The sequence below is a fragment of the Shewanella sp. SW1 genome (assembly GCF_025653545.1).
GTDB classification, from domain to species: domain Bacteria; phylum Pseudomonadota; class Gammaproteobacteria; order Enterobacterales; family Shewanellaceae; genus Shewanella; species Shewanella oncorhynchi.
In genome coordinates this window covers 1-57,671 of record NZ_JAKKSG010000006.1, presented here as the reverse complement: position 1 = coordinate 57,671, position 57,671 = coordinate 1, and the positions used below count along the sequence as shown (strand labels likewise).

At 45.5% G+C, this 57,671-nt stretch carries 49 protein-coding genes (1 of these 49 running past the window's edge); 28 read left to right on the top strand and 21 right to left on the bottom strand.

The window, feature by feature from the left end:
• A protein-coding gene (locus tag L5M71_RS06975; RefSeq protein WP_263207886.1) for a porin crosses the window boundary here: on the bottom strand, positions 1 to 808 show its 5' portion. The gene continues 221 nt to the left of window position 1, outside the view; 808 of the gene's 1,029 nt are visible here — the first part of the coding sequence; it begins with the start codon at positions 806 to 808; its stop codon lies beyond the left edge, outside the window.
• Between the two features lie 241 nt (positions 809 to 1,049).
• Between L5M71_RS06975 and L5M71_RS06970 the strand changes: the two genes are divergently transcribed.
• Positions 1,050 to 2,804: a flavocytochrome c gene (locus L5M71_RS06970; RefSeq protein WP_263207884.1), complete on the top strand. Its 1,755-nt coding sequence runs from the start codon at positions 1,050 to 1,052 to the stop codon at positions 2,802 to 2,804.
• Between the two features lie 465 nt (positions 2,805 to 3,269).
• Here L5M71_RS06970 and L5M71_RS06965 read toward each other — a convergent pair whose 3' ends face one another.
• Positions 3,270 to 6,389 carry a multidrug efflux RND transporter permease subunit gene (locus L5M71_RS06965; RefSeq protein ID WP_263207882.1) on the bottom strand — a complete coding sequence of 1,040 codons (3,120 nt, stop codon included), beginning with the start codon at positions 6,387 to 6,389 and terminating at the stop codon, positions 3,270 to 3,272.
• A 16-nt stretch (positions 6,390 to 6,405) separates the two neighbouring features.
• Complete coding sequence (locus tag L5M71_RS06960) at positions 6,406 to 7,563, bottom strand: efflux RND transporter periplasmic adaptor subunit (RefSeq protein WP_263207880.1); 1,158 nt, start codon at positions 7,561 to 7,563, stop codon at positions 6,406 to 6,408.
• A gap of 165 nt (positions 7,564 to 7,728) precedes the next feature.
• Here L5M71_RS06960 and L5M71_RS06955 point away from each other — a divergent pair, with 165 nt between their 5' ends.
• From L5M71_RS06955 to trmY, 3 genes are all read left to right on the top strand, one after another.
• Positions 7,729 to 8,457 carry a response regulator gene (locus tag L5M71_RS06955; protein WP_263207878.1) on the top strand — a complete coding sequence of 243 codons (729 nt, stop codon included), beginning with the start codon at positions 7,729 to 7,731 and terminating at the stop codon, positions 8,455 to 8,457.
• Complete coding sequence (locus tag L5M71_RS06950; RefSeq protein ID WP_263207876.1) at positions 8,454 to 9,521, top strand: ATP-binding protein; 1,068 nt, start codon at positions 8,454 to 8,456, stop codon at positions 9,519 to 9,521. Before L5M71_RS06955 ends, L5M71_RS06950 begins: the two co-directional genes overlap by 4 nt.
• A 677-nt stretch (positions 9,522 to 10,198) precedes the next feature.
• Entirely contained in the window at positions 10,199 to 10,795 is a 597-nt protein-coding gene (trmY, locus tag L5M71_RS06945; RefSeq protein ID WP_028759682.1) for a tRNA (pseudouridine(54)-N(1))-methyltransferase TrmY, read from the top strand.
• Positions 10,796 to 10,877: 82 nt separating this feature from the next.
• Here the strand turns inward: trmY and L5M71_RS06940 are convergent, their stop codons facing one another.
• On the bottom strand, positions 10,878 to 11,744 hold the full coding sequence (locus L5M71_RS06940; protein ID WP_219235218.1) for a LysR family transcriptional regulator: 867 nt from the start codon (positions 11,742 to 11,744) through the stop codon (positions 10,878 to 10,880).
• Between the two features lie 117 nt (positions 11,745 to 11,861).
• On the opposite strand from L5M71_RS06940, the gene L5M71_RS06935 reads away from it, so the two are divergent.
• Positions 11,862 to 12,968: an NADH:flavin oxidoreductase/NADH oxidase gene (locus L5M71_RS06935; RefSeq protein WP_263148935.1), complete on the top strand. Its 1,107-nt coding sequence runs from the start codon at positions 11,862 to 11,864 to the stop codon at positions 12,966 to 12,968.
• Between the two features lie 280 nt (positions 12,969 to 13,248).
• Here L5M71_RS06935 and L5M71_RS06930 read toward each other — a convergent pair whose 3' ends face one another.
• Positions 13,249 to 15,036 (bottom strand): DUF3413 domain-containing protein, encoded by a 1,788-nt coding sequence (locus L5M71_RS06930; protein WP_263169807.1) that lies wholly within the window; start codon positions 15,034 to 15,036, stop codon positions 13,249 to 13,251.
• A gap of 66 nt (positions 15,037 to 15,102) precedes the next feature.
• The gene (locus tag L5M71_RS06925) at positions 15,103 to 15,321 is read right to left on the bottom strand and encodes a YejL family protein (RefSeq protein WP_011847036.1); all 219 of its coding nucleotides are present in this window, start codon (positions 15,319 to 15,321) and stop codon (positions 15,103 to 15,105) included.
• A gap of 77 nt (positions 15,322 to 15,398) precedes the next feature.
• Between L5M71_RS06925 and yejK the strand changes: the two genes are divergently transcribed.
• On the top strand, positions 15,399 to 16,427 hold the full coding sequence (yejK, locus tag L5M71_RS06920; protein ID WP_263138485.1) for a nucleoid-associated protein YejK: 1,029 nt from the start codon (positions 15,399 to 15,401) through the stop codon (positions 16,425 to 16,427).
• Between the two features lie 156 nt (positions 16,428 to 16,583).
• Here the strand turns inward: yejK and L5M71_RS06915 are convergent, their stop codons facing one another.
• Positions 16,584 to 17,582 carry a cytochrome-c peroxidase gene (locus L5M71_RS06915; protein ID WP_263207874.1) on the bottom strand — a complete coding sequence of 333 codons (999 nt, stop codon included), beginning with the start codon at positions 17,580 to 17,582 and terminating at the stop codon, positions 16,584 to 16,586.
• A 469-nt stretch (positions 17,583 to 18,051) separates the two neighbouring features.
• Here L5M71_RS06915 and L5M71_RS06910 point away from each other — a divergent pair, with 469 nt between their 5' ends.
• Both L5M71_RS06910 and L5M71_RS06905 read left to right on the top strand, forming a co-directional pair.
• Positions 18,052 to 18,924 carry a 6-carboxytetrahydropterin synthase gene (locus L5M71_RS06910; protein ID WP_028759687.1) on the top strand — a complete coding sequence of 291 codons (873 nt, stop codon included), beginning with the start codon at positions 18,052 to 18,054 and terminating at the stop codon, positions 18,922 to 18,924.
• A gap of 379 nt (positions 18,925 to 19,303) precedes the next feature.
• Positions 19,304 to 20,161 (top strand): M23 family metallopeptidase, encoded by an 858-nt coding sequence (locus L5M71_RS06905; protein ID WP_173497902.1) that lies wholly within the window; start codon positions 19,304 to 19,306, stop codon positions 20,159 to 20,161.
• Between the two features lie 154 nt (positions 20,162 to 20,315).
• Here L5M71_RS06905 and L5M71_RS06900 read toward each other — a convergent pair whose 3' ends face one another.
• From L5M71_RS06900 to L5M71_RS06890, 3 genes are all read right to left on the bottom strand, one after another.
• A complete protein-coding gene (locus L5M71_RS06900; RefSeq protein ID WP_263207872.1) occupies positions 20,316 to 20,576 on the bottom strand; it encodes a DUF5062 family protein in 261 nt (86 codons plus the stop codon).
• A gap of 292 nt (positions 20,577 to 20,868) precedes the next feature.
• The gene (locus tag L5M71_RS06895) at positions 20,869 to 21,552 is read right to left on the bottom strand and encodes a VOC family protein (RefSeq protein ID WP_263207870.1); all 684 of its coding nucleotides are present in this window, start codon (positions 21,550 to 21,552) and stop codon (positions 20,869 to 20,871) included.
• 174 nt (positions 21,553 to 21,726) lie between these two features.
• Positions 21,727 to 22,239, bottom strand: a complete 513-nt coding sequence (locus L5M71_RS06890; RefSeq protein ID WP_028759690.1) for a murein L,D-transpeptidase family protein — start codon at positions 22,237 to 22,239, stop codon at positions 21,727 to 21,729.
• Positions 22,240 to 22,411: 172 nt separating this feature from the next.
• Here L5M71_RS06890 and L5M71_RS06885 point away from each other — a divergent pair, with 172 nt between their 5' ends.
• A complete protein-coding gene (locus L5M71_RS06885) occupies positions 22,412 to 23,269 on the top strand; it encodes an ion transporter (RefSeq protein ID WP_263207866.1) in 858 nt (285 codons plus the stop codon).
• Positions 23,270 to 23,314: 45 nt separating this feature from the next.
• Positions 23,315 to 24,853: an MATE family efflux transporter gene (locus tag L5M71_RS06880; RefSeq protein WP_263207864.1), complete on the top strand. Its 1,539-nt coding sequence runs from the start codon at positions 23,315 to 23,317 to the stop codon at positions 24,851 to 24,853.
• Between the two features lie 244 nt (positions 24,854 to 25,097).
• On the opposite strand, the gene L5M71_RS06875 is transcribed toward L5M71_RS06880, so the two are convergent.
• The gene (locus L5M71_RS06875; protein WP_028759693.1) at positions 25,098 to 25,295 is read right to left on the bottom strand and encodes a DUF2986 domain-containing protein; all 198 of its coding nucleotides are present in this window, start codon (positions 25,293 to 25,295) and stop codon (positions 25,098 to 25,100) included.
• Positions 25,296 to 25,633: 338 nt separating this feature from the next.
• Between L5M71_RS06875 and yqfB the strand changes: the two genes are divergently transcribed.
• On the top strand, positions 25,634 to 25,951 hold the full coding sequence (gene yqfB / locus L5M71_RS06870) for a N(4)-acetylcytidine aminohydrolase (protein ID WP_113940516.1): 318 nt from the start codon (positions 25,634 to 25,636) through the stop codon (positions 25,949 to 25,951).
• Between the two features lie 125 nt (positions 25,952 to 26,076).
• Here the strand turns inward: yqfB and L5M71_RS06865 are convergent, their stop codons facing one another.
• The 4 genes from L5M71_RS06865 to L5M71_RS06850 all read right to left on the bottom strand — a co-directional run bounded on the left by L5M71_RS06865 (position 26,077) and on the right by L5M71_RS06850 (position 35,034).
• A complete protein-coding gene (locus tag L5M71_RS06865; protein WP_263207862.1) occupies positions 26,077 to 29,124 on the bottom strand; it encodes an efflux RND transporter permease subunit in 3,048 nt (1,015 codons plus the stop codon).
• Complete coding sequence (locus L5M71_RS06860) at positions 29,121 to 32,372, bottom strand: efflux RND transporter permease subunit (protein ID WP_263207860.1); 3,252 nt, start codon at positions 32,370 to 32,372, stop codon at positions 29,121 to 29,123. The genes L5M71_RS06865 and L5M71_RS06860 overlap by 4 nt, the downstream gene beginning before the upstream one ends.
• 12 nt (positions 32,373 to 32,384) lie before the next feature.
• Complete coding sequence (locus tag L5M71_RS06855; protein WP_263138499.1) at positions 32,385 to 33,449, bottom strand: efflux RND transporter periplasmic adaptor subunit; 1,065 nt, start codon at positions 33,447 to 33,449, stop codon at positions 32,385 to 32,387.
• A 298-nt stretch (positions 33,450 to 33,747) separates the two neighbouring features.
• On the bottom strand, positions 33,748 to 35,034 hold the full coding sequence (locus tag L5M71_RS06850; RefSeq protein WP_105252697.1) for a citrate synthase: 1,287 nt from the start codon (positions 35,032 to 35,034) through the stop codon (positions 33,748 to 33,750).
• A gap of 414 nt (positions 35,035 to 35,448) precedes the next feature.
• Between L5M71_RS06850 and sdhC the strand changes: the two genes are divergently transcribed.
• The 10 genes from sdhC to L5M71_RS06800 all read left to right on the top strand — a co-directional run bounded on the left by sdhC (position 35,449) and on the right by L5M71_RS06800 (position 46,485).
• A complete protein-coding gene (sdhC, locus tag L5M71_RS06845) occupies positions 35,449 to 35,844 on the top strand; it encodes a succinate dehydrogenase, cytochrome b556 subunit (RefSeq protein ID WP_012089416.1) in 396 nt (131 codons plus the stop codon).
• The gene (gene sdhD / locus L5M71_RS06840; RefSeq protein WP_028759700.1) at positions 35,838 to 36,185 is read left to right on the top strand and encodes a succinate dehydrogenase, hydrophobic membrane anchor protein; all 348 of its coding nucleotides are present in this window, start codon (positions 35,838 to 35,840) and stop codon (positions 36,183 to 36,185) included. Before sdhC ends, sdhD begins: the two co-directional genes overlap by 7 nt.
• A complete protein-coding gene (gene sdhA / locus L5M71_RS06835) occupies positions 36,186 to 37,952 on the top strand; it encodes a succinate dehydrogenase flavoprotein subunit (RefSeq protein WP_011847025.1) in 1,767 nt (588 codons plus the stop codon).
• 11 nt (positions 37,953 to 37,963) lie between these two features.
• The gene (locus L5M71_RS06830) at positions 37,964 to 38,671 is read left to right on the top strand and encodes a succinate dehydrogenase iron-sulfur subunit (RefSeq protein ID WP_028759701.1); all 708 of its coding nucleotides are present in this window, start codon (positions 37,964 to 37,966) and stop codon (positions 38,669 to 38,671) included.
• 214 nt (positions 38,672 to 38,885) lie between these two features.
• Positions 38,886 to 41,717 carry a 2-oxoglutarate dehydrogenase E1 component gene (locus L5M71_RS06825; protein WP_106650758.1) on the top strand — a complete coding sequence of 944 codons (2,832 nt, stop codon included), beginning with the start codon at positions 38,886 to 38,888 and terminating at the stop codon, positions 41,715 to 41,717.
• 31 nt (positions 41,718 to 41,748) lie between these two features.
• Positions 41,749 to 42,939 carry a 2-oxoglutarate dehydrogenase complex dihydrolipoyllysine-residue succinyltransferase gene (odhB, locus tag L5M71_RS06820; protein WP_220590442.1) on the top strand — a complete coding sequence of 397 codons (1,191 nt, stop codon included), beginning with the start codon at positions 41,749 to 41,751 and terminating at the stop codon, positions 42,937 to 42,939.
• 105 nt (positions 42,940 to 43,044) lie between these two features.
• A complete protein-coding gene (sucC, locus tag L5M71_RS06815) occupies positions 43,045 to 44,211 on the top strand; it encodes an ADP-forming succinate--CoA ligase subunit beta (protein ID WP_107947894.1) in 1,167 nt (388 codons plus the stop codon).
• Positions 44,211 to 45,083, top strand: coding sequence for a succinate--CoA ligase subunit alpha (sucD, locus tag L5M71_RS06810; RefSeq protein WP_028759703.1), 873 nt, complete (start codon positions 44,211 to 44,213; stop codon positions 45,081 to 45,083). The genes sucC and sucD overlap by 1 nt, the downstream gene beginning before the upstream one ends.
• 401 nt (positions 45,084 to 45,484) lie before the next feature.
• Complete coding sequence (rnk, locus tag L5M71_RS06805) at positions 45,485 to 45,892, top strand: nucleoside diphosphate kinase regulator (RefSeq protein WP_028759704.1); 408 nt, start codon at positions 45,485 to 45,487, stop codon at positions 45,890 to 45,892.
• Between the two features lie 95 nt (positions 45,893 to 45,987).
• On the top strand, positions 45,988 to 46,485 hold the full coding sequence (locus L5M71_RS06800) for a GNAT family N-acetyltransferase (protein ID WP_263148927.1): 498 nt from the start codon (positions 45,988 to 45,990) through the stop codon (positions 46,483 to 46,485).
• A gap of 83 nt (positions 46,486 to 46,568) precedes the next feature.
• Here the strand turns inward: L5M71_RS06800 and fur are convergent, their stop codons facing one another.
• Positions 46,569 to 47,000 carry a ferric iron uptake transcriptional regulator gene (gene fur / locus L5M71_RS06795; RefSeq protein WP_028759706.1) on the bottom strand — a complete coding sequence of 144 codons (432 nt, stop codon included), beginning with the start codon at positions 46,998 to 47,000 and terminating at the stop codon, positions 46,569 to 46,571.
• A gap of 257 nt (positions 47,001 to 47,257) precedes the next feature.
• Here fur and cobB point away from each other — a divergent pair, with 257 nt between their 5' ends.
• The 4 genes from cobB to corA all read left to right on the top strand — a co-directional run bounded on the left by cobB (position 47,258) and on the right by corA (position 50,198).
• The gene (cobB, locus tag L5M71_RS06790; RefSeq protein WP_028759707.1) at positions 47,258 to 47,989 is read left to right on the top strand and encodes a Sir2 family NAD+-dependent deacetylase; all 732 of its coding nucleotides are present in this window, start codon (positions 47,258 to 47,260) and stop codon (positions 47,987 to 47,989) included.
• Complete coding sequence (locus tag L5M71_RS06785; protein WP_263207853.1) at positions 47,986 to 48,435, top strand: ATP-binding protein; 450 nt, start codon at positions 47,986 to 47,988, stop codon at positions 48,433 to 48,435. The genes cobB and L5M71_RS06785 overlap by 4 nt, the downstream gene beginning before the upstream one ends.
• Positions 48,436 to 48,751: 316 nt before the next feature.
• A complete protein-coding gene (locus tag L5M71_RS06780) occupies positions 48,752 to 49,123 on the top strand; it encodes a hypothetical protein (protein WP_263207851.1) in 372 nt (123 codons plus the stop codon).
• A 127-nt stretch (positions 49,124 to 49,250) separates the two neighbouring features.
• Positions 49,251 to 50,198: a magnesium/cobalt transporter CorA gene (corA, locus tag L5M71_RS06775; protein ID WP_105252689.1), complete on the top strand. Its 948-nt coding sequence runs from the start codon at positions 49,251 to 49,253 to the stop codon at positions 50,196 to 50,198.
• A gap of 176 nt (positions 50,199 to 50,374) precedes the next feature.
• Here the strand turns inward: corA and L5M71_RS06770 are convergent, their stop codons facing one another.
• Positions 50,375 to 51,637, bottom strand: a complete 1,263-nt coding sequence (locus L5M71_RS06770; protein ID WP_028759711.1) for an HD-GYP domain-containing protein — start codon at positions 51,635 to 51,637, stop codon at positions 50,375 to 50,377.
• Positions 51,638 to 51,755: 118 nt separating this feature from the next.
• Between L5M71_RS06770 and L5M71_RS06765 the strand changes: the two genes are divergently transcribed.
• Positions 51,756 to 52,451: a 2OG-Fe(II) oxygenase gene (locus L5M71_RS06765; protein WP_263207849.1), complete on the top strand. Its 696-nt coding sequence runs from the start codon at positions 51,756 to 51,758 to the stop codon at positions 52,449 to 52,451.
• A gap of 15 nt (positions 52,452 to 52,466) precedes the next feature.
• On the opposite strand, the gene L5M71_RS06760 is transcribed toward L5M71_RS06765, so the two are convergent.
• The 4 genes from L5M71_RS06760 to L5M71_RS06745 form a co-directional block, all read right to left on the bottom strand.
• Positions 52,467 to 53,816, bottom strand: coding sequence for a sensor histidine kinase (locus L5M71_RS06760; RefSeq protein WP_028759713.1), 1,350 nt, complete (start codon positions 53,814 to 53,816; stop codon positions 52,467 to 52,469).
• Positions 53,807 to 54,481 carry a response regulator gene (locus tag L5M71_RS06755; RefSeq protein WP_028759714.1) on the bottom strand — a complete coding sequence of 225 codons (675 nt, stop codon included), beginning with the start codon at positions 54,479 to 54,481 and terminating at the stop codon, positions 53,807 to 53,809. Before L5M71_RS06755 ends, L5M71_RS06760 begins: the two co-directional genes overlap by 10 nt.
• A gap of 183 nt (positions 54,482 to 54,664) precedes the next feature.
• Positions 54,665 to 55,024, bottom strand: coding sequence for a hypothetical protein (locus tag L5M71_RS06750; RefSeq protein WP_028759715.1), 360 nt, complete (start codon positions 55,022 to 55,024; stop codon positions 54,665 to 54,667).
• Positions 55,025 to 55,195: 171 nt separating this feature from the next.
• Positions 55,196 to 56,518, bottom strand: a complete 1,323-nt coding sequence (locus tag L5M71_RS06745) for a dicarboxylate/amino acid:cation symporter (protein ID WP_028759716.1) — start codon at positions 56,516 to 56,518, stop codon at positions 55,196 to 55,198.
• 222 nt (positions 56,519 to 56,740) lie between these two features.
• On the opposite strand from L5M71_RS06745, the gene L5M71_RS06740 reads away from it, so the two are divergent.
• Together L5M71_RS06740 and L5M71_RS06735 are read left to right on the top strand one after the other, a co-directional pair.
• A complete protein-coding gene (locus L5M71_RS06740) occupies positions 56,741 to 57,427 on the top strand; it encodes a hypothetical protein (protein ID WP_263220659.1) in 687 nt (228 codons plus the stop codon).
• Between the two features lie 68 nt (positions 57,428 to 57,495).
• On the top strand, positions 57,496 to 57,671 hold a 176-nt coding region (locus L5M71_RS06735; RefSeq protein ID WP_263209139.1), incomplete at its 3' end, for a transposase.

The following is a 57,671-nucleotide window of genomic DNA, read 5'->3' as shown; positions in this document are numbered from 1 at the left end:
CATCTTTTAAATATTGAAATTTTATATCATATTTATTAATAGGAATAACCATACTTAACAGGTAGGAGTTACCTTTAATATTATCATAAATACTTGACTCAGAGCGCTGGTACATAGCCCCCAATTTTACGGATGAAATAGCAACACCACCCACCAGTCTTGTTGCCTCTAACTGGTTCAATCCATCAGCATAGGCTATTGAAATATAGTGACTATTCTTTTTAAATGCAGCATCGCCTAGGGAAAAACTAATTGCATAATTGTTTTGTTTATCAGAAAGTTCTGGATTTTTTTGATTAAAATCCTTTTCAAAAACATAACTAATACCCATAGTAACACCTGCGACCTTAGCGCTATTTAATGTTACCGAATCGCCTAATCTATCGTTACCTGCAATGATCATATTCATATCGCTTGAGGTAATATTAAATAAATCCACTTTACCTTCAGCACTTTTAAAAACGGTATCATTTCTTCCGAAAACAGCTGAACCATAGTTAGTTTTAAAACCTAAGTATGAGTTTCTCGGTTTGAAAATATTAGAATCATCGTTATCAAAGCTTTCTATCCCTGCTTCAAATTTATATAACAAGCTAAAATTATCATATACACTATACTCACCTTTAACGCCTAAATATGATGCATAATTTTCAAGGGAAAATCCATTAACTTTTTCGTTACCAGAAAGACCATTACTTGAGTTGGCCACACCAAGCCACAGTCTTCCATAAAAATCTAGTGGCTCAGATAAAGCTGGAGTTGAACAAATTAAAATTAAACTAAAACCAATATATTTAGTGTTTTTCATCGACATCACCTTTTTAGAATGTAAAAGCAATGCCATATTAGAGATTTAAGCAAACACATCTCCGCTTTAGATCACATCTAATCAACAAAAATATCGTGTTAAGCATAACTTAAAGTGTGTTAAGTTATATTTAATAATTTCAATTTATTGCTCAATGTCACTATTTAAAAAAATTAAGAAACTATCATCACGCCAAATCTTACCAAAATAAAAACTGGAGAATTGCATGAGGATAAAATACTTGAGTATTATTGTCTGTTCGATTTTAACGGCGTCATCATGGGCTGCTGATAATAAAAATGATTTAGCATCATTCCATAAAGATGTTAATGGTTGTAAAACCTGCCATACAGCACCCAATAAAGTGAGCGATAGCGAGACATTTGAAAATAAACAATGTAAATCCTGCCATGGTGATTATGGAAAACTAGCAAATCCCAAACTAGAAATTGACCCACATTCTTCACACTTAGGTGATATTAATTGTACGTCTTGTCATAAAGGACATGAACAACCAAAGTTATATTGTAATGAATGTCATTCATTTAAAGGGCTCGACATGCCTTTTAATAAAGCCAAATCTAAAGAACCGTGGGACAAAGGTTGGGATAATGAAGCAATAAATAAAGCGATAGCTGCAGGTCCTAAAGAAACAACGGATGTGATTGTTGTTGGAGCCGGTAGTGCTGGATTTAATGCTGCGATTGCAGCTAAAAAGGCTGGGGCTAACGTTATATTGCTTGATAAAGCACCATTTAGTGGTGGTAACTCTATGCTCGCCGCTGGCGGGTATAATGCTGTGGGTACAGTTCAGCAAAAAGATCATAAAGTCGATGATAAAATCGAATGGTATGTCGAAGATACAATGAAAGGCGGTCGATATGCTAACGACCCTAAATTGGTACAAATATTAGCGGAGCAATCGGCTGATGGCATTAAATGGTTAGAATCTTTGGGCGCCAATATGGATGATTTAAAACGCTCTGGCGGCGCTAGAGTCGATAGAACACATCGTCCATCTGGTGGTTTAAGTGTTGGTCCACATATTATTGATGTACTAAGAAAAGCATCGGATAAAGAAGGGGTTGATACAAGACTCAACTCCAAAGTTGTTAAATTGGTTGTTGATGATGAACAAAAAATTGTGGGTGTTGTCATCCACGGTAAGCACTCTGGTCACTATATGGTTGCAGCTAAGTCGGTTGTTTTAGCCACAGGTGGTTATGGGTTTAACAAAGAAATGATTGCTTTTTATCGCCCTACATTTAAAGGCATGACAAGTTCAAATAATATCACTTCAACTGGGGATGGTATTGAACTTGCTAAAGCAGTCGGTGCAAGTATGACTGATATTGATTGGATCCAGACACATCCAACAGTAGGAAAAGATAGCCGTATATTAATTTCAGAAACGGTTCGAGGTGTCGGGGCCATAATGGTTAATAAAGAAGGCAATCGCTTTATCAATGAATTAACAACTCGAGATAAAGCCTCCGATGCCATTCTAAAACAGCCTGAACAATATGCTTGGCTAGTATTTGATAATGAATTATATAAAAAAGCTAAAATGGTTCAGGGGTATGATCATTTAGAAATGCTTGAAAAGGCCAATACTGTTGCAGAGCTTGCAAAAATAACAGGAATGACTCCAAGTGTTTTAGACAAAACTATCACAAACTACAACCATTATTTCAAACAGGGTAAAGATGAGGCATTTAACCGTGAGCAGATGCCACTATCAATAGAAAAATCTCCTTATTATGCCGTAAAAGTTGCTCCTGGCATCCATCATACTATGGGGGGGGTTGCCATTGACACTAAAGCTGAAGTACTCGATATACAAAGCCAACCGCTTAAAGGTTTATTTGCGGCGGGAGAGGTGACTGGTGGTGTTCATGGGTATAATCGACTGGGGGGGAATGCTGTCGCTGATACCGTGATTTTCGGTAAAATCGCAGGGACAAATGCTGCTAAACATGCTCTAAATACAAAGTAACACTAAATCAGTGAGAGACTCGTTACTGTCTCTCACAACATCTCAAGTTTTATTCATCGTAAATATTAGCAATAAAATTATTGCTTGAGTTAAAGTACTCCCCTGCTATTTTTTGAGAGGCTAATGTAGCCTCTCTTTTTTATTTGTCGGCAGCATTAGATATCAGGGATTTTGCTCACTTTTCGATGGCTTCATCTTTTTAAATAGCGCGGGAATATTGGCGAAATGTACTTACTCTTTCCATGAATCGAATAATAGACTGTAGGCGAGTCCAGCATCGCACCACTTCTTAGAGAACCAATTACAGATTTGAACGTCGGAACCTTAAGCCGGATACGCAGTAACGATTACTATCACTGAACCTACATTTCCAGCGTTTAAAATTATTACACATATATTGATCAGCTTTAATGCTCAATAGGATTGTGTTGCTCTGTTTCCTACAGAGCATCAAAGCGGGTGAGGCTATTTGGCAGTATTATGCCGCGCAAGCCAGGCACTCAAGCGCTCTTGGGTGCCGATGACAAAGACAAAAAACGCCGGTACGAAGAATATTGCCAGCAAGGTGCCACTGAGCATGCCACCGAATACGCCAGTACCGATTGCATGCTGAGTTTCGGCGCTGGCACCGCTAGCAAGCATTAAGGGCACCACTCCGAGAGTAAATGCCAATGACGTCATCAGAATGGGACGCAGACGCAAGCGTGCAGCAGTCACTGCTGCATCTATCAGCGTATGGCCCTCGGCGTGCAGTTGGCGGGCGAACTCGACGATGAGGATAGCATTTTTTGCCGATAGACCGATGATGGTGATCATTCCCACCTTGAAGAACACATCGTTAGGCATATCACGCAATATTACTGCCGTTACAGCGCCCAGCAGACCCAGCGGCACGACCAACATCACCGACAGTGGGATCGACCAGCTTTCGTACAACGCAGCGAGTACCAGAAATACTACCAGAGCGGACAGCAACATTAGCAACGGTGCCTGCGCCGCCGATTGGCGCTCTTGCAATGATGCCCCCGTCCACGCTACTGCGAACCCTTGTGGCAACTGCGCCACTAAGCGTTCCATCTCGGTCATCGCTGCGCCGCTGGAAACGCCTGCTGCCGCGCCCCCGGAAATACGCATAGCCGGGAAGCCCTGAAAGCGCATCATTTGCTGTGGCGACTCTTTCCATTCAGCCGTCACTACTTCCCGTAGAGGCACCATGCCACCACTTGAATTACGCACGCGCAGGCTGAGCACGTCGTCCAATTGCATTCGTGCCGTAGCGTCGGCCTGCAGTATGACCTGCTGCATACGTCCATTATTTGGGAAATCATTGACATACAGTGATCCCATGGCCGCCGAAAGTGTGCTGCTTACCGCGGCGAAGGACAGACCCATAGCCTCGGCTTTTGACCGATTGATATTCAGGCTAATGCTCTCACCGGGCGGCAGGCCGTCTGGGTAGACATCGCTGACCACCTCGCTCTGCGCAGCCAGTGCCAGTAATTGTGTCTGTGCAGCTATCAATGCAGCCTCGCCCCGGTTAGCTCTATCCTGCAGGAACAGAGTGAAACCTGAGGATGTGCCCAGCTCGTCGATGGCTGGCGGCATCAGGCTCATCACTGTGCCTTCAACGTTATCAGCCATAGCTTGCTGCGCCAGTGCTGCTTCTTCGGCAGCCGTAGCACCATTACGCTGATCCCAATCTTTAAGCATAGTAAAAGCCATGGCGGCATTGGGGCCGGAGCCTGCAAAGCTAAAGCCCAGCACTACCATATTTGCATCCAGCGTTGGGCGCGATGCGACGTGCGCCTCGTAGGCTTTGACCACATCCAGCGTGCGCTCGCTGGTAGCGCCTGTGGGTAATTGGATGGAGGTCATGAAATAGCCTTGATCCTCTTCTGGCAGGAAGGACGACGGCAATTGCCCAGCAGCGATGACTAGCACCATGCAGAGTACGGCGAATGCTGCCATCATACGTCCACTGCGTCCAACCAATCGTGCTACGCGTTCACTGTAGCCTGCGGTGAGTTGTTCAAATCCACGGTTGAAGGCGCCGAAGAAACCGCCTTTTTGATGGTGTTCAGCACTAACTGGGCGCAGTAGCGTGGCGCATAGTGCTGGCGTTAGGGTCAGTGCGAGGAAGGCCGAAAACAGAATAGACACCGCCATCGACAAAGTGAACTGTTGATAGATCACTCCCACTGAGCCGCTGCCGAAGGCCATGGGGATGAATACGGCGGTCAGCACTAGCGTGATACCGATCACCGCACCGGTAATTTCCTTCATCGCCTGTGAGGTTGCCTCCCGCGGCGACAGTCCTTGGGTAGCCATCAGCCGCTCAACGTTTTCCACCACCACAATAGCGTCGTCAACAATAATGCCAATGGCCAGCACCATGCCGAACATGGTCAGCGAGTTGATTGAGAAGCCTGCCAGTAACATCACCGCGAAGGTACCGAGTAGCGCTATGGGCGCGACGATAGCAGGTATAAGTGTGTAGCGCAGGTTCTGAAGGAACAGGAACATCACGATAAATACCAGCGCCATAGCTTCAAACAGGGTATAGATTACTTTTTCGATAGACACTTTGACGAAGGGAGCTGTATCGAATGGCACTGAATAGTTCATGCCAGCTGGCATCATCGGCGCCAGTTCTGCTAGGCGTTCACGTACCGCAGAAGCTGTGCGTACAGCGTTGGCTCCTGGCGAGAGCTGGATAGCAGCACTGGTCGCCGCCACACCATTCTCACGGTTAGAAAAACCATAGGACTGAGCGCCCAGCTCGACCCGAGCCACATCTGCGAGCACCAATTTTGCGCCATCGGCACCGGCACGTAGGACGATAGCAGAGAACTCCTCGGGCGTGCTGAGTTGTCCTTGCACTGTTAGGGGGACCGTCAGTCGTTGTCCCTGTAAGACAGGTTCATCACCGAGTCGCCCTGGGGCTATTTGTGCGTTTTGCTGCTCAATAGCGATAGCAAGGTCGTTCATTGTCAGGCTATAGGCGGTGAGTTTATTCGGGTCTACCCAGACGCGCATAGCCTGCTCAGCACCGAATAATTGCACGCGACCAACACCGTCGATTCGGCGCAGCTCCTCGACAATATTGCGCGCTAAATAGTCGTTTAGCGCGATTTCGTCGAATTGGCCGTTTGGAGATGTCATACCAATCATCATCAAAAAGCTTGAAGCGGCCGACTCAACCTGCAGACCGCTCTGCCGTACAACTTGAGGTAGGCGTGGTTCGACAGCCTTAATACGATTTTGCACGTCCACTTGGGCCATTTCAGCATTCGTGCCCGGTTTAAAGGTGGCGGTGATTTTTGCACTGCCCGAGCTGTCAACTGATGATTCGAAGTAGAGTAAGTTCTTCACTCCTGACAATTCGCGCTCGACAAGGCTTACTACAGAGTCATTAAGTGTCTGTGGCGTGGCTCCTGGATAAGCGGCATAAATGCTCACCGACACGGGTGCCACTGATGGGTAGCGGGAGATGGGTAATTGTGGAATGGCGATAACGCCAATCAGTACGATAAATAAGGCTATCACCCAAGCAAATACTGGGCGGTTGATGAAAAACTGCGGCATGGCGACTTCTCCAAATTTAGCGCACGACAGCGCTAAGTTGCTGATTAGCAATAGTAGGTTGCCAAGGGCGCGCGACGACCTGCGCAGTTGGGCTTAGGCGTTCGATGCCTTCAACAACTATCTGCTGACCAGCGCTTAGGCCGGATACTACGTGATAGTGACCTGCCACCAATTCATCGATCTTTATTGCCACAGGCTGCACCTTAGCTTGCTCATCAAGCACCCACACTTGGGGTTGACCCGCCTTGCGAGTCACTGCCTGCTGAGGCACGTTCAGCGTCGTAGGATAGTAAGTTTGTGGAATGCGAGCTTTTACGTAAAGACCGGGTAACAGACGATGCTGCGGGTTATCTACCAGTACGCGCAGCAGTACATCGCCAGTACCTGCATCTACCTGAATACCTGAAAATAAGATATGCCCTTGCATGCCAAGAGGCTCGCCACCACTGCTTAGGATCTCAACAGCCAACTCTGGGAGTCTTGAGCTTGCCTGCTGACGCATCGCTTCCAGCATTGATGCTGGAAGACGTACATCAACGTACACTTGGTTGATTTGTTGGATCCTCGCCATGGGTGTGGTATCGGTCGGTGAGACCAATGCACCTTCGCTCACTAAAGCTTCATCTATACGTCCGGAGATGGGGGCTTCGACGCTGGCAAATTTTAGATCTAACTGACGCCGTGCCAGCGTAGCTTTGGTTTGGGCTACATCTGCGGCAGCCTGATCACGCAGGGAAATAGCATCGTCATGCATTTGTTGGCTGACGGCCTTGGTTTGTATCAAAGAGGCTAAGCGATCGGCTTCTTGACGAGCCCGAACCCATACCGCTTCGGCACGCTGTAACGCTGCAGCAGCAATATCGACATCAGCTTTAAATGGCGCTGGATTTATTTGAAACAGCACAGTGCCAGATGTTATCTCGGCGCCCTGTTCGAAGAGACGACCTTGCACTATGCCGCTAATTTGCGCGCGGATCTCAGCGCTGCGAACCGCAGCGACACGACCGGGCAGATCTTTAGTCACCAATAGTTCTTCATTTTTTAATGTCATCACTGACACTTGAACCGGAGCAGTTGTCTCTTCATCCTGTACCGCTGAATCACAACCTACCAATCCCAACACGGCAATTCCTACAACTAACACAAAGCTTAAGTGCCGCTGTTTGATGTACATAATCTACTCTCCTCAATGTACAGCGATCTCACTAATGGCGTTTTATCAAACGCTAGAGAACTAATGCTGAATTATGACGAGTCACTATTGCGAATTATTCGAGACATTGTGGAGAATGTATGGAGGGGATGATAAAGTTCAGCCATTTTAACGTTGGGGCAATCCATGGCTAATCTCAATGCGTCCGTAAGTTCTATGACTTCGGCACTGGTGTTAATTGCAGAGGATGAAGCAGAGATTGCCGATATCCTTATCGCTTATTTGCAGCGCAGTGGGCTGCGAACTCAACATGCTATCGATGGTATCCAAGCGCTAGCTATGCACCAAGCATTTAAGCCCGATCTATTACTGCTCGATGTACAGATGCCGAATCTCGATGGCTGGAATGTACTGAATGAAATTCGCTCCCGTGGTGACACGCCGGTGATCATGCTCACCGCGCTTGATCAGGATATCGATAAATTAATGGGGTTACGCCTCGGTGCTGACGACTACGTGGTTAAACCATTCAATCCCGCCGAAGTGGTGGCTAGGGTGCAGGCGGTACTGCGACGCGCCCGCACTAACACGCCTATAAATACCCAAATGTTGCGCGTCGGCCAGTTCCAAATCGACTTAGACAGCCACGAGGCTAGCGTAATCTGTAACGGTCAGCAGCAGGCACTGGATCTGACCTTGACCGAGTTCAAACTGCTCGCCTGCCTGATGCGTACACCGAAACGTGCTTTTAGCCGTGAGGAGCTGTTAATTAATTGCTTGCCTGAGGGCGATACTCAGGAACGCACTGTAGACAGCCATATCAGTAAGCTGCGTAAAAAGCTTGAAGCCCTCAATATTCAAGGCGTGCCGCTCAGTGTCTGGGGGGTTGGCTATCGCTTTGGTGGTGAAGTATGAGGCAAACACCGGGTTTGCGCAGGCAAATTATCCAGTCCCTAGCGGTAATGACTTTAGGCATCATTTTCCTGTCAGTGTTTGGCTCCTATGTATTCTATGCCATTGCGGTGGCCTACCTGCCAGGCAGTATATCTGAAACCTGGATGCCTTCTCAGATGGAGATGCTATGGATAGTTTGCACTATCATAGCCGCGTTGGGGATAGCGTTATTTGTTGCCATTCGCCTGTCACGGCGCATTCTTACACCACTGAACTCTGTGGCATATAGCCTACGCGAAGTCGCCCAAGGCAAGCTCAACGCGCGTGCGCGAATGGACCAACATGCGATGGGGGAGACGGCGCAATTGGTGAGTGACTTTAATGCTATGGCCGAGCGCCTAGAGTATATGACTCGCGAGCGGGAGTTTTGGAACGCGGCAATCGCTCACGAACTCCGTACCCCAGTCACCATTCTGCGTGGTCGGTTGCAGGGCTTAGCGGAAGGTGTTTTTAGCCCCAGCAGTGAGCTCTTCGAGGGACTGTTACGGCAGGTTGAAGGCCTCAATCACCTTATCGAAGATTTACGAGTGCTGAGCCTCAATGACAGTGGTCATCTAGAATTACAGCGGGATGAGGTCTGTTTAGCAGAGGAGTTAAGTGCAGTGATTGAGACTTTCGCTGTGGTCTTAGACGCTAAGGGACTCATACTGCAGCAGGAACTCGATACAAGACTTAAAGTTTACTGTGATGCTATACGAATATGTCAGGCGCTGATGGCGCTGCTGGAAAATGCGCGCCAGCATGCTGATCCTGGCACTTTGACTGTAAGACTTTACAGCGTGGGAGCAAGTTGTTATCTAACCGTAGAAGATGAAGGCCCTGGTATTCCTGATGAAGCAGCAAGCTACATATTCGAGGCATTTCGCCGAGTTGATCCGTCTCGCTCTCGAAAAAGTGGTGGCAGTGGGCTCGGCCTCGCAGTGGTTAAAACAATTGCTGAAGCTCACGGCGGCCACGTGGTCTGCCAGCCATCGGGCCATGGAGGAACAATATTCGTTCTGTCTTGGCCTGTTAAGGCCTGTTAAGGCTCCCCTTAACTACATCCTGATACTGGAATTATCTATATGAACGGTGACGTGCTTAGTGATTCCTGCACGTATGGTCACCACGCTAGAGTACATTGCTGAATCGGGAAAATGCAGGGATTGTAGGTATTCCCTAGATCCCTTTGGTTGTTATCCGATATTGATTACAACTAATGGGATGTTATTTTGTTTGAATACGCTTAATTTGTTGTACTTGTAGCCTTGATATCGCATTTGCGTGTAAGTGTACATAAATTGTTGAGGTAATTAAAACGTGCAAAATTACATTATTTATGTTTAAATTTAGCAAGTTATGATTAAACGGTTCACTGTTATAGAGTGTCAGGGGGTGGAGGTTAGAATCCTCTCATACCGACCAAATTAGATGCTTAAGTTTAGTTTGTTTTAATCATTAAAATAACCAGCAGTTAAGTTAAACAAAACCCCGTGTTAGCATTGCTATACGGGTTTTGTTTTTTATACCTTTTCGCTGCTGATATGACTAACGCTGCTTGCGACTAAGGTTCAAGTTCGAGTGATTAGGCTGGCTTTGGCACAGCAAAAGGCAAAAGGCAAAAGGCAAAAGGCAAAAATTTTCAAGGCGAAATCGTCAATTTCACAAATTATATGCATCCGCCATTTAGCATTTAAGACATTATTGAGTAGGACATTTACCTATGCGCGCTTTTGTTTTACGAGCAAGATCAGCACCTACTGACAGTCAGTTGTTTTTGGCTTCTGTCGGCCAAGAGGCGCATACCGAGATTTTAGCTCATACCCTGATGAACACTATCTTTGTGGCTCAGTCCCATCGAAACGATGTTGTCGTTTATTTGGTGCTAGAAAGTACCCATGATTTTTCCCGCACTATTTGCTTCGATACTCGAAATATTTGCCATATTGGTGGTTTTCACGAGCAAGCTTTGCTTACTAAAATTGCCAAAGCCTTAGATATTTCTCGGGGCATGACGAAGGAGCAAACCCGTGTTGTTGACGAGGGCATCAGTGTTAGCACTATCAGTTTTGAAAAGCTGGTACAGGACCTCGCGGTGGATTATCAATTGTTTATGATGGATAAGAAGGGTACATCAATCCGTGAGCAAGAATTTGTGGGTAATCCGTGCTTTTTACTGACCGATCATATTCCTATGCCGAAGAAAAGTTTTAATACCTTGAAACGACTCGGCGCGCAGAAGATTAGCCTAGGGCCTAAGATGTTGTTTGCTTCTCAGTGCGTGGTATTGATCCATAATGAATTGGATATTAATCAATAGCCTCTGAGTCTTATGTATCCGTTGCTAACGCTGACTATTCCTGTGGTAACATGTGTGTCGAGCCCCATTTTTTAATGGGGTTTTATATTTTCCCCTTTAAAAATGTAATCGCTTTTTGGGCTCTGCGTGACAAGGGCCATTCCGCGCGGTGGATAAGCCAAATGGTGTCTACAACTTGGCTGCCACATTCCACAACATAGATATCTTCTTGTCGTTCAAAGGCTTTGCGGGCGTATTGCGGGATAACCGTAAATCCTAGCCCTTTTGCTACAGGTTCGAGAATGAGGCTGATTTGGTTGGTAAATCCCTTGCAGGGGATCTCTTGAATGCCGGGGTGAGTTGGATATTTACGGCTAAGCAGCCGAGTCGCCATAGCCTCACCATCGGGATGGGAGATAAACCCTAGCCGTTGTAAATCAGTCCATTCATGTTGTTTATGGCTCGCCGGTACCACAAGTTCAAGTGGCTCTTCGGTAAAATGTGTGCTGTGAATACGAGGATCGGAAGGTTTTAAGGTGACCATGCCGATTTCATGTTCATTGGCCAACACTGAGGCCACTATCTCACTGTCAGGTGCAAAACGGTGGCGAATGCTTAACGCCGGAAAGGCTTGTTGTAATTCGATTAATAGCGGAAAGAGCGTTAAACCAATGCTACCTGGAGTGATAAGGCTAATATCACCGACATTGGCATCATCATGGATCAGTTTTTGCTGTAAGCGCTTTTGCGCACATTCAACTTCTTTGACGTAGGTCAGCAGGTTTTCCCCAATGGGAGTGATTTCAAGCTGGCGGGTGCGTCGTAAAAACAGTGTGCCGTAGGTTTCTTCTAAGCGACTGATATGCTGACTCACGGCCGCTTGGGTGATACCTATGGCTTCGGCGGTGCGGGTGAAATTCCCTTTCTCGACTAGCACGCTAAAGGTGTGTAACCACTGTGGATTTATCATAAGTAAAATTTATCAAATCTATAATCTGTATGTGCTTTTAATTATGGCACGATAAGACTAGTCTGTCGTCATTCAGTATTCAAATACCTTTTGATCTTAATAGACACAGGAAACACCATGGCCGATCTATTTTCATCCTTTAAACTTAAAGACATTACTCTCAAAAATCGTATTGCCGTTGCGCCCATGTGCCAATATCAAGCCACTGATGGACTTATCAACGACTGGCATCAGGTGCATTACACTAGCCTTGCCCGTGGCGGTGCCGGTCTTGTTGTGGTTGAAGCCACTGCAGTTTCTCCTGAAGGACGTATTACCCCCAAATGCCTTGGGTTATGGAATGACGAACAAGCACAAGGCTTAGCAAAAGTGGCTAGTGCGATTAAAAATGCGGGTGCTGTTGCAGGCATTCAGATTGGTCATGCAGGCCGTAAAGCGAGTGCCAATATCCCGTGGGAAGGGGATGACCATATTGCCGATGATGATGCGCGAGGTTGGCAACCGATTGCACCATCAGCCGTCGCCTTTGGGGCAAATTTACCTAAAGTGCCTACCGCTATGACAATTGAAGATATTGAGCGGGTTAAAGCCGACTTTGTGGCTGCGGCAAAGCGTGCTTTAGCGGCAGGATTTGAATGGTTAGAACTGCATTTCGCCCACGGTTATTTAGCCCAAAGCTTCTTTTCAACCTATGCTAATCAACGCACCGACCAATACGGTGGCAGTGCGGAAGGACGCGGACGCTTTTTGTTAGAAACCATTGCCGCGGTAAGAGACGTTTGGCCATCGCATTTACCCTTAACGGCGCGATTTGGTGTGATTGAATTCGACCATAAAGATGAAGAAACACTGACGGAATCGATAGCCTTGGTGAAGCAATTTAAGCAAGCGGGGCTCGATATGCTGAACGTCAGCATTTGCTTCTCGACCCCAACGGCAAATATTCCATGGAGTCCTGCATTTTTGGCGCCTATTGCAGCGCGGGTTCGTCAAGAAGTGGGGTTCCCCGTTGCGACTTCTTGGGGTATGGATGATCCACATCAAGCCAATGCGGCCATTGAAGATGAACAAATGGATTTAGTGATGATAGGTAAAGCGTTTTTAGCGAATCCACATTGGCCATATCAAGCGGCGCAAACCTTGAAAATTGCGCGCCCATCTTGGGTATTACCCGCTTCCTACGCCCATTGGTTAGCACGCTACTCTACGGTTAAAGCCGATTGATTGTAGAGTGACTTGAGTTGATTCAAGCCTAAGCCTTAAAAAGCCGTTATCTAAAGATAGTGGCTTTTGGCTTTAGTGGCAGGTAAGGTCCATCATAAGAGACTAGCTACAAGAGACTAGCTACAAGAGACTAGCTTAGCTACAAGAGACTCGCCACGCAGCTCTTCAACCCAAGCAGTTAAATCCAAGCTTCGTGCATTTCGTATTCACCCAGTCGCCAGAGAATAAAAAAAGCCCTAATCCTGCGGGAATGGGGCTGCTTTAACTAAGATGATGAAGCTCAGTGGTTATAGAAACGTCGACCTTCACGCATCACTTCAATCAATTCAGGCGCGCTCATTTTTTTATTGAGCCTATGTTCATAGTTTTCATCGTAAATACGATATTTACCGTGGCGGTCAATCACTGTTACTTCTGCTTCTTGATAGATAGCAAAAATACGGCTATCACCTATATAGATCCACGTTTCTTTGTCAGGTTGTAATAGGCTGCGGCCAGCGCTGTAATCTGTCGTGTTATTGGTGCAACCTAGCACGTGGGTCATTAAAGTCGGCGCAATGCCGTAATGGCTGGTGCGGTATTTGACCTTAGAAGCGCCAGTATTCGGCCAGTGGATCACTAATGGCACTTTGACACTCTGTGGTGACAGGTTGCGATTAGCTTCATCACTATTGCTGGTGAACATTTTGCCATTGACCCCAGTGATAATCACTAAGGTGTCGTTGGGCACATTGGCCAGTATTGCCTTGAGTTGTTGATCGACAAAATACAGAGATTGGCGATATTGATTAAACAGTACTTTTTGCGCTGGCATCAGGTCGGTATTGGCTTTCACTGTTTCGATACCCAGAAAACCCACGGGAGTATCAAAATTTTCTGGCGCTTTTAAGTTAACGAGCGCCAACCAAGGTTTATGTTGGATGCTGTGCCACTCGTTAAAACTGGCCACTGTGTGCAAATCGGCATCGGCACTGCCATTGGTTTCTTTGGCTATGACAGGATTAAAGTCATTAAACATCGCCTGTGATGAACGCAAATTGAGATTGGTTTCAGGGAGGAAAAGCCCCAATTCATAGCCTGCTTGTTGAAAGCTTCTGGTCAGTAAAGGACTGGTGCTATTAAAAATTCGCGCATCGCCATAACTGCCTTGCAGGCCATAGAGTAGCGAAAACATGCCCGTTCTAAATTGGTTGCCGCCGCTGAAATGCTGGGTAAAAGATTGATTATTTTCAGTGTATTGGTGTAGGAATGGCATGCTTTTGCCATCGACCATATCCGCCCGTAAACTGTCGATGGTAATCATCAACACGTTGATTTTCGTATCGGCCTGGCAGGTGAGTGGCTGCTCTGGATAACTGAGTACACTGGTGTTGTGATTGACGTCATCGCCTTGGTATGAACCATCGATACCGTGACTTTCCATAAAGGAGCGAGCAGTCGCGGGATAAGATAAAGGATAAGTATCGTCGAAACGGGTAATTTCTGTGATATCGGCGGCATCTGCCCAAATGTGGATCAAGTGGCTGCTGATAAAACATACACACACTAGGGTGATAACTTTATTGCCTAAATTGAGTTTTTGGATCTTCTCTATGCGTTTCCACAAAAAATTGGCCATGGTCAGTTCAATGGCGATGATGGCCAGTGGTGTGACGATATAAGAAGTACCACGGAGCAGGGCATTGAGATCCGCCCAAGCTAAATCGAAGGCAAAGGGGCTCAAGTGCATGCCGTAATCGGCGTAAACAATGGTATCGTACAATAAGATACAAAGACTTAGGGTCGCGATCACCGCCGCGACACCTCTTAATATCTTTGAATAGGGCAATATCAAGGTTAGTGGAAATAGGCAGATCAAATAGACGATAAAGGCGAGAAAGCTAAACTGACCAATAGTGCTGACGCTCAGATAAAACCAGCCATACCAAGTTTCTGGATAACCTACGCTGCCAAGGTATCGGCTGCCGACTATCATGGCTAATAAGCCATTGAAGAAGGCGAACCAATGTCCCCAGTTGATGAGCCGGGAAACCCGATCGCGGCTCATTTGCTTTTTTCGCTCGACCATAGTGATCCGCTTATTCCTAAAAGGCCTTGTATCTTATATTCTTTTGATGATTATTACCCAGTTAACTTACTGGGATTTAACCGATTGTGCGAGTGCTTTTGCAAATTGTTCGGCCACGGCTTGGCGCGATTCGCTGGGCACTTTACGTTCTAGCAGGTTAGTCACGCAGTTACCCAATGCCATCAGGCTCAGGTCAGTCGGTGCTTTATGCTTTTCTAACACAGCCAATATTTCGGCGATTAATGATTCAACTTGGGTGTTTGAGTATTTCGATTGGATTGCCATAATCAAAAAATGTTTCACTTTGGAATGGATTAGCGGCATATAATAGCGGATTTATCCCAGTATCACTATCAGGGCTTATGAGTATTAACATCGAACACGCAATTATTCACGAGATTTCTCAGGACAGTCAGGGGCAATTACGCTGCCGTTTGCGTCCTCAACCTCTGCTGAACGGTCAGGCGGTCGAGGTGATGCTCGACGAGTTGCATCAGACATATACGGGAAAGGCCGGTAAAGGTTTTGGCTATTTTGGTATCCATGGTGACGACGGTGAGGCGAACCCCGCCTTTGCCAATGCGCTAACTCAATACCGTGGTGGCGAGCTAGGGTTTGTGGAGTTTTCCGGTCAAGCCAGTAAATTACTGCAAGAAGAATTGTCGAAATACGATTTCAGCCAAGGCGGTTTCCTGTTGATGTCTTGCTACACCAGCATCACCAGCGATTATTTGTTTGTGGCTTTATTAAGTGCTAAGTCGTCAATGACAGTATTAGACGATATGGAACTGTCGCAAAATAACCATTTGGATTTAAATAACATCCAACTCGCGGCACGTATCGATTTAACGGAGTGGCAAGCCGATAAGGATTCTCGCAAGTATATCTCCTTTATCCGTGGCCGTGCGGGACGTAAAGTCGCTGACTTTTTCCTCGACTTTATGGGTTGCGTAGAAGGCGTCAATACTAAGGCGCAAAACAAAACCTTAATGAATGCGGTTGAAGATTTTGTTGCCAGCAGTGAGTTGACGAAAGACGAGCGTCAGCAGTGCCGCAATAAAGTGTTTGAATACTGTAGTGAGCGTTTCGATGAAGGTGCTGACATTGAGATTAAAGACTTGGCCGATGAGTTAGCCGATCAAGGCATGGACTCCTTCTATGATTTTGCCCGTGGCGGCAGTTATGATCTTGATGAAGAGTTTCCGGCCGACAAATCAACCCTGCGCCAATTGAAGAAGTTTTCTGGTACGGGTGGCGGCGTAACGTTAAGTTTTGATGGCGGCCACTTAGGTCAACGGGTGATTTACGATCCCATCTCGGACACGATTTTAATCAAAGGTGTGCCAGCAAACTTAAAAGATCAGCTTGATCGTCGTCTTAAAGGCGAATAGCACTTAATTAATCTATCGTTTTTAAGCGAAAGAATAACCAAAGGCCGAGAGTTTTTACTCTCGGCCTTTTTGCTAACTAAGTCGCGCTGACTTAGTGTCTATGCTAAGTGAGTACAGCTAAGTGAGTACTTCTTAGTCAGTGACTCGTCGCCTATGTTAATTATTGGAGCTAAATGGCACTGGACGTGGCGTATCTTTATTCGATGGTGGCAAAATAGGTAGCGTGATTTGCGGCTGATCGCCCGTTAAGGACTCAAGGAAGGCGACCATTTCTTTCACTTCTTGGTCAGAGAGTTTTTGCCCTAATTGAATGTCTGCCATGGTATTCACCGCTTCTTCCAAGGTCCAGACGCTGCCATCATGGAAGTAGGGGTAGGTGAGTTCAATATTACGTAGTGTCGGCACTTTAAACACATATTTATCAGCTTCTTTACCTGTGACGCCCTTACGACCTTCTGCTGGGTTATTGGTGTGGAACGGTTTGATGAGTCCCATTTTCATATACATGGTTCCACCGACAGCGGGGCCGTTATGGCAACTCATGCAACCTTTATCCTTGAAGAGTTGGTAACCCGCTTTGGCATTCGCGCTGATGGCATCTTGCTTGCCCAGAAGATATTGATCGAAGGGGCTATTAGGGGTAACTAAGGTTTTTTCAAAGGTGGCAATCGCATCGGTTAAACGGTCAATTGTGACTTTTTCATCGCCATAGACCTTGGCGAAGTGCGATCGGTAGGCGGGCATAGAGGCGATAGTTTCAGTTGCGAGTTCATGGGTAAAGCCCATCTCTTTCGGGTTGGCGATAGGGCCCGCGGCTTGTTCTTTTAAATCACTGGCACGACCATCCCAAAATTGAGCCAGCATAAAGTCGGCATTAAGCACTGTGGGCGAGTTAATTGGGCCTTCCTGCCAATGGTGACCAATGGACGTTGGCAGTGCATCGACACCACCAGTGGATAAATTATGGCAAGAGTTACAAGAGATAAAGCCAGATTTAGACAGTCTGGGTTCGAAGAACAGCATTTTACCTAATTCAACTTTTTCAGGCTCAGTGATCTTGGCTGCTGTAATGACTTCGATGGGTTCTGCACTGATAGCATGGGTACTTGCTAACATACCTGCGATGAAGATTGCGATAGATGTAAGTTTGGTCATCTTATTTCTCCCTATATAACCTTGGTTTTTGTATGGTTTAACAGGGATGCTAGCGGTTAATAATGCTGAGTGATAATGCTTTGTTTCGATTGGGTCTATCGTTGTTGCGGATTAAGCTTTTGCGATCTAATTCGCTGTTTTTACGTTGTTATTTTGCTAGGTTGAGTGGTATTTCTGTTAAGGCTTTATCTGTTAATCGACAAGGTCGATGCATTGTTGCTTTCTGCCTATCGGTACCTGATGGTTGCAATGAGTTGCATTGCTGGATTTTCGACTACCTGATACAAACATCTGATACAAAATATTAGGCCGAGTGGATTCATTTGTCGCGACAACAGACGGAATTGATTAGAATCTCTGTTCATGTTGAGTTAACTCGTGTTGAGTGCCTCAAGTTAGCATGCTCGGCCATCGCCAAGCGGTGCTATAAAATTACATAGGCGGACTGTTTTTCTGCCGAGGAGCGTTAATGCAATTGTTTGTCAAAGATTTAACTGTGATCGATTTTTCCTATTTGTGCCCAAAGCGCGGCATGGTGGGGGAGAGTTGGATTGTTGATGTTCTGCTAGAGGGCGGATTAGACGAGCAAAACATGGTACTCGATTTTGCTAAAGTCAAACGTACGATCAAGCAAACCATAGATGCGGTGGCCGATCATCGTTTATTAGTGCCTACGGCCTGCAGCAGTGTGCGATGGCAACAGCAGGGCGATAGAGTATGGATGGATTTTGATAGTCAGTTAGGTGAAATTCATTTGGCCTGTCCTTCACAAGCCTTTGCCTTAGTGCCGACCGAAGAGATTGATATTCCCAGTGTGAATGCCTTTTTACAGAAAGCATTGCGCGAAGCTTTACCTAAGAATGTCGAAGGGATCACGCTCACCTTGAGACACGAAATCCTCGATACGCCTTATTACCATTACAGCCATGGTTTACGTAAACACGATGGTAATTGTCAGCGTATCGCCCATGGGCATCGTAGTCCTATTCATGTTTATGAAAATGGCAGCCCAGCACCAAAGTGGGATGAGTATTGGGCCAAACGTTGGCACGATATTTATTTAGGCAGTGAAGAGGACTTGGTTTCAGTTAAGACCCTTAATCTTTCGCCGCAAACGCGGATAACCGATGACAGCCACTATGGCTTTCATTACCAAGCCCCCCAAGGGGATTTCCAATTGGCAATGCCAAAGGAATGCTGTGATTTAATTCCCCACGACACGACGGTTGAGTTGTTAGCCGATTATATTGCCACGACATTAGTCGCTAAAGTGCCAGGAAGTCAGTTTAAAGTGGTGGCGTTTGAAGGTGTTGGCAAGGGCGCGATTGTCGTTAAGGGATAGGCACTACGAGCTGATATAAGTGAATGGACTTAAACTATTCACCTTTTAATCACGGATTTAATAGGCCTCGGTAGATTATCGGGGCTTTTTTGTTTGTTTTTATCATAGGCTGAACTGAGATTACGACAGGGATGTGGGTTTGCAGAATCGATTTTTATGGTGCGTTAGGTTAACGTGGCATTGATTGAATTCGGCTGCGTTTTGTGTCGCGATGAATGTATTGAGTGGGTCTTGATCCCTATTGCCCATCGATAAGGATTTTTTGAAGATGTTGGAAACTAGGATATTGGAAACTAAGATGCTGGAAAATAATAAGATGTTGGGAAATAAAGTATCGCAATTTTTATCTCACGGTGGAGCCCCCCTAAGTTCAAATCCAATGCGCTGCTTATCGGCATTATTCACTTTGGGCCTAGTGCTCATTGCGCCTCAGGTACAAGCTGAGGTGAGTTTACAGGGTAAGTTAGAGCAAGGCGCATTAATGCGGGGTCAAGCGCCAGCGGGCACTCAGATTAGCTTAAATGGTGAAGCCATCAAGGTCACGCCAGACGGCCATTTTGCCTTTGGTTTTGATCGCGACGGTGAACTGAGCCAGCAGCTAACCTTGGTTTATCCCGATGGTTTGACTGAGGTTAAGCCTTTAACCTTAACCAAGCGAGAGTACGATATTCAAAGTGTAAAGGGCATTAGCTCGAAGATTATGAAGCCCGATCCTGTCGCGCAGGAAAGAGCGGCGAAAGACACGGCGCAAGTAAAAGCGGCGCGGGCAACATTTAGTGAGCAAACTGCATTTTTACAGGCGTTTATTTGGCCTCTGACGGGGCGTATTTCAGGCGTTTACGGTAGCCAGCGTATTTATAACGATGTACCCGGTAATCCACACTTTGGGGTGGATGTGGCGGCGAAAACCGGCACTATAGTGGTCGCCCCCGCCGATGGTGTTATTAGTCTTTCTGTGCCTGACATGTTTTATTCGGGCGGGACTATGGTGATCGACCATGGTTATGGCGTGAGTTCGAGTTTTTTGCACTTGAGTAAGCTGTACGTCAACGCGGGTGAAGCGGTTAAGCAAGGCCAAGCTGTTGCAGAGGTGGGCGCAACAGGCCGTGCAAATGGCCCACACTTAGATTGGCGAGTGAACTGGTATCAAATGCGCCTCGACCCTACAACCATAGTGCCGCCAATGGCAACAGTGCTAGCGAATGAGAAAGCCAACAAAGCGGCCAAAAAGGGCTAGGTTCGATATTCAACTCTGGCTCACTTAAATGGCGCAATAATGCGCCATTTAATGGTGATCCTTATCGTGAACACATAGTGAGTTGGCTTCTTTCTAGGCTAGCTTCAAATGTCCGCTTGCCAATAATCATTTTTAACCGAGTCGCCTAAAAAGATTACTTCAACAGTGGATGATCAGCAGGCAGTTGGCGGGTGATCCATAAAATCAGTTTATGTTTCATGTTTGGCCCATCTTCTTTATCTTTGGCCAGTGGCTGAATCAAGTTGTCAGTGACCAATAAACGGTAAATACATTCCACTTTGTCTTTGGCTGAGATGCCTTTGTCGAAGTCTGCATATCCGCGTTTTTTGGCATAGCCCACGCCGATTTCCATGGCGAACTTCAATATTTGTGCTTCGTTCTTGTGTGGCTTCATTGGCGATCCTCTGTTTGCACATAGCATCCATCTACTGGACACGATAATTTGTGCCTGATGGTATCTGCGAGTTATATGTCCTAAGTTACGCTAAATATGCTGTTTTTTAGATTTAATTTTGGCGATTTTTGACAAAACCACAAAAAAACTGACCTAAAAATAACGAGAATATTGAATCTGATTAAATTGTCATCAACTCAGATGTTAACTCAGGTACTGTCGTAGGTTTTAGCTAAGGCAAGTGCAGATGAAAATCTAAGCTCAGTTTTATCTGCTTGAGTTTAAGTCTGACTTAACATTCAGATACTTGTTCGCTCGCGATGACCGCTTTTATGCCATGGGGATGCACTTTAATGCACACATTGCCGCGTTTAAAGGCGATAGTTGGATTGGCTAAACGTTCTTTATCGCCTTTGGGCGAGCTCATCTTGACCTTAATCTCAGCAAGGGATGGCAAGTCTGGTAATCTTGACTGCTCTGATTCAGCTGTCTGCTCAGATTGCGGCAATGGACTCAGTCCTAGGTTGAGTAAAGAGCGGAGTGTTGGACATAAGACCAGTAAATCTTGGCTCAAGGTATCGCAATCTTTGGCTTTAGAATCAATAACTAACTCTATGTGCTCCCAGCCTTCCTGTGGATAAACTTTATCACTAGGATAGGGAAGCTCGACGCAGGCAATGCTAAATTGACCGAGTGTGAGTGGCGTGTCTAGCTCGATGATCAGAATCGTACGGCCATTGATGATGTTGTCTGAAATGATTTTACCTATGCGGCTAAAGGCGTCTTTCAGTGCATTGGCACTGGCGATAGAGTTAACGCGTAATGCCACGTGATCGCAAAACAGTGCTTTATCTGTTAAATCTAAGGTCTTAAGGAAAGCGACAATTTGTGCTTCAAAGGCTGGCCAGTATTGGATTAATTGCTCATAGCTGAGGTTTGCACTGTGCGGCGCAACAGGCTCGTTGAATTTAGGCATAAATACTCCAAGGCATTTCTATTGGCGTTAGTTTTATCCCTTAAGTAAATGACTGAGACTATTACAACTAACATCATGCTTTTAATGGTTAAATAAAAACGCCCATTAAGCTGGGCGTGTTTGATATCGTTCAATGATCTATTTGGCATTTTGCCATTAGGAAGCGGGCTAAGATTAAGGCCAAATCTCAATCGGCGTTCCTTCATCGACCACTTTCCACACTTCATCCATTTCGGCGTTGGTAATCGCGATACAGCCGTCAGTCCAGTTGTATTGCTGGGCTTGTTCTGGCGGCAGTGACGACTTAGGGTTTTGGCCGTGGATCATGATCATGCCTCCGGGTCTAATGCCTAAGGCTTTGGCTCTGAGTTTATCCTCTTCATTAGGATAGGAAATATGGATCGATTTATAATAAGCACTATCTGGCTTTTTGTAATCTAGGGTATAACGCCCCTGTGGTGTGCGTTGATCGCCTTCCTTTAATTTGTGTCCAGCGGGTAGGTCACCCATGGCGATGCGATATTGTTTGAGCACTTTGCCATCGCGCAATAAAGCCATACTGGATTCGGATTTAGTGATCACCACCAGATCCACTTTACCCATGCCAGAGGCATGTAATTCGGGTGAAACGAGAGCCGCGATAGTCACAGTGAGAGATGTCAATGTGGAAAGTAGGGTGGCGCGCATGAAGTCCTCGAAAATAAACACAGGTTGTTGGCTTTTTTCGGCATCATACCGCAATTTTATCCTACTGTGAGTAGATAATTTTGAGCTAGGTGCAATTGCATGGCAGACTCGTGGCATATTTATGCTGTAATCCCTGTGTTAGTCAGTTTGTTGCAAGGAAGTAAAAGCTTTTATGTCTGAGAATATCGAATCCGAAAGTCCGTTAAAACGTCAATTACGTACCATTATTTTTGGCACTGATACTCCCGCTGGCCGCTATTTTGATATCGCCCTCATGGTGTGTATTGTGTTGAGTGTCGGCTTAGTGTTCCTCGACACAGTAGAGATATTCCATCGCGAATACGGCCAGCTTATTTCTGTGTTGGAATGGGTATTTACCATTATTTTTACGATTGAATATGGCCTACGTTTGTACTGCGCGACTCATCCTGTGTTATATGCTCGCAGCTTTTATGGTTTAGTGGATTTGTTATCGGTATTGCCAAGTTATCTGGCGTTGCTGATCCCTGGTGCTAACTTTACCTTAGTTATCCGGATACTTAGGCTGTTTAGGATTTTCCGCGTACTCAAATTACTGCGTTATTTGAGTGAAGGAAATGTTCTACTTAGGGCGATGATGCAGTCGAGTCGTAAGGTTTTTTTGTTTTTCTTCTCGGTCAGTTTGATCGTTATGGTACTGAGTTCAGTAATGTATGTGGTTGAAGGGCCTGATAATGGTTTCAGTTCAATCCCTAAATCTGTGTACTGGACAATTGTGACTATTACTACAGTCGGTTACGGCGACATTACCCCGAAAACCGGATTAGGTCAGGCGATTGCGGCTTTTACTATGCTGATTGGTTACTCGATTATTGCAATCCCAACGGGGATTTTAACCGCCGAGATATCCCAAGAAGTAGGGCGCCATCGAGATTTACGCTCGTGCAATCAATGCCATAAGACAGGTCATGATATTGATGCCATGTATTGTAGTCGTTGTGGATGTGAGTTATATAGCCTAGATGTGCCCGTCGATAAAGGCGTTTCATGATGACTTCGGCGAACACTTTTTATTTTTTGTAGGTAAAAGACACGTATGACGCAAGCCAAGTTTGTTGAAGGCCCCATATTACGCCATATCTTAGTGATGAGTTCGACCGCCGCGGTAGGTATTTCTGCCTTATTTGTCGTGGATTTACTGGATATCTTTTTCCTGAGCCTATTGGGAGAGCATGAACTCGCCGCGGCTGTGGGCTATGCGGGGAGTATTTCGTTTTTTACCACATCGATTGGAATTGGTTTATCGATTGCACTAGGCGCTTTAGTGTCTCGCTCGATTGGCGCAAAAGATGTGGTGTTGGCAAAGCGCTTATTACTCAATAGCGCGGTTGTGACGACACTGATTAGTGTGCTGGTGGCAGCGGTGGTCACCACCTTCATTCCTGAGCTAGTTGCCTTAGTAGGCGCGAGTGGTCATACGGCAGAACTTGCTGCGAGCTATTTGTATATTCTCGTGCCTTCCTTGCCTTTTATCTGTCTTGCAATGGCGCTCGGCGGGGCTTTGCGCGCCGTGGGTGATGCAAAGTTATCTATGATGTCGACCTTAGCGGGGGGCGGCGTTAATGCTGTACTCGATCCGATTTTTATCTTCATGTTCGCCATGGGGATTGAAGGTGCTGCATTGGCATCCGTTTTAGCGCGGGTGGCGGTATTTGTGATTGCCGCTCGCGGTGTGGTGGTTAAGCATAAGTTGTTAGGCCATTTTGATAAGGCACATTTTGTCGCCGATCTTAAGCCCATCTTTGCCATTGCAGGCCCTGCGATGTTAACCAATGTGGCAACTCCCATCGGAAATGCCTTTGTGACCCGAGCGATCGCCGATTTCGGTGACGCTTATGTGGCAGGTTGGGCAGTATTAGGGCGTTTAATCCCTGTGGCCTTTGGGATGATCTTTGCACTCTCTGGCGCGATTGGACCTATTGTTGGGCAAAACTTTGGCGCAGGTCAGTTTGACCGAGTACGTGAGAGTTTAACGCGGGCGATTCAGTTTTGTACTGTGTATGTGCTGGTAATGTCTTTGCTGCTGTTTATGCTTAAGTCACATTTGGTCAGTGTGTTTGATATGAAGGGCGACAGCGCTGATCTTATTCACTTTTTCTGCAGTTATATCGCAGTATTCTTTATCTTTTCGGGGATTTTATTCGTGGCGAATGCGTCCTTTAATAACCTTGGCAAGGCCAAATATTCCACACTGTTTAACGTAGGTAAAGCCACTTTAGGCACTGTGCCCTTTGTGTATTTTGGTGCACTTTGGGGCGGGGTTTACGGTGTATTGATTGGGCAAATTTTAGGGTCTATTTTGTTTGGCACATTAGGTGTATGGGTTGCCTATCGTTTAGTGGATAAAGTGGCGGCGCAGGCACAGTTTTCAGCTGCGCCTAATCTTGATGCTGCGAATGCTATCCCCCGCAATGTCGTACTGAGTGAGGAAGAGGAAATCGCTAATTGTGTTGCACAGAACTTACCTAGTGCGACCAATCCGCTTTCATCCTCTTGCGTGCAGATGGCGCAATTAACGGAGGAGCAAGAGAATGAGCCCGTATTGCCCTTAGACGAGGGTAAAAAGCCTAATTGACGTTATGTGGCTTAGCTGCGCCGTGTAGAAGCTGTGGGCAAGAACGCAGATAAAGATGAGATCATTAATAATGAGGAGCAGTCAGAAAGCTGCTAATGATAGGTATGCTGAAAAACAAAATGCCACAAGATTGCTTGTGGCATTTTGTTTGAAACGGCGTTTGCACTTCATTTAGTTAAGCTAACAATGCCAAAATACGCCGCTAAAAAACTATTCTGCTGAGCTTCTTATTCTTCGGTACTGCTTATTCTTCAATACTTGGCGTGTCTTGTTGGCCTTCGACTTGTTCAGTCGCGGCTTCTGATGCCGCCATTTTTGCGCGATCAGCCTTAGAGATGTAACCTGATTTTGCAGGTGAGCCGATAGTCACTGGGTCGACTTTATTCAGTCTGGCCTTAGCGCGTTTAGCTATTTTCTTGATGATCTTTTGTTTCTTGTTCATGACGTCTCTAATTTCGTTTCGCACCCGCTACGCGCAGGAATATGAGGCCAAGGGCTCAATTGAGGCGGGATTCTAACTCAATCTGAGCGAACTGACCATGTTTTGCTGAATTTTGTCGAAAACAACGGCTACTCTTTGGGAACTAGTTTTGCTAAATGGCGTTAGCATAACAATTTGACTTAAACGGCGCTGTTAGTATTTCACACGACAAATGCTGCAAATTCTGCGGTGTATGCTGTCAGTGTGGATCAAAAGCCATTATATTGCCTAGCATTATGAGTTTGAAAAATTGACTCTACTGTTATTTTATTGCTCATATCCTGAGCCGAGGAAGATGTGTGTTATTAACTAAAATCACTTTTTTTGAGCGCTTTGAGCACGATATATTAAGTGGCACTAAAACCATTACATTGCGTGATGAAACGGAATCCCATGTGATTGCAGGTCAAACGCTTCCCGTTTCAACCTTCGAAACCGACCGCTGGTTTTGTGATATCCATATTATTGATGTCGTGCCAGTGACCTTAACTGAGCTCTCAGACATTCATGCTAAGCAAGAGAATATGACGTTGCCGCAGCTACGTGATGTGATTGCAGAAATTTATCCCGGTCTTGAGCAATTGTTTATGATCCAGTTTAGGGTTTTACCGCAGTAAAAGTATAGAGCGTAATTTTGTAAAACAAAAAAGGCCGCACAGCAGCCTTTTTATTACAAATTCAATGGCATATTAAGTTGTCGAAGATTGCTGAACTGTTCAAGAACATCAGCTATCCAAGACAACTAAACCGTCCAAGGTAACAGTTTTTTGGCAAAGTGATCGGCTTGGCCTAAGCGAATCGCTGCGCGGTGACGCATCCGATAAAATGCTTGATAGCACAGGGGGACTAAGTACAAACTAGTCACTGTCGAGAACGATAAGCCACCGATAATGGCGATTGCCATGGGGTAATATGGCGGGCCGCCGCCACCGATTTGGGTATCACCCATTGCCAGTGGGACTAATCCCAGTACTGTTGTACCTACTGTCATTAACACTGGCCGCAAACGGGTGATACATACCTCCCGAATGGTGTCAGACAATTTGTCGAGATCCGGTGTCATCTGATTGATTTGATCCACCAGAACGATACCGTTGTTCACCACTATCCCCATTAAAATCAAGATACCTATCATTGCCATCACAGAAATAGGGGTGCCTGTGATAAACAGCGCCCAGAATACACCTGTGATGGAAAATAGGATCGAGGTAATAATCGCCGTTGGTAATAGTAGAGATTCAAACAACGCCGCCATAACAATATAAATCATCGCGACAGCCAAGAGCATATTAGTCACCATCACGTTCTGATCTTCATCTTGGCGCTCGAAGCCACCACGGAGTGAATAGTCGTAACCATCGGGGAAACGGATATTTTCCATCACTTGCTTGATCTTAGTTTGCGCCTCTTCTGTGGTGAGGTTTTCTAAGTTAGCCCCAATCGACAGCGAGGTTTGGCGATTGAAGTGTTTGATAGTATCGAAGCGGGGTTGGATCTCAATCTTCGCCAGATTATCTAAGGTGTACACTCTTTGGTCGAGGCGTACTATGGGTAACTGTTTGAGTTTCTCAAGTGACTTTTGCCATTCTTTCTCGTAGGCCATTTCGATGCGCAGCTCGCCATTAGGATCGTGGCGGAAGGATCGCAGCGGTGAACCGCGCAGTGCCATGGAGATACTTGAGGCAATTTCATTGAGTTTTAAATCTAACCGCGCCGCCATTTGTCTATCAATGCGGATAATCACTTCTTGCTGAGTGCCATTAAGCTCGGAGCGAACATCTTGCAATCCTTTGATATTTTGCAACAAAGGAATAACTTGCTCGCTCAAGTTAATCAGCTCAGAGGTTGAACGTCCTGTCAGTGTGACTCGCACGCCAGAGTTGTCATTGCCCCAGCCAAATTGCGGTTTGGCGATGGAATACTTAGGGAAGCCGCTACGGATTTTCTTTTTTAACTCATCCACTGATATAGGCAAATCTTTCTTTAGGAGGATCACCGATGAGCCATCGTCAGAGGCATAATAGCTGTAGACAGAATCAATATGGAATTCCTCTTTATTGTTATAAAGATACTCTTCCATTTGGTTGATCATTGCCTCAGTAACATTGAGATTATGTCGACCTTCTACTTGGTAGTTAATGTAGATTCGTTCATTGCTCTCGCTGTCTTCTTGATCCTGTTTAACCATAGATAGCGGCAGGGCGGTGGATGCGAGGATCGCTACAGCAATCACGCCTGAACGCCAAGGTCTGAGCAATACCCAATCTAAGGTATTATTGTAAAAACGTTGTAATTTACCCGCATCCTTTTCGGGGGCGATGTCGAAGTGGAACTTAGTCAACATCAAAGGGATTAAGGTTTTTGCGACCAATAGCGACGCGGCGAGTGAGATACAAATCGCAATAGCAACATGCTCTAGAAAAATAGTGATCTCGACTTTTACGCCAAAAATATTAGGTAAAAATACAATGGCGGTTGTCATTGTGCCTGCCAATACCGCCAGAGACACTTTATCGACCCCCGTCATGACTGACTCTTCATTGTCTTTAGGGTGTTTACCTTGTTTTTCCTGCAGTACGCTCTCAGTGACAACCACAGCGTTATCAATCAACATACCGACGGCGAGCAGGAGCCCCATCATAGACAGAATATTCAAGCTGTAACCGAGTAGATACATAGCGGCGAGCGTCATACCAATTGAAATAGGTACGGATGACACAACCACTAAAGTCATTTTCAAATTACGCAGGAATAAGTACAGCACGACAAAGGACAGCAGTGCACCGATTAACCCTGAAAGCAGCAAATCCATTAGTGAAGATTTTACTCCAGAGGCTTGATCTTCCATGATAAATAGGCGAATACCTTGGAACTGTTGGTCTTGCTTAGCAAGTTCAATCACCTTCATGACACGGTCTGACACTTCGACTAAGTTAGCGCCAGATTCCTTAAACACATCCAAACCCACGGCATAGTGCTTATCTAAATGTCGACCTTCGATACGTTCAGGTAGGGCAAATTGCACATCGGCGATATCGCCTAAGGTCAATCCGGGGATCAGTACTAGTGCTTTGATATCTTCAAGGTTTCTAAACTCACCCTTAGGTGAAACTTGGTAAACGATATTACTGGCCCTGAGTGTACCTGCGCTCAGCACAAAGTTCTCTCTGCCGAGACGTTGTTGCAAATCTGTGGTTGAAAATCTACTGGCGGCAAGGCGGTCGGCATTGATGCGTACCTCAATTTGCTTTTGCTCAACGCCGTACAGGCTGACCTTAGAGACACCTTCAACACGTTCAAGCGGACGCTTGAGCTGTTTATCGAGTAGATCGAATGCACCTGAAAGCTCACGATCACTTGAGATGCGTATGGTGAGCACAGGCATGTCGGCGGTGGAGAATTGGCGGATAAAGACCCGCTCCACATCCTTGGGCAGTAAATGCCGCACTGCATCGATTTTTTCCCGCGCTTCTAAGCTCTTAGTGGCAACGTTTTCCCCCCACTTCATGTTGATTTCGATTTCGGAGCCTTCTTGGGAGGATTCTGATTCAAGCTCATCAATCCCCCCCATAGTAGCGAGGGATTCCTCCAGCACTTTGGTAATATCGCGCTCCACTTCAGCAGGGGTCGAGCCTTTGTAAGGCACTTCCACCACTATCTGTGGGATATCAATACCGGGGAACATTTCCAGCGGTAATAGGCGACTCGAGGCGAGACCAAACAGCAAGATAGCAAAGAAGAACATGCTGGTGGTTACGGGGCGCTTAATGGCTAAACGGGTGAGGTTCATGGGCGAGCCTCCTCTACGTTTACATGTGAGCCTGTTGCTGGGTATTCTTTACGGTCGAACAGGGCATAGAGCACTGGGAGCACAATTAAGGTCAGTAGTGTTGATAAACTCAGACCAAAGATCACCGTAATCGCCATCGGTGCGCGCACCTCTGAGCCATCACCTAGACCTAGCGCCATCGGCAATAAGCCTAAGGTCGTGGTGAGGGTTGTCATCATAATCGGGCGTAGGCGCGATTTAGCTGCATCGCGAATGGCATCAAGTTTTTGAGCACCTTCGCTACGCAGTTGATTGATCCGATCCACAAGCACAATCGCGTTGTTCACGACGATCCCCGCCAACATGATAAGGCCAATAAATACCACCACACTCAAGTGAGTTTGGGTGATATAAAGCCCAAGTACACTGCCACCTAATGCCATAGGTACGGCAAAAAGGATAAGCAAGGGGTGCAGTAGTGATTCAAACTGACTCGCCATGACTAAATACACTAAGAAAATCGCTAAGATAAGGGCAATTTTGAGTGATTGGAATGAGTGCTCCATTTCCTCATTTTGACCACCAAAACGGGCCTGAACCGATGCGGGTAACACTTGTTGCGATAGTATCTGCTGCGCCTGTGCAACCGCATCGCTTAAATCACCATAGGCGAGGTTAGCTGATACGAGAGCCACACGTTGTTGGCTGATGCGGTTAATCGCAGATGGGCCTAATTGCAATGAAACTTCTGCAACTGCGCTTAATGCAATAGGCTGACTGCTATTCGGATTGATGATTAAGGCATCGATATCGCTGATTTGATCCCGCTCCGCGAGTTCACTTCGCACCAGAATATCAATCTTACGGTCACGCACTGTGTATTGACTGGCAACAGTACCGCCAACACGTTGGGCAATACGGTTTGCAACCGTTGGTGCATCCATTCCTAGAGCCGCTAACCTTGCATGATCGAAACGGATACTTAGCTCAGGTTGACCATCACGTAGACTGGTATTCACGTCGGCAAAACGCTCCGATGCGGATAATGCTTTGACGAGACTATCTGCGCTGCGTTTGAGTAAGTTTAAATCGTAACCTGTGAGCTCAATCTCCAGTGGCGTTTTAAAGCTGAATAACTCAGGTTGCTCAATTTTCGCTTCAAGTTCAGGAATACGGCGCGCAGTATCACGTAATACTTGAGTGACTACGTTATAGGCACTGTGGTCGTTAAGCACCACTTGCAAGCGGCCCCAGTTTTCACCCCCGCGGGCAGTATCCGAAGTCATCAAACCGCCGCTACCTGCTTGGCTATAAGCATGTTTAACTTCAGCTCTGTCTTTAATGGACAGTGCAAGTTGCTGTAATATCTTGTCGGTTTCGCTCACTGCCGTACCCGGCGGTAGCAAGATCTCCACATAAAACTCACCCTGATTCATTGGCGGAATAAGCTCCATACCAAGTCGCGGTAACAAGCTAATACAAGCGCCTGTTATTGCAATCGTGAGTAACAGCGTTGCTTTTTGTTGGCGCAGCGCCGAGGCCAGAAGTTTGTAATAAACCTTCTCAATACTGTGGTAGACAAAGTTAAATACTGAGCTTAACGGGCGCATCACTAGACCAATAAGCCATGAGAAGAAGCGGCCTAAAATCAACACTAAGGTCAGTAGTGCACTAGGTAAGTAACTAACAATTAATAGAATAGGAAAGGAAAACACAGTCGCGCTATAGTGTTTAAGCTTACCCATTTTAGTGGTGGGTTTATCCTTAGGTGTCGTTTTTATCAGCGCGGGTAAGGTTTTAAAGCCTTCACGTGATGCCAGCATTGGAATGGATGTTAACGCGACTAATAGCGATGCTAACAGCGCAAAAGTGACCGTTAGCGCTTGATCTGAGAAGAGGGCGCCGGCAATCCCATCCACGAATACTAGCGGCACAAACACCGCAAGAGTGGTGAGTGTTGAGGCAAAAATTGCGCCTGCCACTTCTTTAGTCCCCGTCACTGCAGCTTCTAATTTACTCATGCCTTCGCTACGGCAGCGGTCTATGTTCTCTAATACCACAATGGCGTTATCGACCAAGAGACCGATGGCAAGGGCAATACCACCTAATGACATGATGTTTAAGCTGATATCGGCAAAATACATCATGTTAAAGGTGGCGATGACTGAGAAGGGAATCGAGATAGAAATAATCAGTGTCGGGATGATATTACGCAAGAACAGGTAAATCACTAGCATAGATAACAAGCTGCCCATCAGCGCAGAAGAGGTGACTTCGCTGACCGCACTTTCGATAAACTCAGACTGATCGTAAATCACTTCGAGCTTATTTTGCTTAGGATCTTGATTGATTTTGACGAGTTCATCGCGCAGTTTTTTGGCGACAGCGACAGTATTTGCATCACCTTCTTTATAAATGGCCAGTTCAATCGATTCTTGACTGCCGATGCGGGTGATGTCACTACGCTCCTTGTAGGCATCTGTGATGGTAGCAACTTCGAATAAACGGACTAAAGCTTGCTCATCGCGATAGACGATCACTTGGCCGAGTTCATCTAATGAGTTGAATTGGTTTAGCGTTCGTACTAAGTATTCGCGATCACCTTGGATCACTTTACCCGCAGAGAGGTTGATGTTTTCCTCATTAATACGACGTTTAATATCATCGGCATTAAGATTGAGCTGCGACAGTTTTTCTTGATTGAGCTGAATATGCACTTCTTGCTCTAGGCCGCCAGATAAACGCACGGCGGCGACCCCAGATAGCGCCTCTAAACGACGCTTAAGCTCTTCCTCTGCATAGGTGCGCATTTGTTTGAGATCGGCTTCAGAGGCATTGGGCACAGACAGCGCAAGACGCATAATGGGGTCGAGATTGGGGTTAAAACGCAGCAATAAGGGCTTTTTAACATCGAGCGGCAGAGCGATAGTGTCGAGTTTTTCACGTACATCTAAACTCGCCATATCCATTGTTGTGCCCCATTCAAACTCAAGCACCACATCTGACATGCCGGAGCGCGAAATAGAACTGATTTTACGTAAGCCTTTGACCACGCCAACGGCTTCTTCAATTGGTTTAGAGACGAGCTGTTCGACTTCAACTGGCGCCGCGCCGTCATACATGGTGCGAATGGTTAATGTGGGATAGCTTAAATCTGGCAGTAACTTCACCGCTAGGCGGGAAAATCCCACCATACCGAATAAAATCACCGCCAGCATGAACATCCATACCGTGACTGGCCGTTTAACGGAAGTGCTGATAATTGACATGAAAGGCTCCTATCAGTTCTTAGCGGAAGCAAGATCGAGTGGGGTGATCACTTCGACTAAGGATTGGTCTTTCAAGTTTTGCTGGCCACGGGTAACGACTTGCTCACCGGGGTTAATACCTGTAATCACTTCTACCGAATCACCTTCACGGTAGCCAATTTCGACTTCACGACGGTTCGCATTGGTACCATCAATAACATAAAGCGCTTGTTTGTTGTCTTGGTTAATCAAGGCACTGTAGGGAACAGTAATCACGTTCTCGTGGGTATCGTATTTGAGCTCAACCCGGGTAAACATGCCAGCCTTAAGGCGCGCCTCTTGATTCGGCACAGCAAGTGTCACCTTAAAGGTGCCACTTTGTGGGTCCACAATCGGGCTTATGCGCAACACTTTGGCGTGGATAGCATTCTTGCTATGTTGATTACTAAACACTTGTGCTTCTTGGCCGAGTTTTAAGCTGGCAAGCTGTTGCTCTGGGAGATGAACAATACCGTGGAGTTCATCTTGGTTGACTATATAAAACAAATCGCCAAATTCCTTCGCCATGTTGCCTGCTTTCACATAACGTTTAGCGACGACGCCGCTAATAGGGGACAGTACGCGGCTTTCTTTTACTTGCAGTTCGGCGAGATCTTTCTTAGCGATAGCGGCTTGCAAGTTATATTCAAGTTTGGCCATTGAATCTGCGCTGATAAATTCTCTGTTGCTCATTTTCTTCAGACGATTCAATTCCTGCTCGATGATTTTGACTTCGGCTTCTGAGCGGTCTAAATCATATTGCTGCCTCTTGGCATCAATAACAGCCAGCACTTGGCCCTTTTGAACGCGGTCACCTTCTTCAACAGCGAGAGATTCAATGAGCCCTGATATACGACTCACTACATTGGCTTCCTGTGGCGCTTCTAAGGTGGCAGTTGTACTGTAAAAAGATGAAACGTTTCCTTGCATCACTGTGGTGGTTTCGACGGGAATGGCATATTTTTCTTCTTTTTTGACCACTTCTTCCTCACCGCAGGCTGCTAGCATCGAAATCATTAGCAGTGGCAGGGCGAATTGAGCAATTTTTGACTTTTCCATAAGAATGTTACCTATTGTCTTTATTGTGATGTCAGTTGATAGCAGAAACCATGCCAATGTTTAAATTTGTTTAATTTCAGTCTATTAGTCGTATTTTGGGCTGAGTGTGATTTGTGATTCTTACCAAATGTAGCCAAAAGGTTTAAAAAGTGATGAGAATAACTAAACGCGGTTAATTAAGATTACACAAGTGCGCAATTGCAACAATGTATTTTGTCAGGAGAGGTAAGTTTAAAAGAGGATTATTTGAAATGAAAAAAGCGCCCTTAGGCGCTTTTTAATGCGTAAGTCGTGGGACTTAGCGTTTGTCTTGTGCGACGAAATCACGCGCAGTTTCACCAGTATATAACTGACGTGGACGGCTGATTTTGTGGCCTGGTTGATCTAACATTTCTTTCCAGTGAGCAATCCAGCCTACAGTACGTGCCAGTGCGAACAGCACAGTGAACATACTGGTTGGAATACCAATGGCTTTCATAATGATGCCAGAGTAGAAGTCGACGTTTGGATACAGCTTTTTAGAAATGAAGTATTCGTCTTCAAGTGCAATGCGCTCAAGCTCCATTGCCACATCCAAGAGTGGATCTTGTACTTTCAGTTCTTTCAGCACTTCATGACAGGTTTCACGCATCACTTTGGCTCGTGGGTCAAAGTTTTTGTAAACACGGTGTCCAAAGCCCATCAGACGGAAAGGATCATTTTTATCTTTAGCGCGTTCAATGAATTCAGGAATACGGTCTACTGAACCGATTTCTTCTAACATTTGCAAACAGGCTTCGTTAGCGCCGCCGTGTGCAGGGCCCCAAAGAGATGCGATACCCGCTGCGATACACGCAAATGGGTTTGCACCTGAAGAACCGGCTAAACGTACTGTTGAAGTCGATGCGTTTTGTTCATGATCTGCATGTAAAATGAAGATCCTGTCCATTGCACGTTCAACAATAGGGTTCACGACGTATTCTTCGCACGGTACAGCAAACATCATGCTTAAGAAGTTGCCTGCATAGCTTAAGTCATTACGTGGGTACACGAATGGCTGGCCTGAAGAATACTTGTAGCACATGGCTGCTATCGTAGGCATTTTTGAGACTAAGCGATAAGCGGCGATTTCGCGGTGACGTGGATCGTTAACATCCAGAGAGTCTTGGTAAAATGCAGATAATGCACCCGTCACACCACATAACATGGCCATAGGATGTGCATCACGACGGAAACCTCTAAAGAAGAAGGCTAGCTGCTCGTGAACCATAGTGTGGGTTTTAACTGTATGTACAAACTCAGTATATTGCGCTTTGGTCGGTAGTTCACCGTAAAGCAGCAAATAACACAGGTCTAGGTAATCGGAGTCAACGGCAAGTTGATCGATTGGATAGCCACGGTGTAACAATATACCTAGATCACCATCAATATAGGTAATTGCAGATTCACAGGAGGCAGTCGCAAGAAAACCTGGATCAAAAGTAAAGTAACCTTTGCTGCCAAGTTTACTGATATCGATTACGTCAAAACCAGCGGTTCCCTGCTTTACTGGCAATTCTATCGAGTCGTTCCCTGGTAATTCTAATTTGGCTTTTAAATCAGCCATACCCCGTTCTCCTTACTTAGTTCTTATCTGTGAGTGCGGCATGTCAAACCGCCATTACTTTACAGCCATTCTAGATCACATTTCAATTTAAATAAGCGTTTAAATTTGTTAGACCATGGTATAAAAGCCTTTACTTTTCTATTTGTAACTGGCACTTACAGTAAAAAATAGTCAAAAAAACATAATTTGCATTCTGTGATGTTTGTATTTGACATTTGCCGCGAGTATACTTGCCTCGCCCAATAAGGGCCGCAAACAACGATTATAAAGCACCCTTTGTTTACATGTTAAATGAGTGCGTGCTCAGATAGTTAACTGTTTGTTTAAACTTTGCTTTTGTGTTTACTTTTGCAGTGATCAACCTCCTGTTTAAAGTTTGTACAAAAGCGGTTCACATAACAAAAAAAATGCTCAATGGAGCTGAGTGAGCAGAACGTGAAAAAGCAAAGACCTGTCCATTTAGATCTGCAGACCATTCGCTTTCCTGCAACAGCGATTGTGTCAATTCTTCACCGTGTTTCCGGTGTCATCATGCTGTTCGCAGTTGGCATTCTCATTTGGTTGCTAAATTCATCTTTAGCATCAGCTGAAAGTTTCGCTGGCGTACAGTCTCTATTCGATAACTTCGTGATGAAGTTTATCCTGTGGGGCATTATGACTGCACTGGCGTATCACTTGTTTGGTGGCCTGCGCCACTTAGTAATGGATACCGGTCGTTGGGAAGAATTGTCATCGGGTGCCGCATCAGCGAAAGCTGTATTTGCCTTAACGGTAGCCTTTTCAATCATAGCGGGGATCTGGGTATGGTAACCAATGCAGCAAGTTTTGGACGCAGTGGTGTTCATGACTATATTCTACTACGCGCTAGTGCAGTGATCCTCGCCTGTTACACCATTTTCTTGGTTGGCTTTATTGCATGTAGTTCCCCTCTCACCTACGACGTCTGGCATGGCCTATTTAGTGCTCTGCCAATGAAAGTGTTTACACTTCTGACGCTGGTAGCCTTATTAGTACATGCTTGGATTGGTGTATGGCAAGTGCTGACAGATTACGTTAAGTGCACGTCGTTACGTGGTGTTTTACAGTTCACCTTTGTCGTTACCGTATTTTGTTATTTAGCGGCCGGCATTGTTATTGTGTGGGGTGTCTAAGTGAGTATTCCAGTACGCGAATTTGATGCTGTAGTGATCGGTGCCGGTGGCGCTGGTATGCGTGCAGCGCTGCAGATTTCCAAAGAAGGTAAAAGCTGTGCGCTTTTATCAAAAGTATTCCCAACCCGTTCTCATACCGTATCTGCGCAGGGTGGTATCACTGTTGCGTTAGGTAACGCCCATGAAGATCATTGGGAACAACACATGTACGATACCGTGAAAGGTTCCGATTTTATCGGTGACCAAGAAGCGATCGAGTTCATGTGTAAAACCGGTCCTGAAGCCGTGATTGAACTTGAGCAAATGGGTTTGCCTTTCTCTCGTTTCGAAAATGGTACGATTTACCAACGTCCATTTGGTGGTCAATCTAAGAACTTTGGTGGCGAGCAGGCTGCGCGTACTGCGGCAGCTGCCGACCGTACTGGTCATGCTTTGCTTCACTGTTTATACCAACAAAACGTTAAGCATAAGACGCAAGTCTTCTCAGAATGGTATGCATTAGATCTCGTTAAAAACGATGATGGCGCCGTTGTGGGTTGTACTGCGATTGAAATTGAAACGGGCGATATCGTTTATTTCAAAGCTAAGGCAACGATTCTAGCGACAGGTGGTGCAGGGCGTATTTACGCTTCGACGACTAACGCGCATATCAACACCGGTGACGGCGTAGGTATGGCAATGCGTGCTGGCGTGCAAATGCAAGACATGGAAATGTGGCAATTCCACCCAACTGGCATCGCCGGCGCGGGCGTACTTGTGACTGAAGGTTGTCGTGGTGAAGGTGGTTATCTGCTGAACAAAGACGGCGAGCGTTTCATGGAGCGTTATGCCCCTAACGCGAAAGATTTGGCATCACGCGACGTGGTAGCACGTTCAATGATGACTGAAATCCGCGAAGGTCGTGGTTTAGACGGCCCATTAGGCCCACACTGTTTACTGAAGCTTGATCACTTAGGTAAAGAAACATTAGAAGCACGTTTACCAGGCGTGTGTGAATTGTCTCGTACCTTTGCCCATATCGATCCGGCCGATGGTCCAATCCCAGTATTACCAACTTGTCACTACATGATGGGCGGTCTGCCAACTAAGGTCAGTGGTCAAGTTATTCGTAAGAATGAAGACGGCACTGAACAAGATGTTATTGGTCTGTTCGCTGTGGGTGAGATTGCCTGTGTATCTGTACATGGTGCAAACCGTTTAGGTGGTAACTCACTGCTTGACTTAGTGGTCTTTGGTCGCGCAGCGGGTCAGCATTTAGGTAAAGCTTTGGATGAGACTGACGATCCAAAAGATGCTAGCGATGCGGATATTCAAGCCTCTCTGGCTCGTCTGAATCGTTGGGAAAGCAACAAAGATGGCGAAGATCCAGCGCAAATCCGTAAGGATTTGCAACTGTGTATGCAATTAAACTTCTCTGTATTCCGTCGTGGCGATGCTATGGCTGAAGGGTTAGAGCAGTTGAAAGTGATTCGTGAACGTCTTGCAAATGCTAAATTGTCTGATAACTCTCGTGAATTCAATACTCAACGTATTGAATGTTTAGAGTTAGATAACTTGATGGCAACGGCAATCGCCACGGCTTATGCGGCTAACTTCCGTACCGAAAGTCGCGGTGCTCACTCACGTGAAGATTATTTAGAGCGTGATGATGAGAACTGGTTATGCCACAGCTTATTTGACCCAATCACTGAAACGATGGATCGTCGTGCAGTGAACATGGCACCTAAGTTACGTGAAGCATTCCCACCGAAGAAACGTACCTACTAGGAGTTGCAAAGATGAAATTGACATTTGCAGTTTATCGCTACAATCCTGACGTAGATACTAAACCGTATATGCAGGATTACAGCTTAGAAGTGGCTGAAGGCTCTGACATGATGGTGCTCGATGCACTGATCAAGTTGAAAGAGCAAGATCCGACTTTGTCATTCCGTCGCTCATGCCGTGAAGGCGTGTGTGGTTCAGACGGCGTGAACATGAATGGTAAGAATGGTCTGGCGTGTATTACCCCAATTTCAACCTTTAAAGGTAAGAAATTAGAAATACGTCCATTACCAGGTATGCCAGTTGTTCGTGACTTAGTTGTTGATTTAACTCAGTTCTATAAGCAGTATGAGAAGATCAAGCCTTACCTCATCAATGATGAGAAACAACCTGCTCGTGAACACTTACAATCCCCTGAAGAGCGTGCTCATTTAGATGGTTTGTACGAATGTATCATGTGTGCCTGTTGTTCTACGGCTTGCCCATCATTCTGGTGGAATCCTGATAAGTTTATCGGTCCAAGCGGTCTGCTTCATGCATATCGTTTCTTGATCGACAGTCGCGATACAGCTACAGAAGAACGTTTATCTGAGCTGGACGACGCCTATAGCGTGTTCCGTTGCCATGGCATCATGAACTGCGTTGACGTGTGTCCAAAAGGTCTTAATCCGACTAAAGCAATTGGTCATATTAAGTCCATGCTGTTGAAGCGAGCAGTGTAATGCGAGAACCCGAGCTGAAACCAATAATAATATAGCTCTTGAAGAGTCACTTTCTGGTAGCAGAAGGTGACTCTTTTGCGTATGTAATGGAAGACAACGCGCCGTATATCTGGACATCTAGGGGCGGCAGAAATTATGCGTCGAAGGTAATCTCTACAGACTGCATATTTAATACTATGGCTAAGCACGTGTATAAAGTTTGAAAGGAATAGAAATGCACCAAGGCATCATGAAAGCCTGGCTCGAATCATCTCACTTAAGTGGTGCAAATTCGACCTACGTAGAAGAGATGTATGAAGCCTATCAAGAAAACCCACAGTCAGTCGCTGATGATTGGCGTGCGGTATTTGATAATCTCCCTCCTGTGAACGGTGCCTCTGTTGATGCGCCTGAAGCTGCTCACTCAAAAGTACGTGATTATTTTCGCAGTTTAGCGTTAGAAGGACGCCATAAGAGCTCTGCTCGTGTGACGGATCCTGAACTGGATGCTAAGCAAGTTAAAGTCCTGCAGTTAATTAACGCCCATCGTTTCCGTGGTCATCAAGGTGCTAACCTTGACCCCCTAGAACTGTGGAAACGCGAACCTGTGGCCGATTTAGATCCTGCCTTCCACGGCCTGACTAAAGAAGACATGGATCGTGAGTTTAATACTGGTTCTTTTGCTCATGGTGGCGAAACCATGAAGCTTGCGGATTTGGTAAAAGCACTGAAAGCCACTTATTGTGGTTCTATCGGTGCTGAATATATGCACATTACCGATACCGATGAGAAACGCTGGATCCAACAACGTCTCGAACCTTCCTTAGGTAAAGCTAACTACGATAAAAGTGTTAAGACACGCATTCTTGAAGGCTTAAACGCCGCAGAAGGCATTGAAAAATACTTAGGTGCTAAATTCCCTGGTGCGAAACGTTTCTCGTTAGAAGGCGGCGATGCGTTAGTGCCTATGATGCGCGAAATTATTTATCGTGCAGGTGAAGCGGGTACTAAAGAAATCGTCGTTGGTATGGCTCACCGTGGTCGTCTAAACGTACTGGTTAACGTATTAGGTAAGCGTCCTGCTGAACTGTTTGATGAGTTCGCGGGTAAGCATGCTGATACCCACGGTTCGGGTGACGTTAAGTACCACCAAGGTTTCTCCTCTGATTTCGAAACGCCGGGCGGCAATGTGCATTTAGCACTAGCCTTTAACCCATCGCACCTTGAAATCGTTAACCCTGTGGTCATTGGTTCGGTACGTGCCCGCCAAGACCGTCGCGGTTGTAAGGATGGCTTACAAGTCATGCCTATTACTATTCACGGTGACTCAGCCATTGCGGGTCAAGGGATAGTACAAGAGACATTCAACATGTCTCAAACCCGCGGTTTTAAAGTGGGCGGCAGTATTCGCATCGTAGTGAACAACCAAGTGGGTTTCACTACGTCTAACCATGCGGACGTGCGTTCAACTGAATATTGTACTGACATCGCTAAGATGGTTCAGGCGCCGATTTTCCACGTTAACTCTGACGATCCAGAAGCGGTTGCATTTGTATCGCAGTTAGCCGTTGATTATCGTAACGAGTTCAAACGTGATGTGGTGGTTGAATTAGTCTGTTATCGCCGTCATGGCCATAACGAAGCCGATGAGCCAAGTGCAACTCAACCGCTGATGTATGCCAAGATCAAGAAACACCCAACGCCACGTAAGATTTATGCAGACAAGTTAATTGCTGAAAACGTGATTGCTGCCGATGAGGTGACTGGTCTTATCAATAATTACCGTGACGCATTAGATCAGGGTGATTGTGTGGTGAAAGAATGGCGTCCAATGACGCTGCATTCTGTTGACTGGACACCTTATATTGGTCGTGAGTGGGACGAAGCGTTCGAATCTGCGATGTCGGCAGAACGTTTACAAAACCTTGCGGACAAATTGAGCTACGTTCCTGAAAGCCATCCATTACAATCCCGTGTTGCTAAGATTTATGGCGACCGTGTTGCTATGGCAAAGGGTGAGAAACCACTCGATTGGGGCTTTGCAGAAACCTTGGCTTATGCCTCGATTCTGGAAGACAACAAGCGCGTTCGTATCACAGGTCAAGATTCTGGCCGTGGCACTTTCTTCCATCGTCATGCTGTGTTGCACAATCAAAACGATGGCACGACTTACATGCCACTACGCAACATTGCCGATGAGCAAGGTCCGATTGATATTACTGACTCAGTGTTATCTGAAGCCTCAGTATTGGCATTTGAATACGGCTATGCGACGGCAGAACCTGGCGGCCTGACCATTTGGGAAGCCCAGTTTGGTGACTTTGCCAACTGTGCCCAAGTGGTTATTGACCAGTTCTTGTCATCGGGTGAACAAAAGTGGGGCCGTTTATGTGGTCTGACTATGTTGTTGCCCCATGGTTATGAAGGCCAAGGTCCAGAGCACTCAAGCGCCCGTTTAGAGCGTTTCTTGCAAATGTGTGCTAACCACAACATGCAAGTGTGTGTGCCTTCAACACCTGCACAGGTTTACCATATGTTGCGCCGTCAAGTGGTGCGCCCAATGCGTCGACCGCTTATCGTGATGTCGCCTAAATCATTGCTGCGTCATCCATTAGCCGTGTCGAGTTTGGAAGAATTGGCCAGTGGTAGTTTCCAAAATGTGATCGGTGAAATCGATACCTTGGAAGCAAGCAAAGTGGATCGCGTTGTTTTCTGTAGTGGTAAAGTTTACTTCGAACTACTGGAAAAACGTCGTAAAGAAAACATCACTAACGTAGCGTTAATTCGTGTTGAACAGTTATATCCGTTCCCACATGATGAAATGATCGTTGCTTTGGCTGATTACCAACATGTTAAAGATTTTGTTTGGTGTCAGGAAGAGCCACAGAACCAAGGTGCTTGGTACTCGAGTCAACACCATTTCTGGGCCGCGATTCCTGCAGGTGCACAGTTAACTTATGCCGGCCGTGAAGCGTCAGCTGCGCCAGCATGTGGTTACCCTGAGTTACATACACATCAGCAAGAATCTTTAGTGAACAGTGCCCTGAAACTTACAATCACACTGTAGTAATAGACATTTTATAAAAGGATAGTTTTTCATGAGTATCGAAATCAAGGTACCTGTACTACCAGAATCTGTTGCCGATGCCACGATTGCCACTTGGCATGTGAAAGTGGGCGAGCAAGTTTCTCGTGATCAAAACCTGGTTGATATTGAAACCGATAAAGTGGTTCTTGAAGTGGTTGCGCCAGAAGATGGCCACATTGGCGAGTTTTTATTTGAAGAAGGAGCCACTGTTTTAGGTGAACAAGTGATCGCTAAGTTCATCGCTGGTGCAGTTTCTGGCCAAGAAGTGACTAAAGCTGAAGCAGAAGCGGCAACGCCAGCAGCTGCGACAAGTGACGAATCTAACGATGCGTTAAGCCCATCAGTACGCCGTTTACTTGCCGAGCACAATGTTGATGCTAGCAAAGTAAAAGGCACGGGTGTGGGTGGTCGTATTACGAAAGAAGACGTTGAAGCTTTTGTTAAGTCTGCCCCTAAAGCAGCGGCGCCAGCAGCACCTGCTGTGGCTCCGTTAGCGGCTGGCCGTAGCGAGAAGCGCGTGCCAATGACACGTCTGCGTAAGACAATCGCTAACCGCTTGTTAGAAGCGAAAAACTCTACCGCTATGCTCACGACATTTAACGAAGTGAACATGAAGCCCATCATGGATATCCGTAAGCAATACCAAGATATCTTTGAAAAGCGCCACGGTATCCGTTTAGGCTTTATGTCTTTCTACATCAAAGCTGTGACAGAAGCACTGAAACGTTTCCCAGAAGTCAACGCGTCTATTGATGGCGATGATATCGTTTATCACAACTACTTCGACATCAGCATCGCAGTATCAACACCACGTGGTCTGGTAACACCAGTGTTACGTGACACAGATACCATGAACTTAGCTGAAATCGAAAAAGCGGTTCGTGATTTAGCCATCAAAGGCCGTGATGGTAAGCTGACTGTGGCAGATATGACTGGCGGTAACTTCACTGTGACTAACGGTGGTGTTTTCGGTTCACTGATGTCTACCCCAATCCTTAACCTGCCACAAAGCGCGATTTTAGGCATGCATGCCATTAAAGACCGCCCAATGGCAGTTAATGGTCAGGTTGAAATCCTGCCCATGATGTACCTAGCACTCTCATATGACCATCGTATTGTTGATGGCCGTGAGTCTGTTGGTTTCTTGGTTGCGATTAAAGACTTCCTAGAAGACCCAACTCGTCTGCTGCTTGATCTGTAAGACAACTCGCTAAGAGTTTGCGCTTAAAGAAATAGCCAGACATACCCTCGTGACTGGCCCAAACGGGCCAGTTGGATTTGATTAGAAGTATACGGATAGATCATCATGAATTTGCATGAGTATCAGGCAAAATCCTTATTTGCCGAATATGGTTTACCAGTGTCAGAAGGTTTTGCATGTGATACAGCCCAAGAAGCTGTAGAAGCGGCAGGCCATATTGGCGGAAATTTATGGGTTGTTAAGTGTCAAGTGCACGCAGGCGGCCGCGGTAAAGCGGGTGGCGTTAAAGTCACTGGCGATAAAGAAGAAATCAGAGCCTTTGCCGAACACTGGTTAGGCAAAAATCTGGTGACTTATCAAACTGATGAGAAAGGTCAGCCAGTTGCTAAAATTTTAGTAGAAAGCTGTACCGACATCGCTAACGAACTGTACCTTGGTGCCGTTGTTGACCGCGCGACTCGTCGCGTTGTGTTCATGGCGTCGACTGAAGGTGGTGTTGAAATTGAGAAAGTGGCAGAAGAAACGCCAGAACTCATCCACACTGCAATCATAGATCCTTTGACTGGCCCACAAGGTTATCAAGCTCGCGATCTTGGCTTCAAGTTAGGTTTAAACCCAACGCAAATGAAGCAGTTCACTAAGATCTTTATGGGTCTGGCAACTATGTTCGTTGATCATGATTTCGCACTATTAGAAATCAACCCACTGGTTATTACCACTGAAGGCAACCTACACTGCCTAGATGGTAAAATCGGTATCGACGGTAACGCTCTGTTCCGTCAACCAAAAATCAAAGGCATGCATGATCCATCACAGGATGACGCACGTGAAGCTCACGCGGCTAAGTTCGAACTGAACTACGTAGCATTAGACGGTAACGTTGGCTGTATGGTGAACGGTGCTGGTCTGGCTATGGGTACTATGGATATCGTTAACTTGCACGGTGGCAAGCCAGCGAACTTTTTAGACGTAGGCGGCGGCGCGACGAAAGAACGTGTAGCAGAAGCATTCAAAATCATTCTGTCTGACAGCAATGTGAAAGCGGTTCTGGTTAACATTTTTGGCGGTATCGTACGTTGTGACATGATCGCAGAAGGTATTATCGGCGCTGTTAAAGAAGTGGGCGTTAAAGTACCTGTTGTAGTTCGTTTAGAAGGTACTAACGCTGAACTTGGCCGTGAAGTATTAGCTAAATCAGGTCTAGATATCATTGCAGCTACCAGTCTAACTGACGCGGCTGAGCAAGTAGTTAAAGCTGCGGAGGGCAAATAATGTCTGTCTTAATCAATAAAGATACCAAGGTAATTTGCCAAGGTTTCACTGGCGGTCAAGGTACATTCCACTCACAACAAGCTATCGATTACGGTACGCAAATGGTGGGCGGTGTGTCTCCTGGTAAAGGTGGTCAAACTCACTTAGGTCTGCCAGTGTTCAACACTGTGAAAGACGCTGTGGCTGCGACTGGTGCGACTGCTTCTGTGATCTATGTTCCGGCTCCGTTCTGTAAGGATGCCATTCTTGAAGCTATCGACGGTGGCATCGAGCTTATCGTTTGTATCACTGAAGGCATTCCTACACTGGACATGTTGCAAGTTAAAGTGAAGCTTGAAGAAACTGGCGTTCGCATGATCGGCCCTAACTGCCCAGGTGTTATCACCCCAGGTGAATGTAAGATCGGCATTATGCCAGGTCACATCCACTTAAAAGGCAAAGTGGGCATCGTTTCTCGTTCAGGTACTCTGACTTATGAAGCCGTTAAGCAAACGACGGATGAAGGTTTCGGCCAATCTACTTGCGTAGGTATTGGTGGTGACCCAATTCCAGGTACTAGCTTCATTGATGTACTGGAAATGTTCCAAAACGATCCACAGACTGAAGCGATCGTTATGATCGGTGAAATCGGTGGTAACGCTGAGGAAGATGCGGCGGCTTTCATTAAAGCACACGTGACTAAGCCTGTTGTGTCTTATATTGCGGGTGTCACTGCACCTGCAGGTAAGCGTATGGGCCATGCTGGCGCGATTATCGCTGGCGGTAAAGGTACTGCAGAAGACAAATTTGCTGCATTAGAAGCAGCGGGCGTGACAACTGTCCGCTCGCTTGCTGATATCGGTAAAGCGCTGCGTATTCGTACAGGTTGGTAAGCTAACCTTTACGAATATAAAAGGCGCCTAAGGCGCCTTTTTTATTGGCTGTAATTTCAGCAGCGAATCGTAGTAAATGACAGGAATGGGATTGAGCTAACACCATGAAGACTAGATATTTTTTCTTCTACGGGTTAGATTGATGCTTCTCTACTACGCGCTCGTCTGTGTCATTGGCGAGGATAATGTGAGTAGAGCCATTAACCATGAGCTAAGTGCTTATGGCTTCAGTGCTGTTCTGCAAAAAATCTTGAACTCAAATTTATTTAACACGGTTGCAGTCTATCGTTGCGAGCGTATTTGTTTTATGGGGCTTATCGCATTGGGGGAGGGTAAGCAACAGAGTCGATGTTAGCCACAGTAACGGCTTAAACATCACATTTTTTTATGAGGGAAAAACTGTGAAAACACCTAAAATCATTATTTCGGAAATTGACTTAGAAAGACTAGAGCGATTATTGGAGTCACTGCCGGCAAATGCGTTTCCGGGCAAAGCGGCATTGGAGGCTGAATTAGACAGAGCCGATATTGTGCCTGCATCACAGGTGCCCGCGAATGTGGTGACCATGAATTCAGAAGTGAAGTTTAGCGTTTCATCCAGTAATGAGACTTTCTGTTTACGTTTAGTGTATCCAAAAGACGTGAACGGCGCGGGCACGATTTCTATTTTGGCGCCAGTGGGCAGCGCATTATTAGGGCTCTCTCAAGGTGATGAAATTGAATGGCCAGGTCCGGGTGGTTCTATGGTAAAAGTGCGTATTGAAGAAATCCTGTATCAGCCTGAACGCAGTGGTGATTTCCACCGTTAAGCTTGAGGTATTGGCGTAGTGTCGTTGACGTTACGCCAGTGCACTTTAAGCGAACCATTGGTTGATTTTTAAGTGCCATTTTTGAAGGAGCAAAGATGATAACCCAAACTGAACGGTTAATTATTCGACCATTTACTGAGCAAGATTGTGAAGCGCTTTATTTGATGAACAGTAATCCCGCGATGCTGAAATACATTCCCACCGCGGCATTTACAGCTCGCGAGCAGGCGGTTGAGTTGTTTCACAAGGTGATCCAAGTCGATTATCAGCAACATGGTTTTGGTCGCTGGGCGGTAGAGCATAAAGCTGATAAGCGGGTGATTGGTTTTTGTGGTCCGAAATTTATTCCAGAATTCAGCGAAGTCGAACTGGGTTATCGTTATTTCCCTGAGTATTGGGGAACAGGAATTGGTACTGAGGCCGCATTTGCTGCATTAGCCGAATTTAAACGTTTTGGCATTGACCAGACGATTGCACTTATCTTAGCAGGGAATCTCGGTTCTGAAGGCGTGGCTAAGCGTGTGGGCATGCATTGGCGTGAGCAAAATGAGTTTATGGGCCATAAAGTGAATATCTACGCCAAGGTGTTATAGCGGTTTACCCGTAAACATCATCCAATAAAAAACCAGCCTTAGGCTGGTTTTTTGCTTAATGCTTTATAAACACAATGGCCGACTTAGGCGTCGTTATGCTCACAGGTATCGTTGGTGCAAGTGCCGTACAAATATAAGCTGTGATTAGTCAGCTTAATGTTGTGTTTCATGGCAATTTCATCTTGACGACGTTCGATGACTTCATCTGAAAACTCAATCACTTTGCCACACGATAGGCAAACTAAGTGATCATGATGATGCTGAGTCGATAGTTCGAAAACGGCTTTACCGCTCTCAAAATGATGGCGACTGACAATGCCTGCATCATCAAATTGGTTTAACACACGGTAGACGGTGGCTAGACCAATTTCTTCACCGATATCGAGCAGCTTCTTGTACAAATCTTCTGCACTGATATGTTGGTTTTCAGGTCCTTGCATCAGTTCTAGGATCTTGACTCGTGGCAGGGTAATTTTCAAACCCGCTTTTTTTAGCGCTTGATTTCCATCTGTCATTGCTAATCTCTTGATTGCAGAACCAATAGGTTCATCCGTGGATAGTGTTTGCCATTATAGGTGCTCAGGTTGAAAACTTAAACCTTTGTTCTGGCTTTCTAGGGCGATATGCAGATAAATTGTGTCAATAGGCGTTAAATCACAATATTTTGCGGCAATTCAAGCATAGTTTTTGTATGGTTATACCAAGGAATAATATTCACGGCTGCCAAAGTCAGTGAGAATAATTCAAATAAATAAAATAATAAGGAATCGGCATGTACCAGCAAATTGTGGTGTTAACCGGCGCAGGGATCTCTGCTGAGTCGGGTTTACGCACCTTTCGCGATCAAGATGGTCTGTGGGAAGAGCATCATATTGAAGACGTTGCTACACCAGAAGGTTATGAGCGTGATGCTGAATTGGTAGAGCGATTTTACAATAGTCGTTGGTTGCAACTGCATAGTGGCACGGTTGAACCCAATGCAGCGCATGTGGCCTTAGCAAAGTTGGAAGCGGACTTTAAAGGTCAATTACTTATCATCACACAAAATATTGATGATCTGCATGAGCGTGCGGGCTCGCGTCGTCTATTGCATATGCACGGTGAATTATCCAAAGGCCGTTGTCCGCGCTCACGTCAGACCTTTATTTTACGTGAGCCCTTTGGTGCCGATAATTGCTGTACTTGTTGTATTCCGGCCCAGCGATTACGCCCCCATGTGGTGTGGTTTGGTGAAATGCCCTTAGGGATGGATCGAATTCACGATGCGCTCGATAACTGTGACTTGTTTATTGCCATTGGCACCTCTGGCACTGTGTATCCTGCCGCGGGCTTTGTGGATACAGCTAACCATCATGGGGCTCAAACAGTCGAAGTGAATATGATGGCACCCGATAGACACAGTCAGTTTCAATATCACCTCACAGGAAAAGCGGGGGAGTTAGTGCCTCAGTTGGTTGATACCATTTTAGCGGGTCGAGTGATTGGCAGTGAGTCGAACACATGAGCGAAAAAGTTGCGATTATAATGCGTGGCTTACCGGGCAGTGGTAAGTCACATTGGGTTGAAGCTTACATTCTTTCCCTTCCTTTAGAAAAAGCCATTGGCGTGCGGCAACGTGGCGTATTTTCGACCGATAGTTTTTTCTACCATGAAGATGAATACCGTTTTGATGCCAAGAAATTACCTGAGTTTCATCAATGTAATTTGACGGAGTTTATTCAGGCACTTTCTTCAAGCGAGCCCGTGGTGATTTGTGACAATACCAATCTGTGCCACTGGGAATACATGGCCTATGAAGCGGCGGCAAAAGCCTTAGGTTATCAAGTTAGAATTGTGCTTGTGGGTGAACCAAGCAGTCTGGCTCATCAGCAGGAATGCGCGAAACGCAATCGCCACGGCGTTCCTTTGGCACAAATTCAGCGTATGGCGAAGGGATTTGAAGATTTTTAATGTCAGGTACTTACTTATGTTGAGTGTTGTGATCTGTAGCAATCAATTTTAGGTATAGGTCCCCAGTGTTTTCGCCCTGTCATAAGTCTGTTGTACTCTGTTTCAACGTTCTGCTTTGTCGATGTCTATGTGTATGGCTCGTACATTCGCCTTGTCTATTTGACTGTGCACTTTAAGCTTGATCCCAAAGACAGTTTATCCACATAAGTATGCGTATAATGCGCTAACTTGTGTGGCATTGAAGGGTCAATGCAAGATTGCTGCTGGCTTGAACGAGACCATTGAGCACAAGCGGACGTATATCAGAGGAAGAGCCATGCTCATTAAAATTTTACTAACAGTCTTAGTTATTGCTGGCACTTGGTTTTTGCTGGTGAAACGCAAGCGTCAGATTGAACCTCTGGCTGTTAATCTCAGTTCAAAGCGTCTTAGTGAACCGCTGTGGCGCCGATACCTGTTGACGAGTGTATTTGTGGTGATTGGATTTAGCCTGCTGAGTTACAGTGTTTGGTATTGGCGCGATCAGCATAGAATTGTCACTGTGAGAATTGTGTCACCGAATGCCGACAATAACGGCGAGTATCGTGTGCGAAAAGGGGATATTTCAGACTCGAAAATGGTCACTCTCGATGGCATCCATATTCGCTTTTCGACCCAAGAACGGTTGGCAATTATCGAAACCGATTAAGGCATATTTATTTTACTAAATTACCTTGCACGCCTTTTCATTGCCAACTTATGCGGTAAACTAGCGACAATTTTTTAGCCTGCACTTAAGTGGAATCGTTAACTTAAGTTTTTTTTCAGGAGGACAAATGATTACTGCTTATGTCTATGATAATCGTCACCTTACTGTGACAGAGCTCGGCATACTGGACAGTATTCCCGCGTCGACCATTTGGTTAGATCTGTATAAACCCGATGATGAGGAGCGAGAGTGGTTAAGTCATTTTTCTGTTGAAGAAGTGCCTGACGAAGAAGATATCAATGAAATTGAGGCCTCAGCACGTTTTTATCAAAACAGTGACGGCTTGCATATTAATTCGTTATTCCCACAGCGTGTCGGCCAAGATGTGCGCGGCGTTAACGTTTCCTTCAACCTTCGTAGCAATTTTTTACTGACAATTCGTGAAGAAGACGTAGGTCTTATCCGTTTACTGCGTAACTACTTGCGTTTGGGACGGTTAGAAGTATCGACACCGCAGGAATTGTTTCTCGAATTATTCAATCTGAAAGTGGATTATCTATCTGACTTAATTGAAGACGTTTACACTGTACTTGAAAATGTCGGTGAGCAAGTATTTGATAACGACGAACTTGACGATGTATTTAAGCTCATCACTCTGCAAGAAGACTCTAATGGTAAAATCCGATTAAGTTTGCTCGATACTCAGCGTTCACTGCGTTATATGCAGCGTTATTATCGTGGCCAGTTATCCGATGAACATTTAAAGGACTTGCGGGAAATGTTGTCGGATATCGAGTCGCTGATGCCCCACAGTCAGTTTATTTTCGATAAGTTAAACTTTCTGCTCGATGCGGCCATGGGTTTCAGTGGTCTGCAGCAGAACAAAATCATCAAAATCTTCTCGGTTGCCGCTGTGGTGTTTCTACCACCGACCTTGATTGCCAGTAGTTATGGGATGAACTTTGCCAGCATGCCTGAGCTTGAGTGGCAATACGGTTACCCTATGGCGATTGTGATGATGTTAGCCAGTGCCGCAGGTACTTACTTCTTCTTTAAACGTAAGCATTGGTTATAAGTCAGCCGCTAGCTGTGTTGGTTTTCTCGAATTAAAAATAAGGGGCGAATGCAATATTCGCCCCTTATTGTTATCACTGCCATTTAACTACGTTCATTCAATGAGTGAGACTCGATGACTTTGCTTAAATGAGTGAAGCTCGTTAGACATAATCGTTAAACCAGTTTCTTAATCAACTACTTACGACTATCGCCGCCAAAGTAGTAACTCACTCGCTCGCGTGGATTCAAATATTCGTGGACTTTTTCAGGAAGCGCCGCAGGTGGTAAGCAACGCACTATGCTGATCCCTTCAATCTCTAAATCAACGATAGGCGCTTGGTCTTTAGGAACTAAGGCATCGTAAACCAATATTTTTGGACATAGCAGTTTAGTTAAGTTAACCGACATCACCATGGCATATTGACCGCTGGATAATTCCACCACACTGCCGGGGGGATAAATGCCCAGCATCTTGATCATCTTGCCAATATACTCTTGATTTAGCTTAGTTTTGTATTGCTTATACAAATGCCCCAGTGCGGCGTAGGGCATTCTGGCTTTGCCCTGTTGGCTTGGGTAACACAAGGAGTCATATTCGTTCACTACCGCAATCAGTTGCGATACCTTATCGAGAGCCTCTTCCTTTAGGCCTTTGGGATAACCACTGCCATCGAGAAACTCGTGGTGATTGGTGATTGCAGGTAAGGCTGCTTGGGGAAAATTATCGGCTAATTTGAGCAGTTCAATCCCAAGTAATGGATGCTGTTTGATAAAATTAAGCTCTGGTGCTGACCAAGGTGTCGATTTTTTTAGAATTTGTGGTGGGATTTTTAATTTACCCACATCGTGGAACAGGGCACTGAGACCGACCGTTTCGATTTCACTTCTATCCCATTCCATTTCTTTGGCGATCAGCATAGAGAGGATCGCAACATTCAAGGAGTGGTAGTAAATGCTTTCATCCTGCTTAGCATCACTCATCAAATGCAGCACTAAGTTATCTGAGTTGAGCAGCTGTTCGACTATGGTGTGTACCAAATCTTTGGCGTCATCGACCGCATTTAAGGGGCGATTACGTAGCTTAGAGATGAGGCTGCGCATCATGGCTACTGAGCGGGTAAAATTTTGCTCAGTTTTATTAATGTCACGGCGTAATTTTTTTTGTACTTCGATTTGCTCAGCCTTGTATTGATCCATGTCGTTTTTAAGCACATTGATTTCAGCACTTGGCGGCAATTTGATAGGGTTGACTGCATCAGCATGTATCGGGGCGACGTCGCTGCGTTCTAAATCGACGATGACATGTTCGATGCCCAGATTTTTAATCAACTCGATTTGCGCAGCTTGTTTAATATGAAAGCTACTGAATAAAAAGGGATGATCTTTCCAAGCCACGGGCAAACGCACAAAGTTGCCGACTTGAAGTTGATGGACTGAAACTTTACAGCTTTTTTTCATATTCTTGTTATCGTGAAGCGTAATGTGGGTTATTTTATCTCAATGATGCTGCTTTACAATTACTTAACTAACATGTCAGCATAGTAAGCCTAGAAAGTAGCCACTCCATTGAGGAAGTATGGACTTTATTGAAGTATACCCTAATGCGTTGCCGAATGACTTGTGTGACCGTCTCATTCTGGCATTTGAGCAACATGCTGGCGTTGTTGATGGACACACGGGCAATGGCGTCGATTTGGAGAAGAAGATCAGCCGCGATTTGACCTTAGATAGTTTCGTCGACCTGCAGCCCATCAGAAACGAACTCTTAGGTTATACCTTAAAGGGCGCGGTAGATTATTTCACAAAGTATTCAATGGCATTAATGGGTGCGGTTGCTGTGTCAGTGAGTGATGAGCAGGGCCAACCTGTAACGCTAACTCCGGCTAATTTTGCGACGCTGGGTGCGCCTAGGGCCGATGGCTTAGTGAAGTATTTGTATCGCAGTGGCAGTATTAATATTCAAAAGTATCAGCAAAATAAAGGCGGTTATCCCCATTGGCATTCGGAGCAATTCCCGCAGAATGGCCACAATGAAGCTCTGCATCGCGTCGTGCTCTATATGTTTTATTTAAATGATGTGGAAGAGGGCGGCGAAACCGAATTTTATTATCAACAGCGTAAAATCTCCCCCAAAAAAGGCACTATGGTGATAGCGCCTGCGGGATTTACTCATTCACATCGGGGAAATAAACCTGTGAGTGGTGACAAATATATTGCCACTTCTTGGATCATGTTTAATCGAGCCGAACAGTTATATGCGGTGATAGCATGATAATATCCCAGTTTCTTACACTGGGATACGGATCCTAAAGAGCGCCCCTTCTAAGCGACTTTCTTCAATTTTTAAGCTGCCACCGTAGCTGTGAACGATTTCATCACAGACAGCTAATCCGATCCCTTGCCCTGGGGACTGGGTATCGGCACGCACGCCACGTTGGATAATCTTCTGTCTTAAGCTTTCTTCAACACCAGGGCCATCATCTTCGACAATAAGTTCAAACTCACCTTGTGAGTTAATTTTAGCCGATACATGCACTTGGCTGATACACAGGCGGAAAGCATTTTCCATAAGGTTGCCACACAGCTCCATTAAGTCACCCTTGTTGCCGGGGAACATCAAGGAAGGGGAGATGTTGGCCGAGAACTGCACTTGTTTTTCTCGATAAATTTTAAACAACATTTGTGCTAATTGATCGACTAAGGGCGCGATAACAGTTTGTTCTTGCTTCAGGCCTTGGCGGCCTAACATGGCCCGTTTTAATTGGTATTTGACCAGCTGATCCATCTGGCTGACTTGTTCCATGATCTTTTCGCTTGCCGATTGTTTACTCAAACTGGCGTCATCTGTAATGGCATGCACGGCGGCTAAGCGGGTTTTAAGACTGTGTGCCAAGTCATTCATCGCATTTTGATAGCGCTGTTGTTGGGCACTCGATTGTTGCAACATCTGGTTGAGTGCTTGCGTTACGCCTTCAAGTTCAACAGGATAGCCCTCAGAAAGTGATTTACTCTTACCTTGGTTAATTGATTGCAGTTCATTTTGCATCCGTACCAAGGGACGCATGCCCCAATAGGCGGCGCTGACCAATAGAATTAAGGCTAAGGCCAATACCATGGCTAAACGAATATAAGTACGTTTACTGAACTTACTGTATTCTTGCTCCAGTTTGGCGGCATCTTTCATTACAAGGAGGTTGTAATGCACACTGGCAATTTCTACCGCGAGCAAATAGACGAAATATCCTCTGTCGTCAGCCATGGTGAGGTAGTAGGGCGGGGAGTCGTTACGGATTTCGTTAAAACGCTCACAGGTATCAAATAAGCCACGATCTACTGCGAGGGATGAGGTCCAAACCTGCTTAAATTTGTCATCGCAACTCGCTATCACATAGCGCTCTTGTTTATTATTTTCTTCTAACCAAGCACTGGTATCGGGGATAAGATCGTGCTCCCGTAATTCGGCGGCGACTTGGGGAATTTCGGCAATGAGTTGGGCAGTTTCTTCGTTATAACTATTTTGCGCATGCAGAATATTAACCATCCATGCGAGACCAAAACCCACTAAGGTAATAATTGATAGCGAGGTGAGAAACATCCGTGTCAGCAGACGTTTCTTGAATTTTAATCTTAATTGCATGGCAGGTTAAATTTATATCCTTGGCCGCGGATGGTCACTATGGGGTTATCTATACCATCTCGGGTCAGTTTTTTACGCAGGCGGCTGACCATGACTTCAATCGTATTGGGATCGCCTTCCTTATCACCATAAATCACATCGAGTAAACGTTGCTTGGCGACAACCTCATGACAATGGCGCATCAAATATTCAAGGATTAAATATTCAAAGGCAGTGACCTCCATGACTTCGTCACCCAGAGTGACTTGTTTGGCGGCGAGATCGAGTTTCAATTCTCCACTGCAAATCACGGGTTTAACAAAACCTGCGCTACGGCGCACTAAGGCATCAAGCCTTGCGACAAGCTCTTCTTTTTGAAAGGGTTTCACTAAATAGTCATCGGCTCCGGCGTTAAGGCCTTCAACTTTATCCTGCCAATTAACTCGTGCCGTGAGAATTAATATCGGTGCTTTAAGACCCGCTTCACGGAGCTGTTGAATTAAGCTAATACCATCTTGATCGGGTAGCCCTAAATCGACAATGGCGACATCGATGGGATAATTAGTGGCTTGATAAAAACCTTCTTTGGCAGTCAGTGCCACTTGAACTTGATTGCCGAGATCGCTTAATTGCACTTTTAAGTGGTGGGATAAAATAGGATCGTCTTCAACAACCAAAATTCTCATAATATAATGCCTTAAAGTGTATGAGCTAAAGCTTTAGCAAACTAGTCTACGCAAAATCACACTGATAACCAAATAGAGGATCAGCATATCTTAGTTGAACTTAACCTTTGCTGACCGAGTTGAACTTGTGGTCAAAATAAGTACTAATTAATTGTTGAATAAGAAGGTTTTGCCGTTAAAGTGTTAGCGTATCGGGGAATTTCCCCAAGGCGATTTTTGTTTTCTGATCCGCAAAATGCCGTTGCCACACATAATCGCGCCTAAGGTAAATAACATCACCGCCATCATGATAAAAGACAATCTCAACCAAGGCATTTCTTGCGCTAATCGCAGATGTACCGCTTCAATGGTTGTGACGCCCCATACGGCAAAGACACTTATAAATAATAAAATTTGTAATAAACGAAGTAAGTAAACTGAGTTAAAAAATAAGACCAAAGGCGCAAGTGCAAAAGGAATAGCAAAGTTAATTTGTTCGTAACGTACGAAGTGGGCACTCAATAACCAGCATGCAATCAGGATCCAAAGACTTCTCCACCACATTTATACCCCTCCCATTAAGCGTATTAAAATAGTAAACATAATGTATCTAAAAACAAACTTCCGTACTATTGGTGCGTTCATATTTTGCTAACAATAGACATGTTAACTGTATTGCGTTCAAACAAAAACGCCCAACACTGAAGCTGGGCGTCATTTTGGTCTTTGTGAGGTTTAGTTCGATTTATCTAAATGATGAACTTGCTCATCAAAACTTCTAGCAACTTTACCCGCTTGAGTGTTGTTAAACACTTGCTCGTTAAATTCGCCCTCTGATTTAGCAATAATTACAGTTGCTACGCAATCACCAGTGACGTTTACAGCAGTACGTACCATGTCGAGTAAGCGATCGACACCGATAATCAGGGCAATCCCTTCCACTGGTAAGCCAACTTGATTTAACACCATGGCCAGCATGATAAGTCCGACACCTGGAACACCCGCGGTACCAATTGATGCTAACGTGGCTGTCACAACAACAACGGCATAATCGGTTAGTGAGAGCTCAATGCCAAAAACCTGCGCAATAAACACAGTGGCAACGCCTTGCATGATTGCTGTGCCATCCATATTAATGGTAGCGCCTAACGGTAGCGTAAAAGCGGCAATTTTATTATCGACACCTAATCTATGCTCAGACGCTTCTATGGTAATGGGTAAAGTGGCATTTGAACTGGCGGTTGAAAAAGCAAACAACTGCACATCGCGCATTTTACGAATGAATATTAAGGGGTTGAGGCCTGAGAAAAGTTTTAAAAGGATTGGATAAACGATAAACGCATGGACCAGTAATACACCTAAGACCACGAAGAAATATTGAACCACACTACCAAAGGTCTCTAAACCGAGTGTTAATGCAAGTTTTGCCATCAGCGCAAACACACCATAGGGCGCGAGTTGCATGATCAGTGTCACGACACGCATGATGACTTCATTTAAATCTTCAAACAACGCCGCAATACGTTTGCCGCGCTCACCAATATGGGCAATAGCAAAGCCAAAAATGACCGCAAAAATAATAATTTGCAGCATATTACCTTCGCTCAATGCCTGCATCGGATTAGTAGGCACTATGTTTATCAGCACATCAGCAAGACTTGGGGCTTCTTTTGCGACGTACTCCATTTTTTCTGACGCCAGTGAGGCGTTTCCTGGATGTATTAGGGCTGCGCTGACAATCGCAATCACTAAAGCAATGGCGGTCGTGAATAAATAGAAGGCGAGGGTTTTCCCCCCTAAGCGGCCTAATTTTGAAGGTTCACTCAGTGAGCAAGTTCCGCAAACTAATGAAATAAAGACTAAAGGAACAACTAACATTTTTAAGCTGGAGATGAAGATAGTACCGATAACATGCAAGAAACCTTCGGTAATATAATCTTTTACTATATCGCTTTCTGGAAAGGCATTACGAAGAAAGAGGCCTAAAGCAATACCTGTTCCCATACCGATCAGAATTTTACTTGTAAGGCCGAGTTTATTTTTTATAGAAATTGCCATAGAGAGTCCTGTGTGTTTTTTATACATTCTATTTTTTGGCGCTCACAAGACTAGCAAGAAAATCGTGAAGATGAAATGACAAATAGCGTTAAAATATTTGTGTTATTTGTGAAATAAAATAAGGTTCTAGTGAGCAAAATTGGTGAAAATTGTGTAGTGTTAGCCTATAAGTAATAAGCATCTCGCTTAAGTATCATCATCAGAGTAACAGGGAGCCTGACAATGAAGTCAGCGTATAAGGTTTTTCTCGCAGGATTGTGTTCGCTTTTATTATCAGCATGTGGTGGTGGAGGCGGTATCTCTGATGATGGCGGAGGAACAACGCCTAAGCCATCTGTTGTTACCGTAACTATGGGTATTTCAAACACTGAGATTTCGGCGATTGCACCAGCCGAAGTAACGGCTAAAGTTGTCGATTCTAAACTTGGCCCTCTTGCTGGTATTTTAGTTACTTTCTCACTAAATGATAGCAATATTGGTTCTTTTTCTCCCTCTATCGGAACAGATTTAACTGGGGTTGACGGTGTTGCAAGAATGCAACTCGTGACAGCTACCATTGCTGGTGCCGGAACTGTTACCGCAAAAGTTGATAGTGGCGAGTCCGGGAAAATAGGTTTTAAGATGAAAGGTGATGGAGGTGTCGCTGGAGGCGGTGCTCAAGTTTCATTAGTTTTAACAGATTCAAATGGGTCTCCTCTTAAGTCTATTAGTACGCTATTACCAGGAAAGTTAGTAGCAACAGTAACAGGTATTAGTAAGCCTACAATAGTGACATTCTCTAGTCCAATAGGCGACTTACCGATTAAAACTGCAGTAACTAATGATCAAGGCAAAGCAACTGTTGATATTTATGCTGGCAGTGCCTTAGGTGCTGGAGAGGTTACTGCTTCGCTAGCATCGGGAGTGTAGTGGCACACTGAATTTGGCCACCTAATAAGAAATGTTATGATCCACTCATAACCCATTTAGGTGACAACATGAATAAAAGTAAACGTGCACGATATAGTGCTGCAATTAAGCTCGAAACCGCTCAATTAGTCATAGATCAAGATTACACACAAGAAGCGGCGGCGAAAGCCATGAACGTGGGTAAATCAACGGTCAGTAAGTGGGTAACACAGCTTCAGGTTGAGCGCCAAGGGCTTGCTCCTAA

What these genes read in the sequence shown, in the direction of transcription:
- L5M71_RS06965 (WP_263207882.1), bottom strand. Translation starts at nt 6,389, where the DNA reads ATGCCGCAGTTTTTCATCAACCGCCCAGTATTTGCTTGGGTGATAGCC.
- L5M71_RS06960 (WP_263207880.1), bottom strand. Translation starts at nt 7,563, where the DNA reads ATGTACATCAAACAGCGGCACTTAAGCTTTGTGTTAGTTGTAGGAATT.
- L5M71_RS06955 (WP_263207878.1), top strand. Translation starts at nt 7,729, where the DNA reads ATGGCTAATCTCAATGCGTCCGTAAGTTCTATGACTTCGGCACTGGTG.
- L5M71_RS06950 (WP_263207876.1), top strand. Translation starts at nt 8,454, where the DNA reads ATGAGGCAAACACCGGGTTTGCGCAGGCAAATTATCCAGTCCCTAGCG.
- trmY (WP_028759682.1), top strand. Translation starts at nt 10,199, where the DNA reads ATGCGCGCTTTTGTTTTACGAGCAAGATCAGCACCTACTGACAGTCAG.
- L5M71_RS06940 (WP_219235218.1), bottom strand. Translation starts at nt 11,744, where the DNA reads ATGATAAATCCACAGTGGTTACACACCTTTAGCGTGCTAGTCGAGAAA.
- L5M71_RS06935 (WP_263148935.1), top strand. Translation starts at nt 11,862, where the DNA reads ATGGCCGATCTATTTTCATCCTTTAAACTTAAAGACATTACTCTCAAA.
- L5M71_RS06930 (WP_263169807.1), bottom strand. Translation starts at nt 15,036, where the DNA reads ATGGTCGAGCGAAAAAAGCAAATGAGCCGCGATCGGGTTTCCCGGCTC.
- L5M71_RS06925 (WP_011847036.1), bottom strand. Translation starts at nt 15,321, where the DNA reads ATGGCAATCCAATCGAAATACTCAAACACCCAAGTTGAATCATTAATC.
- yejK (WP_263138485.1), top strand. Translation starts at nt 15,399, where the DNA reads ATGAGTATTAACATCGAACACGCAATTATTCACGAGATTTCTCAGGAC.
- L5M71_RS06915 (WP_263207874.1), bottom strand. Translation starts at nt 17,582, where the DNA reads ATGACCAAACTTACATCTATCGCAATCTTCATCGCAGGTATGTTAGCA.
- L5M71_RS06910 (WP_028759687.1), top strand. Translation starts at nt 18,052, where the DNA reads ATGCAATTGTTTGTCAAAGATTTAACTGTGATCGATTTTTCCTATTTG.
- L5M71_RS06905 (WP_173497902.1), top strand. Translation starts at nt 19,304, where the DNA reads ATGCGCTGCTTATCGGCATTATTCACTTTGGGCCTAGTGCTCATTGCG.
- L5M71_RS06900 (WP_263207872.1), bottom strand. Translation starts at nt 20,576, where the DNA reads ATGAAGCCACACAAGAACGAAGCACAAATATTGAAGTTCGCCATGGAA.
- L5M71_RS06895 (WP_263207870.1), bottom strand. Translation starts at nt 21,552, where the DNA reads ATGCCTAAATTCAACGAGCCTGTTGCGCCGCACAGTGCAAACCTCAGC.
- L5M71_RS06890 (WP_028759690.1), bottom strand. Translation starts at nt 22,239, where the DNA reads ATGCGCGCCACCCTACTTTCCACATTGACATCTCTCACTGTGACTATC.
- L5M71_RS06885 (WP_263207866.1), top strand. Translation starts at nt 22,412, where the DNA reads ATGTCTGAGAATATCGAATCCGAAAGTCCGTTAAAACGTCAATTACGT.
- L5M71_RS06880 (WP_263207864.1), top strand. Translation starts at nt 23,315, where the DNA reads ATGACGCAAGCCAAGTTTGTTGAAGGCCCCATATTACGCCATATCTTA.
- L5M71_RS06875 (WP_028759693.1), bottom strand. Translation starts at nt 25,295, where the DNA reads ATGAACAAGAAACAAAAGATCATCAAGAAAATAGCTAAACGCGCTAAG.
- L5M71_RS06865 (WP_263207862.1), bottom strand. Translation starts at nt 29,124, where the DNA reads ATGAACCTCACCCGTTTAGCCATTAAGCGCCCCGTAACCACCAGCATG.
- L5M71_RS06860 (WP_263207860.1), bottom strand. Translation starts at nt 32,372, where the DNA reads ATGTCAATTATCAGCACTTCCGTTAAACGGCCAGTCACGGTATGGATG.
- L5M71_RS06855 (WP_263138499.1), bottom strand. Translation starts at nt 33,449, where the DNA reads ATGGAAAAGTCAAAAATTGCTCAATTCGCCCTGCCACTGCTAATGATT.
- L5M71_RS06850 (WP_105252697.1), bottom strand. Translation starts at nt 35,034, where the DNA reads ATGGCTGATTTAAAAGCCAAATTAGAATTACCAGGGAACGACTCGATA.
- sdhC (WP_012089416.1), top strand. Translation starts at nt 35,449, where the DNA reads ATGGAGCTGAGTGAGCAGAACGTGAAAAAGCAAAGACCTGTCCATTTA.
- sdhD (WP_028759700.1), top strand. Translation starts at nt 35,838, where the DNA reads ATGGTAACCAATGCAGCAAGTTTTGGACGCAGTGGTGTTCATGACTAT.
- L5M71_RS06830 (WP_028759701.1), top strand. Translation starts at nt 37,964, where the DNA reads ATGAAATTGACATTTGCAGTTTATCGCTACAATCCTGACGTAGATACT.
- L5M71_RS06825 (WP_106650758.1), top strand. Translation starts at nt 38,886, where the DNA reads ATGCACCAAGGCATCATGAAAGCCTGGCTCGAATCATCTCACTTAAGT.
- odhB (WP_220590442.1), top strand. Translation starts at nt 41,749, where the DNA reads ATGAGTATCGAAATCAAGGTACCTGTACTACCAGAATCTGTTGCCGAT.
- sucC (WP_107947894.1), top strand. Translation starts at nt 43,045, where the DNA reads ATGAATTTGCATGAGTATCAGGCAAAATCCTTATTTGCCGAATATGGT.
- sucD (WP_028759703.1), top strand. Translation starts at nt 44,211, where the DNA reads ATGTCTGTCTTAATCAATAAAGATACCAAGGTAATTTGCCAAGGTTTC.
- L5M71_RS06800 (WP_263148927.1), top strand. Translation starts at nt 45,988, where the DNA reads ATGATAACCCAAACTGAACGGTTAATTATTCGACCATTTACTGAGCAA.
- fur (WP_028759706.1), bottom strand. Translation starts at nt 47,000, where the DNA reads ATGACAGATGGAAATCAAGCGCTAAAAAAAGCGGGTTTGAAAATTACC.
- cobB (WP_028759707.1), top strand. Translation starts at nt 47,258, where the DNA reads ATGTACCAGCAAATTGTGGTGTTAACCGGCGCAGGGATCTCTGCTGAG.
- L5M71_RS06785 (WP_263207853.1), top strand. Translation starts at nt 47,986, where the DNA reads ATGAGCGAAAAAGTTGCGATTATAATGCGTGGCTTACCGGGCAGTGGT.
- L5M71_RS06780 (WP_263207851.1), top strand. Translation starts at nt 48,752, where the DNA reads ATGCTCATTAAAATTTTACTAACAGTCTTAGTTATTGCTGGCACTTGG.
- corA (WP_105252689.1), top strand. Translation starts at nt 49,251, where the DNA reads ATGATTACTGCTTATGTCTATGATAATCGTCACCTTACTGTGACAGAG.
- L5M71_RS06770 (WP_028759711.1), bottom strand. Translation starts at nt 51,637, where the DNA reads ATGAAAAAAAGCTGTAAAGTTTCAGTCCATCAACTTCAAGTCGGCAAC.
- L5M71_RS06765 (WP_263207849.1), top strand. Translation starts at nt 51,756, where the DNA reads ATGGACTTTATTGAAGTATACCCTAATGCGTTGCCGAATGACTTGTGT.
- L5M71_RS06760 (WP_028759713.1), bottom strand. Translation starts at nt 53,816, where the DNA reads ATGCAATTAAGATTAAAATTCAAGAAACGTCTGCTGACACGGATGTTT.
- L5M71_RS06755 (WP_028759714.1), bottom strand. Translation starts at nt 54,481, where the DNA reads ATGAGAATTTTGGTTGTTGAAGACGATCCTATTTTATCCCACCACTTA.
- L5M71_RS06750 (WP_028759715.1), bottom strand. Translation starts at nt 55,024, where the DNA reads ATGTGGTGGAGAAGTCTTTGGATCCTGATTGCATGCTGGTTATTGAGT.
- L5M71_RS06745 (WP_028759716.1), bottom strand. Translation starts at nt 56,518, where the DNA reads ATGGCAATTTCTATAAAAAATAAACTCGGCCTTACAAGTAAAATTCTG.
- L5M71_RS06740 (WP_263220659.1), top strand. Translation starts at nt 56,741, where the DNA reads ATGAAGTCAGCGTATAAGGTTTTTCTCGCAGGATTGTGTTCGCTTTTA.